The 54,282-nt window shown below is 69.4% G+C and carries 54 protein-coding genes; 25 read left to right on the top strand and 29 right to left on the bottom strand.

Annotated features, from left to right (window positions below):
- Nucleotides 1-911, top strand: a 911-nt coding sequence (locus tag AB0H42_RS18480) for a tetratricopeptide repeat-containing protein (protein ID WP_357057202.1), incomplete at its 5' end; no start/stop codon positions are given.
- Nucleotides 912-1,034: 123 nt separating this feature from the next.
- On the opposite strand, the gene map is transcribed toward AB0H42_RS18480, so the two are convergent.
- Nucleotides 1,035-1,802 (bottom strand): type I methionyl aminopeptidase, encoded by a 768-nt coding sequence (gene map / locus AB0H42_RS18485; protein ID WP_357057313.1) that lies wholly within the window; start codon nt 1,800-1,802, stop codon nt 1,035-1,037.
- Between the two features lie 73 nt (nt 1,803-1,875).
- Between map and AB0H42_RS18490 the strand changes: the two genes are divergently transcribed.
- Both AB0H42_RS18490 and AB0H42_RS18495 read left to right on the top strand, forming a co-directional pair.
- Nucleotides 1,876-2,139: a helix-turn-helix transcriptional regulator gene (locus tag AB0H42_RS18490; RefSeq protein WP_357057204.1), complete on the top strand. Its 264-nt coding sequence runs from the start codon at nt 1,876-1,878 to the stop codon at nt 2,137-2,139.
- 246 nt (nt 2,140-2,385) lie between these two features.
- Nucleotides 2,386-3,654, top strand: a complete 1,269-nt coding sequence (locus AB0H42_RS18495; RefSeq protein WP_357057206.1) for a serine hydrolase — start codon at nt 2,386-2,388, stop codon at nt 3,652-3,654.
- A 34-nt stretch (nt 3,655-3,688) separates the two neighbouring features.
- Here the strand turns inward: AB0H42_RS18495 and AB0H42_RS18500 are convergent, their stop codons facing one another.
- The 4 genes from AB0H42_RS18500 to AB0H42_RS18515 all read right to left on the bottom strand — a co-directional run bounded on the left by AB0H42_RS18500 (nt 3,689) and on the right by AB0H42_RS18515 (nt 6,356).
- Nucleotides 3,689-3,859 (bottom strand): hypothetical protein, encoded by a 171-nt coding sequence (locus tag AB0H42_RS18500; RefSeq protein ID WP_357057208.1) that lies wholly within the window; start codon nt 3,857-3,859, stop codon nt 3,689-3,691.
- A gap of 227 nt (nt 3,860-4,086) precedes the next feature.
- Nucleotides 4,087-4,329, bottom strand: coding sequence for a hypothetical protein (locus AB0H42_RS18505; RefSeq protein WP_357057210.1), 243 nt, complete (start codon nt 4,327-4,329; stop codon nt 4,087-4,089).
- 46 nt (nt 4,330-4,375) lie between these two features.
- Entirely contained in the window at nt 4,376-5,323 is a 948-nt protein-coding gene (locus tag AB0H42_RS18510; RefSeq protein WP_357057212.1) for an endonuclease/exonuclease/phosphatase family protein, read from the bottom strand.
- A 205-nt stretch (nt 5,324-5,528) separates the two neighbouring features.
- Entirely contained in the window at nt 5,529-6,356 is an 828-nt protein-coding gene (locus AB0H42_RS18515; RefSeq protein WP_357057213.1) for a mycofactocin-coupled SDR family oxidoreductase, read from the bottom strand.
- 236 nt (nt 6,357-6,592) lie between these two features.
- On the opposite strand from AB0H42_RS18515, the gene AB0H42_RS18520 reads away from it, so the two are divergent.
- The gene (locus AB0H42_RS18520) at nt 6,593-7,831 is read left to right on the top strand and encodes a cytochrome P450 (RefSeq protein ID WP_357057215.1); all 1,239 of its coding nucleotides are present in this window, start codon (nt 6,593-6,595) and stop codon (nt 7,829-7,831) included.
- 124 nt (nt 7,832-7,955) lie between these two features.
- Here AB0H42_RS18520 and AB0H42_RS18525 read toward each other — a convergent pair whose 3' ends face one another.
- Nucleotides 7,956-9,161, bottom strand: a complete 1,206-nt coding sequence (locus tag AB0H42_RS18525) for an MFS transporter (RefSeq protein WP_357057217.1) — start codon at nt 9,159-9,161, stop codon at nt 7,956-7,958.
- 59 nt (nt 9,162-9,220) lie between these two features.
- On the bottom strand, nt 9,221-10,240 hold the full coding sequence (locus AB0H42_RS18530; RefSeq protein ID WP_357057219.1) for an ABC transporter substrate-binding protein: 1,020 nt from the start codon (nt 10,238-10,240) through the stop codon (nt 9,221-9,223).
- 156 nt (nt 10,241-10,396) lie between these two features.
- On the opposite strand from AB0H42_RS18530, the gene AB0H42_RS18535 reads away from it, so the two are divergent.
- Both AB0H42_RS18535 and AB0H42_RS18540 read left to right on the top strand, forming a co-directional pair.
- Nucleotides 10,397-11,986 (top strand): FAD-binding protein, encoded by a 1,590-nt coding sequence (locus tag AB0H42_RS18535; RefSeq protein WP_357057221.1) that lies wholly within the window; start codon nt 10,397-10,399, stop codon nt 11,984-11,986.
- Nucleotides 11,983-12,336 carry a ferredoxin family protein gene (locus AB0H42_RS18540; protein WP_357057222.1) on the top strand — a complete coding sequence of 118 codons (354 nt, stop codon included), beginning with the start codon at nt 11,983-11,985 and terminating at the stop codon, nt 12,334-12,336. Before AB0H42_RS18535 ends, AB0H42_RS18540 begins: the two co-directional genes overlap by 4 nt.
- Before the next feature lie 102 nt (nt 12,337-12,438).
- Here the strand turns inward: AB0H42_RS18540 and AB0H42_RS18545 are convergent, their stop codons facing one another.
- Nucleotides 12,439-12,846, bottom strand: a complete 408-nt coding sequence (locus tag AB0H42_RS18545; RefSeq protein WP_357057224.1) for a nuclear transport factor 2 family protein — start codon at nt 12,844-12,846, stop codon at nt 12,439-12,441.
- A 124-nt stretch (nt 12,847-12,970) separates the two neighbouring features.
- Complete coding sequence (locus AB0H42_RS18550; protein WP_357057226.1) at nt 12,971-13,363, bottom strand: PPOX class F420-dependent oxidoreductase; 393 nt, start codon at nt 13,361-13,363, stop codon at nt 12,971-12,973.
- Nucleotides 13,364-13,579: 216 nt separating this feature from the next.
- Here AB0H42_RS18550 and AB0H42_RS18555 point away from each other — a divergent pair, with 216 nt between their 5' ends.
- The 3 genes from AB0H42_RS18555 to AB0H42_RS18565 all read left to right on the top strand — a co-directional run bounded on the left by AB0H42_RS18555 (nt 13,580) and on the right by AB0H42_RS18565 (nt 15,849).
- A complete protein-coding gene (locus AB0H42_RS18555) occupies nt 13,580-14,347 on the top strand; it encodes an SDR family oxidoreductase (protein ID WP_357057228.1) in 768 nt (255 codons plus the stop codon).
- Between the two features lie 12 nt (nt 14,348-14,359).
- Nucleotides 14,360-15,091 (top strand): nucleotidyltransferase domain-containing protein, encoded by a 732-nt coding sequence (locus AB0H42_RS18560; RefSeq protein WP_357057230.1) that lies wholly within the window; start codon nt 14,360-14,362, stop codon nt 15,089-15,091.
- A 266-nt stretch (nt 15,092-15,357) separates the two neighbouring features.
- Entirely contained in the window at nt 15,358-15,849 is a 492-nt protein-coding gene (locus AB0H42_RS18565; RefSeq protein ID WP_357057232.1) for a hypothetical protein, read from the top strand.
- 13 nt (nt 15,850-15,862) lie between these two features.
- Here AB0H42_RS18565 and cobN read toward each other — a convergent pair whose 3' ends face one another.
- Nucleotides 15,863-19,495, bottom strand: a complete 3,633-nt coding sequence (cobN, locus tag AB0H42_RS18570) for a cobaltochelatase subunit CobN (protein WP_357057234.1) — start codon at nt 19,493-19,495, stop codon at nt 15,863-15,865.
- 319 nt (nt 19,496-19,814) lie between these two features.
- Between cobN and AB0H42_RS18575 the strand changes: the two genes are divergently transcribed.
- Nucleotides 19,815-20,216: a PaaI family thioesterase gene (locus AB0H42_RS18575; protein ID WP_357057236.1), complete on the top strand. Its 402-nt coding sequence runs from the start codon at nt 19,815-19,817 to the stop codon at nt 20,214-20,216.
- Nucleotides 20,217-20,242: 26 nt separating this feature from the next.
- The gene (gene cobG / locus AB0H42_RS18580; RefSeq protein WP_357057238.1) at nt 20,243-21,427 is read left to right on the top strand and encodes a precorrin-3B synthase; all 1,185 of its coding nucleotides are present in this window, start codon (nt 20,243-20,245) and stop codon (nt 21,425-21,427) included.
- A gap of 44 nt (nt 21,428-21,471) precedes the next feature.
- Here the strand turns inward: cobG and AB0H42_RS18585 are convergent, their stop codons facing one another.
- Nucleotides 21,472-21,780: a hypothetical protein gene (locus AB0H42_RS18585; RefSeq protein ID WP_357057240.1), complete on the bottom strand. Its 309-nt coding sequence runs from the start codon at nt 21,778-21,780 to the stop codon at nt 21,472-21,474.
- Between the two features lie 211 nt (nt 21,781-21,991).
- Nucleotides 21,992-22,843 carry an oxygenase MpaB family protein gene (locus AB0H42_RS18590; protein ID WP_357057242.1) on the bottom strand — a complete coding sequence of 284 codons (852 nt, stop codon included), beginning with the start codon at nt 22,841-22,843 and terminating at the stop codon, nt 21,992-21,994.
- A gap of 224 nt (nt 22,844-23,067) precedes the next feature.
- On the opposite strand from AB0H42_RS18590, the gene AB0H42_RS18595 reads away from it, so the two are divergent.
- The gene (locus AB0H42_RS18595; protein ID WP_357057244.1) at nt 23,068-24,195 is read left to right on the top strand and encodes an NDMA-dependent alcohol dehydrogenase; all 1,128 of its coding nucleotides are present in this window, start codon (nt 23,068-23,070) and stop codon (nt 24,193-24,195) included.
- 52 nt (nt 24,196-24,247) lie between these two features.
- On the top strand, nt 24,248-25,315 hold the full coding sequence (locus AB0H42_RS18600; protein WP_357057246.1) for a dihydrodipicolinate reductase: 1,068 nt from the start codon (nt 24,248-24,250) through the stop codon (nt 25,313-25,315).
- Between the two features lie 12 nt (nt 25,316-25,327).
- On the opposite strand, the gene AB0H42_RS18605 is transcribed toward AB0H42_RS18600, so the two are convergent.
- The gene (locus AB0H42_RS18605) at nt 25,328-25,756 is read right to left on the bottom strand and encodes a nitroreductase family deazaflavin-dependent oxidoreductase (RefSeq protein ID WP_357057248.1); all 429 of its coding nucleotides are present in this window, start codon (nt 25,754-25,756) and stop codon (nt 25,328-25,330) included.
- Nucleotides 25,757-25,822: 66 nt separating this feature from the next.
- On the opposite strand from AB0H42_RS18605, the gene AB0H42_RS18610 reads away from it, so the two are divergent.
- Complete coding sequence (locus AB0H42_RS18610; RefSeq protein ID WP_357057250.1) at nt 25,823-25,957, top strand: hypothetical protein; 135 nt, start codon at nt 25,823-25,825, stop codon at nt 25,955-25,957.
- A gap of 61 nt (nt 25,958-26,018) precedes the next feature.
- On the opposite strand, the gene AB0H42_RS18615 is transcribed toward AB0H42_RS18610, so the two are convergent.
- The gene (locus AB0H42_RS18615; RefSeq protein WP_357057315.1) at nt 26,019-26,567 is read right to left on the bottom strand and encodes a lipocalin family protein; all 549 of its coding nucleotides are present in this window, start codon (nt 26,565-26,567) and stop codon (nt 26,019-26,021) included.
- 153 nt (nt 26,568-26,720) lie between these two features.
- Here AB0H42_RS18615 and AB0H42_RS18620 point away from each other — a divergent pair, with 153 nt between their 5' ends.
- Complete coding sequence (locus AB0H42_RS18620; protein WP_357057252.1) at nt 26,721-27,089, top strand: hypothetical protein; 369 nt, start codon at nt 26,721-26,723, stop codon at nt 27,087-27,089.
- Nucleotides 27,090-27,170: 81 nt separating this feature from the next.
- Complete coding sequence (locus AB0H42_RS18625) at nt 27,171-28,013, top strand: MerR family transcriptional regulator (RefSeq protein WP_357057254.1); 843 nt, start codon at nt 27,171-27,173, stop codon at nt 28,011-28,013.
- Between the two features lie 323 nt (nt 28,014-28,336).
- On the opposite strand, the gene AB0H42_RS18630 is transcribed toward AB0H42_RS18625, so the two are convergent.
- The 3 genes from AB0H42_RS18630 to AB0H42_RS18640 form a co-directional block, all read right to left on the bottom strand.
- Nucleotides 28,337-28,942 (bottom strand): recombinase family protein, encoded by a 606-nt coding sequence (locus AB0H42_RS18630; RefSeq protein ID WP_357057256.1) that lies wholly within the window; start codon nt 28,940-28,942, stop codon nt 28,337-28,339.
- Between the two features lie 131 nt (nt 28,943-29,073).
- Nucleotides 29,074-30,243 (bottom strand): hypothetical protein, encoded by a 1,170-nt coding sequence (locus AB0H42_RS18635; RefSeq protein ID WP_357057258.1) that lies wholly within the window; start codon nt 30,241-30,243, stop codon nt 29,074-29,076.
- Nucleotides 30,244-30,273: 30 nt separating this feature from the next.
- Nucleotides 30,274-33,204: a Tn3 family transposase gene (locus AB0H42_RS18640; protein WP_357057260.1), complete on the bottom strand. Its 2,931-nt coding sequence runs from the start codon at nt 33,202-33,204 to the stop codon at nt 30,274-30,276.
- Nucleotides 33,205-33,390: 186 nt separating this feature from the next.
- On the opposite strand from AB0H42_RS18640, the gene AB0H42_RS18645 reads away from it, so the two are divergent.
- From AB0H42_RS18645 to AB0H42_RS18670, 6 genes are all read left to right on the top strand, one after another.
- Nucleotides 33,391-34,434, top strand: a complete 1,044-nt coding sequence (locus AB0H42_RS18645; protein ID WP_357057262.1) for an SDR family NAD(P)-dependent oxidoreductase — start codon at nt 33,391-33,393, stop codon at nt 34,432-34,434.
- A 34-nt stretch (nt 34,435-34,468) separates the two neighbouring features.
- A complete protein-coding gene (locus AB0H42_RS18650; protein WP_357057264.1) occupies nt 34,469-35,578 on the top strand; it encodes a 4Fe-4S binding protein in 1,110 nt (369 codons plus the stop codon).
- Nucleotides 35,579-35,645: 67 nt separating this feature from the next.
- Nucleotides 35,646-35,822 carry a hypothetical protein gene (locus AB0H42_RS18655; RefSeq protein WP_357057266.1) on the top strand — a complete coding sequence of 59 codons (177 nt, stop codon included), beginning with the start codon at nt 35,646-35,648 and terminating at the stop codon, nt 35,820-35,822.
- 70 nt (nt 35,823-35,892) lie between these two features.
- Nucleotides 35,893-36,528, top strand: coding sequence for a precorrin-8X methylmutase (locus AB0H42_RS18660; RefSeq protein WP_357057268.1), 636 nt, complete (start codon nt 35,893-35,895; stop codon nt 36,526-36,528).
- Nucleotides 36,525-38,099, top strand: coding sequence for a precorrin-2 C(20)-methyltransferase (locus AB0H42_RS18665; RefSeq protein WP_357057270.1), 1,575 nt, complete (start codon nt 36,525-36,527; stop codon nt 38,097-38,099). Before AB0H42_RS18660 ends, AB0H42_RS18665 begins: the two co-directional genes overlap by 4 nt.
- A 56-nt stretch (nt 38,100-38,155) precedes the next feature.
- On the top strand, nt 38,156-38,683 hold the full coding sequence (locus tag AB0H42_RS18670; RefSeq protein ID WP_357057272.1) for a PadR family transcriptional regulator: 528 nt from the start codon (nt 38,156-38,158) through the stop codon (nt 38,681-38,683).
- Nucleotides 38,684-38,699: 16 nt separating this feature from the next.
- Here AB0H42_RS18670 and AB0H42_RS18675 read toward each other — a convergent pair whose 3' ends face one another.
- The 4 genes from AB0H42_RS18675 to AB0H42_RS18690 form a co-directional block, all read right to left on the bottom strand.
- Entirely contained in the window at nt 38,700-39,476 is a 777-nt protein-coding gene (locus AB0H42_RS18675; protein ID WP_357057317.1) for a cobalt-precorrin-6A reductase, read from the bottom strand.
- Nucleotides 39,473-40,096: a hypothetical protein gene (locus tag AB0H42_RS18680; protein ID WP_357057274.1), complete on the bottom strand. Its 624-nt coding sequence runs from the start codon at nt 40,094-40,096 to the stop codon at nt 39,473-39,475. The genes AB0H42_RS18675 and AB0H42_RS18680 overlap by 4 nt, the downstream gene beginning before the upstream one ends.
- Nucleotides 40,097-40,189: 93 nt before the next feature.
- Nucleotides 40,190-41,458, bottom strand: a complete 1,269-nt coding sequence (gene cbiE, locus AB0H42_RS18685; RefSeq protein WP_357057276.1) for a precorrin-6y C5,15-methyltransferase (decarboxylating) subunit CbiE — start codon at nt 41,456-41,458, stop codon at nt 40,190-40,192.
- Entirely contained in the window at nt 41,455-42,219 is a 765-nt protein-coding gene (locus AB0H42_RS18690; protein WP_357057278.1) for an SDR family NAD(P)-dependent oxidoreductase, read from the bottom strand. The genes cbiE and AB0H42_RS18690 overlap by 4 nt, the downstream gene beginning before the upstream one ends.
- Nucleotides 42,220-42,303: 84 nt before the next feature.
- Between AB0H42_RS18690 and AB0H42_RS18695 the strand changes: the two genes are divergently transcribed.
- Complete coding sequence (locus tag AB0H42_RS18695) at nt 42,304-42,708, top strand: PPOX class F420-dependent oxidoreductase (protein WP_357057280.1); 405 nt, start codon at nt 42,304-42,306, stop codon at nt 42,706-42,708.
- Between the two features lie 148 nt (nt 42,709-42,856).
- Here AB0H42_RS18695 and AB0H42_RS18700 read toward each other — a convergent pair whose 3' ends face one another.
- Nucleotides 42,857-43,609, bottom strand: coding sequence for an SDR family oxidoreductase (locus AB0H42_RS18700; protein ID WP_357057282.1), 753 nt, complete (start codon nt 43,607-43,609; stop codon nt 42,857-42,859).
- Nucleotides 43,610-43,747: 138 nt separating this feature from the next.
- Between AB0H42_RS18700 and AB0H42_RS18705 the strand changes: the two genes are divergently transcribed.
- Nucleotides 43,748-44,680, top strand: coding sequence for an AraC family transcriptional regulator (locus AB0H42_RS18705; protein ID WP_357057284.1), 933 nt, complete (start codon nt 43,748-43,750; stop codon nt 44,678-44,680).
- 55 nt (nt 44,681-44,735) lie between these two features.
- Here AB0H42_RS18705 and AB0H42_RS18710 read toward each other — a convergent pair whose 3' ends face one another.
- Nucleotides 44,736-45,875 (bottom strand): Xaa-Pro peptidase family protein, encoded by a 1,140-nt coding sequence (locus AB0H42_RS18710; protein ID WP_357057286.1) that lies wholly within the window; start codon nt 45,873-45,875, stop codon nt 44,736-44,738.
- Nucleotides 45,876-45,946: 71 nt separating this feature from the next.
- Here AB0H42_RS18710 and AB0H42_RS18715 point away from each other — a divergent pair, with 71 nt between their 5' ends.
- Nucleotides 45,947-46,915 carry a 5'-3' exonuclease gene (locus AB0H42_RS18715; protein WP_357057288.1) on the top strand — a complete coding sequence of 323 codons (969 nt, stop codon included), beginning with the start codon at nt 45,947-45,949 and terminating at the stop codon, nt 46,913-46,915.
- A 64-nt stretch (nt 46,916-46,979) separates the two neighbouring features.
- On the opposite strand, the gene AB0H42_RS18720 is transcribed toward AB0H42_RS18715, so the two are convergent.
- The 6 genes from AB0H42_RS18720 to AB0H42_RS18745 all read right to left on the bottom strand — a co-directional run bounded on the left by AB0H42_RS18720 (nt 46,980) and on the right by AB0H42_RS18745 (nt 54,109).
- Nucleotides 46,980-47,741 carry a DUF4333 domain-containing protein gene (locus AB0H42_RS18720; RefSeq protein WP_357057290.1) on the bottom strand — a complete coding sequence of 254 codons (762 nt, stop codon included), beginning with the start codon at nt 47,739-47,741 and terminating at the stop codon, nt 46,980-46,982.
- A gap of 77 nt (nt 47,742-47,818) precedes the next feature.
- Nucleotides 47,819-50,518 carry an RNA helicase gene (locus AB0H42_RS18725; protein WP_357057292.1) on the bottom strand — a complete coding sequence of 900 codons (2,700 nt, stop codon included), beginning with the start codon at nt 50,516-50,518 and terminating at the stop codon, nt 47,819-47,821.
- A 69-nt stretch (nt 50,519-50,587) separates the two neighbouring features.
- A complete protein-coding gene (gene tatC / locus AB0H42_RS18730) occupies nt 50,588-51,556 on the bottom strand; it encodes a twin-arginine translocase subunit TatC (RefSeq protein WP_357057294.1) in 969 nt (322 codons plus the stop codon).
- Between the two features lie 167 nt (nt 51,557-51,723).
- Entirely contained in the window at nt 51,724-51,978 is a 255-nt protein-coding gene (gene tatA / locus AB0H42_RS18735; protein WP_357057296.1) for a Sec-independent protein translocase subunit TatA, read from the bottom strand.
- Between the two features lie 155 nt (nt 51,979-52,133).
- Nucleotides 52,134-53,117: a YafY family protein gene (locus AB0H42_RS18740; RefSeq protein ID WP_357057298.1), complete on the bottom strand. Its 984-nt coding sequence runs from the start codon at nt 53,115-53,117 to the stop codon at nt 52,134-52,136.
- Nucleotides 53,114-54,109, bottom strand: coding sequence for a YafY family protein (locus tag AB0H42_RS18745; protein WP_265804858.1), 996 nt, complete (start codon nt 54,107-54,109; stop codon nt 53,114-53,116). Before AB0H42_RS18745 ends, AB0H42_RS18740 begins: the two co-directional genes overlap by 4 nt.
- Nucleotides 54,110-54,282: the final 173 nt, after the last annotated feature.

Raw genomic sequence — 54,282 nt, forward strand, 5'->3', positions numbered from 1 at the left:
CCCACGCCTACGAATCGGCGGGCCGAGTCGCCGAGGCGATCCCCCTCTACGAACAAACCCTCACCGACTCCGAGCGCGTCCTGGACCCGGACCACCCCCACACCCTCACCGCCCGCAACAACCTCGCCTACGCCTACGGGGCAGCGGGCCGCGTCGCCGAGGCGATCCCGCTACACGAACAGACCCTCACCAACTCCGAGCGCGTCCTCGGCCCCGACCACCCCCACACCCTGACCGCCCGTGCCAACCTCGCCCGCGTCTACCAATCGGCGAGCCGGGTCGCCGAAGCCATCCCGCTACACGAACAGGCCTTCACCGACTCCGAGCGCGTCCTCGGCCCCGACCACCCCCACACCCTGACCGCCCGCAACAACCTCGCCAGCGCATACGAATCGGCGGGCCGAATCGCCGAGGCGATCCCCCTCTACGAACAGACCCTCACCGACTCCGAGCGCGTCCTCGGCCCCGGCCATCCCGACACCCTGACCTACCGCGCCAACCTCGCCCACGCCCACTGGGTAGCGGGCCGAGGAGACGAAGCGATCCCGTTACACGAACAGACCCTCATCGACTCCGAACAATCCTTGGGCCCCGACCACCCCGACACCCTGACCTACCGCGCCGACCTCGCCCACGCCCACTGGGTAGCGGGCCGAGGAGACGAAGCGATCCCGCTGCTGAAGCAAACCGTTGCCGCCGCCGAGCGGTGCGTGGGCCCCGACCACCCCGACACCCTGGCCTACCGCAGCAACCTCGCCAGCGCCTACGTGTCGGCGGACCGGGTCGCCGAGGCGATCCTGCTCTATGAACAGATCCTCACCGACTGCGAGCGGATACTCGGCCCCGACCACCCGAGTACCGGTGTGGTCCGTGCCAATCTCACGGTTGCGCGAAAGCGACGATCCCCGTGAATCTCTACCAGGTACTTTCTCCCGCCCTCCGGGTGCCCGGCCGGGATGTACTCCGGATCGACATACCGGTCTCGGGGGCGGGCACTGGTAGGGCCACGTCGAATTCCGGAATGGTGGAACCGATCACACCACTGTGGTCAGCACCCGGGGGCCGTCGGCGGTGATCGCGACGGTGTGCTCGGAATGGGCGGTGCGGGAGCCGTCCGCCGAGCGGATGGTCCAGCCGTCGGGATCGGTGACGATCCGGTCGGTGGTCGCCGCGAACCACGGTTCGAGGGCGAGGGTGAGGCCGGGCCGCAGCCGGAAGCCGCGGCCCGCGCGTCCGGCGTTGGAAACGTGTGGGTCCTCGTGCATGGTCCGCCCGAGCCCGTGACCGCCGAACTCGGTGTTGACCGGATAGCCGTACGCAGTGGCGACGGCGGAGATCGCCGCGGAGATGTCACCGATCCGGTTACCCGGCTGCGCGGCCTCGATCGCCGCGGCCAGCGCCTCTTCGGTGGCCTGCACCAGCCGCAGATCCGCGGCGGCGGGTGTGCCGACGATGACTGTGGTGGCGGCGTCGGCGACCCAGCCGTCGATGCTCAACGCCAGATCCGCGGTCAGTACATCGCCGTCGCGCAGCGCGTAGTCGAAGGGCAGCCCGTGCAGGACGGCGTCGTTGACCGACAGGCAGACCGTATTGCGGAACGGACCGCGCCCGAACGAGGGCGCGTAGTCCCAGTAACACGACACCGCGCCCCGCTGCCGGATCCGTTCGCGCACGATCATCTCCAGGTCGAGCAGGTTCACCCCCACCGCCGCGACCGCCCGCAGTTCCGCCAGGATCTCGGCCACGAACGCGCCCGCGACGCGCATCCGCTCGATCTCCTCGAGCGATTTCAACTCCACCATCACAACCTCCACAGCCAATGGTATTTCTATACCGTCCTTGCGGTACATTAATACCACTCTTTAGAGTGGAGGCATGGTCCGCCTGCCCCTCACCGCCTCTCAGATCGACGCCGGCCGCCGCCTCGGAGTCCGGTTGCGTATCGCCCGCGACGGGCGCGACCTCGCCGAGGTGGCCCGCGCGGCCGGCATCTCCCCGGAGACCCTCCGCAAGATCGAAACCGGCCGCCTCCCCTCCCCCGGCTTCGGCACGGTCGTGTCCCTGAGCCGCGTGCTCGAACTGCCTCTTGAAGAGCTCGCCGAGATCTGGACCGCGGACAACCTCGCCGAATCCGCCTGAACGATTCGGAACGGCCCGGTCGCCCGCCCCTTCGCAGCCTTCCGGTACGGCCCGGCATGCCCTGTACCGAGCTGATCACCGGGTGCCGATGGGGCACGCTCCATACCCCCGTCCAGAAAGCTGCGCCGCTTCCGCTCGCCGGGAGTCGCGGCCCCGACCGGGCCGCCCGAACCGTGGGTGCCGGCCCGTGCTCAGAATCTCATCGAATTGCCGGCCACGGTGGTCGGACCGCTTACCGTGCCACCTATGGGGTTTCCAGATACCGATGCCGCCCGCGAACCAGGCGAGCGGAGGCCGGGGCACCGCGCCCGACGCGGTCGCCGCGGCCGTGCTACCGAGGCGCGAGCACACCGTGGTACGAAATGGATTCGGCCGGCGGTCGTTCTGCTCACCGGCCTACTCGTCTCCGCGTGCACCGGCGAAGCGCCCGCCCCGGCGGCCACCGACGATGTCCTGGGCACCGTCGTGCACGACACCTTCACGGCGTTGCGCGAGACACACGGTATTCCCGGCATCGCCGTGGGGGTGGTCCACGGGGACCGGACCCGGCTCTTCGAGTTCGGCACCACCGCGCCCGGCGGTGATCACCCGGTGACCGAACAGACGATCTTCGAGATCGGCTCGATCAGTAAACTGTTCACCACATTGCTGGCCGGGGCCGCCGCGGCCCAGGAGCGGCTCGACTTCGACGACACTCCGGGCCGGTACCTGCCGCAACTCCGCGAGCACCCGATCGACGGCGCGCGGATCAGGGATATCGCGACCTACACCGCGGGTGGTCTGCCGCAGCAGTTTCCCGCCGAGGTGACGACCGAGGCCGAGATGTGGCGCTACTTCCAGCAGTGGCGCCCGACGTACCCGGTGGGGACCACCCGCCTCTACGGCAATCCGGGCATGGCCCTGCTGGGGCAGGCGACCGCCGCCGCGCTCGGCCGCCCGTTCGAGGACGCGATGCGTGCCGAGATACTCGAGCCGCTCGGCCTCCGGCACACCTATTTCGATGTACCGGCACCGGCGCAGGACGACTATGCCTGGGGGACGGCGCGATCGGGTGCTCCGGTACGGGTTTCTCCCGGCCCGGGGGATACCGAGGCCTACGGGTTGAAGACGACCGCGGCCGACCTGCTGTCGTTCGTCGCGGCGAATATGGACAACCGGCGCGCTCCGCTCGCTCTGCGCGGACCACTGGACGTGACCCGGCACGGCCACTACCGAGTCGGCCCGATGACGCAGGCGCTGGGCTGGGAACGCTTCGACTACCCCACCTCCCTCGAGACGCTGCAGGCCGGTAACTCGGTCGAAATCGTGAACCGGCCCCAGCCGCTCGAACCGGCCGGGGACCCGTCCGGCCCGGCGTTGTTCGACAAGACCGGGTCCACCGGCGGATTCGGCGCCTACGTCGCTTACGTACCGAGCCGCTCCCTCGCCGTCGTCGTCCTGATGAACCGGAACATCCCGATACCCGCCCGGGTCGCCGCCACCCACCGGGTGATCGAAGTGCTCGACTCCCCGTAGCGACGACCTGTGGCGGGCGCGCACCGGGAGCGCCTCAGCACGACCGCGCGGGTCCACCGGCTTCGAGGGCGCCGTCCAGCCGCTGCCAGGCGACGAGCAGCGCCGGCACGAGATGGGTGGCGGTCTCGATCAGCAGCCCCCTCCGCAGCAGTGCGACGGCAGCGAAGCCGTCGCCGAGGTCGGGCACCGCGCCGGCGCCCCACATTTCCTGAAAGTCCGAGCCGAGGCCCCGCGGTGGCAGCGGCAGGCAAAGGAGAGCTCTTTGCGAAGGCGGAACAGGGTCCGTATGCCGCTTCGGAGCCGTGCTGTGGGAACAGACCTCCGCCGAAGCGAGGACCTCGGCCGTACGCATAGGGAACATCCGCTGCCGGTGTCTCATTGTCCGGTGACTATCCGCGCGAGGACAACCAACTGATCCGTGACCGCGCCCGCTCAGCGATTGCGCTTGGATGTGGTGGGTTTGCTGGGCTTCTTCTTGCTGTTGTTCTTGCCGTCGCTGTCGGGCTCCCATTCGTAGCCGGGAGTTCCTCTCTCACAGTAAGAATTGGCGACCTTGGTGTCGGTGGCGTCGAATTCGCACCAGCGGTCGCTGCTGCAGGCGACCGAACCGAAGCCGGCCGCGAGGGCGATCACCACGGTGCCGGTGACGGTGCGCAGACGGGTGCCGGAATACATGTGCTCTCCTGGTTTTTCGGGGGAAGGGCGACCGCGCGGTGGCGGATCAGGGGGTGAGCCGGAGGCGGGCCACGACAGCGCGGTGGTCCGTACCCGCAAGGGTGAATGTACTGATGTGCTCGGTGGTGCCGCCGGATACCAGAATATGATCGATACCGATCAGCGGGCCCCAGGTTCGGTCGGCCGGATAGGTGAGCAGCCTGCCCGCACCGGCCTGGTCGGCGGCGGCGGCGAAATCCCCGGTCACCAGGCGGCGGAAGGCCGCGTGGTCACTGGTCGCGTTGAAGTCGGCGCCGACCACCGCCGGTCCCGGCGAGGCGCGCAGGATGGTTTCCACAGCGCTCATCTCCTTCGCCCAGACGGCGGCGTCCGCGGTCGGCGGGAGCGGGTGGAAGGCGTGGATCGTGACAGGTCCGAGGGCGGGATGGGTGAGCGTCGCGGACAGGTTGCCGAGCACGAACTCCCGGTGCCGTACCGGATCCGACAGCGGGAACCGGCTGTAGATGCCGGTACCCCCGCCACCGGGACCCGGGTCCAGATAGTTGTACGGGAGCAGAGCGCCGAGACCGTCCGCGGTCAGGGCATCGACCGCCTCGGGGGTGAGCTCGTCCACGGTGAGCACGTCGACGCCACGTTCCCGGACCGCGGTCACGAGCGCGGTCGTCTCCGCGCCGCCGAACAGCAGATTCGATTGCAGCACGGTCAGTTCGGCGCCGGTCGCGGCGCGGCTGTCCGGAACGAACAGTGGCAGCTGGGTCCACAGCACACCGGCGAGCACGATCACCGCCGCCGCGGCGCTGCGCCATCCGCGCGCGGCGAGGAACAGCAGCAGGGCGGCGACCGCGCCCAGCATCAGATACGTCGCACCCGCGGCCAGCAGGATCAGTTCCCGCCGCTGCCAGCCCCCGAGATGGAGGGTCAGGCCGAAGGTTCCGGCCAGCAGCGCACACCACCCCGCGCCGAGCAGCACCCGGCGGACAACTCCGTGCCTCATACCCGCAAACCTATCGGGCACGCTCGAGAAAACCTTGCGAAGTCCTTGCGGCGACGCCCACCCGGCCCGCGCTACAACAGTTCGGTGCGCGCAAGCCGGATCGCACCCGCGACACTCCGGCGCGCGAGGACCGCACTCGCGCCGACCGCGGGGCCGGTGCGCGGGGGCACCGGAAACCAGCGGGACGGCTACCTATGGTCGGCGGTCAGAGCGCCCCACCGGCATCGATCTGCTGGGTGGTCCCGGTGATGTAGCGACCGTCGTCGGAGACCAGATGCAGCACCGTGGCGGTGATGTCCTCCGGTTCCAGCGCGACCACCGGTAGCCGGTTCAGGGTGCGGGCCGCCTCTTCGAAATCGGCGCGGTCCGGGTTCGGCAGATCCGGCCGGAACAGGCGGTAGGTGGCGTCGTTGAGGATCATGGGGGTGGCGACGGTTGTGGGGTGCACGGTATTCACCCGGATATCGTGGGGGGCCAGTTCTTTGGCGAGCACCTTCATCAGCATCACCAGGCCGGCCTTGGACGCCGCATAGTGCGCGGTGTTCTCGTTGGCGTGGTACGCGGCCAGCGAACTGGTGATCACCACGGCGCCACCGCGGCCGCCCGCGATGATGTGCGGGACGGCGGCCTTGAGCGATTTCCACACCCCGGTGAGGTTGATATCGATCATGTCCTGCCAGACGTCTTCGCCCATCTCCAGAGTAGGGGCCGGACTGGAGATCCCGGCATTGGCGACGACAATATCCAGCCGCCCGAACTCCGCCACCCCCGCCGAAACCGCCGCGGTAAGAGCGGCGAGATCACGGACATCGGCGTCGCGGGCGACGATGCGGCGACCGGTGGCCTCCACCAGGCGGACCGTCTCCGCGAGGTCGGCGGCATCGGCCAGCGGGTACGGAACACTGGCGACCTCGGCCGTGGTGTCGACGGCGATGATATCGGCGCCCTCCTGCGCAAAACGTACTGCGTGGGAGCGGCCCTGGCCCCGCCCGGCGCCGGTGACGAATGCGATCCTGCCGTCCAATTTGCCCATGAGTCACTCCGTATCGCGCGCCGTATCTGCAGCTTTGCCGTAGTTCGACAATATGACACCGACTGCCGAAAGTCGATGCCCGCTCTACCCACTCACGGCAACCCGGGCGCAACCTTCCCGGCGGAAAGTGACCTATGATCTTGGTGCCCGCAGCGCAGCGGACCGGCCGGAACAGATCCCGGGCCAACGTCTCTGCATCGCCATGCCGTTGGCTGCCGATATGCTTGGAGCACGCCATGATCACGCCGCCCGACCCCGTGCCATCGCCCCTGGGGCCCGGTCGAGGCGACGAAGAGCGATACCCGCTGTACTGCGCCGAATTCACCGCCGACCCGCACCGCGCCTACCGGGAGATGCGGGCACGCCACGGTTCGCTGGTGCCGGTGGAGCTGGCGCCCGGTGTCCCCGCCACCTTGGTCATCGGATACCGCGCCGCGCTGCGGATCCTCAACGATCCGGCGCGTTTTCCCGCCGACCCCCGGCACTGGGAGACAACCGTCCCCGCCGACTGCCCCGTACTGCCGGTACTGCAGTGGCGGCCGAACGCACCGCGCAGTGCCGGCGCCGAGCACACGCGCTACCGGGGCGCGGTCACCGCGGCACTGGCCGGGGTCGACCTGCACCGGCTGCGCGCCACCGTCGAACGCTTCGCGGCACCGCTGATCAATACGTTCTGCGAGTCCGGTTCGGCCGATCTGGTCGCCCAGTACGCGTTCCCGCTGACCTTCGAGGTCATCAACGCGATGCTCGGCTGCCCACCCGAGATCAGCGACCGCGCCGCCGCCGCGACCGCCGCCATCTTCGACGGTGTCGACTCGGAGAAGGGCAATCTGATGTTCGGCGAGGCGGTGCAGGAACTGGTGGACGCCAAACGCGCCGTGCCGGGCGACGATGTCACCACGCGGCTCCTGCACCACTCCGCGGCGCTCGACGCGACCGAGATGACCCACCAGGTGGTCGCCCTCTACGGCGTCGGGATGGGGCCGATGCAGAGCCTGATCATCAACACCCTGTGCCTGATCCTCACCGACGACAGGTTCGCCGACGAGATGCTCGGCGGCGCGCTGGCGACCCGCGACGCGCTCGACGACGTACTGTTCGACGACCCGCCGCTGCCCAACGCCAGCGTCACCTATCCGCGTCAGCCCACCATGGTCGACGAGGTCTGGTTGCCGGCCCACCAGCCGGTGGTGATCAGCCTCGCCGGATGCAACAGGGATCCGGAGATCGGGGCCGGTCACCACAGCGGCAACCGGTCGCATCTGGCCTGGGGCGCCGGTCCGCACGCCTGCCCGGCCCAGCCCACCGCGTATCTGATCGCGCAGGAGGCCATCGATCAGCTGCTCGACGCGCTGCCCGAGCTGCGGCTCGCGGTCCCGGTGGCGGAACTGGCCTGGCGGCCTGGGCCGCTGCACCGCACCCTCGCCGGGCTACCGGTCACCTTCCCGCCCACGCCACCGCTGCCCTTGGACTGAGGCGCGATCCCGCGCGGGTGGCCTGGATCGAGCGTCCAGCACAGCGGCGACCATCCCTGCCTCGCCGATACACCCGGCCTCCGCGGCCGCTGCCCCGAATCTGCGCCCCGGTCGAGAGCGCGAGCTATCGCGCGACCAGGTCGGGTGCAGAACGACCGGGAACCGGAACGAATCGCGGGATATACCGGAACATCACCCCCGCACCGGTCACCGAGACCACTCCCAGTGCCGCCACCGCCACGCCGAGCGCTACCACGGTGGCCGCGGCCCCGGCCGCCAGCGGTCCGAGGAACATGCCGAAATCGTGGGTGAGCCGCCAGGCCGCCAGGAATTCCGCGCGGGTGGCGGCCGGGGCCACATCGGCGCCCAGGGTCATGATCACGCCGTTACCGAAACCGTTGCCGATCCCCATGATCACGGCCACCGCGCCGATGGTCCACACATCATGGGCCAGCGGCAGCAGAAAATAGGACAGCGCGATGATCAGCAGCGACGGCACCGCGATGAACCGGCGGCCGTAGCGGTCCATCAGCTGCCCGGCCGGATACGAACACAGCAGGTCGAACGCGGCGCCGATACCGAACACCAGCGACGCCGACACGGCGTCCAGGCCGATATGGTCGGCCCACAGCGGAAGCGCCGCCTCCCGGGAGGCGCGGGCCGCGCCCATGAGCAGTGATCCGGCGCCCAGCGTCGCCAGCAGCCGCCGGTGCCGGCGCAGAATCGTCCCCAGCGTGACCCCACCGGCCGGTGCGTCGTGGGCGCGCGGCGGGTCGGGCACCCGCGACATCAGATAACCGGACACGATCACCCCGGCCAGCTGGACGGCGAAACCGCCGCGGGTCCCCATCCCGAGAATCACCAGCGCGCCCACGAAGGGACCGATGAGAAAACCCAGCCGCCACATCAGCGCGAAGGTCGCCATGGCCCGGGCCCGCATCTCGACCGGGACCACCTCGGCGAGATAGCTCTGCCGGGCCAGCCCCCACACCGCGTTGGAGACCCCGGTGAGCAGGGCGCCGACCGCCAGCACCGCGGGCGTCCAGGCCAGCAGCGACAGCAACACCCCGGCGGTGCCGATCAGCGATCCGGCGATGATCGAGCGCCGCTCGCCGAATCGGGCGACGACCCGCCCCGCCGGGAGATCGCCCAGGACCGCGCCGAGCCCGACGAGGGCCACGATCACTCCGGCCACGCCCACCGAGGCGCCCAGGTCCCGGGCGGTCAGCGCGATCACGGGGGAACCGGCGCCCTGACCGATCCCGAACACCGCGGACGGCAGGAAGACGGTGGGCAGCAGGGGGCGCAGCATTGTCCAGGTGGATGTCATCCTTGAGGCTCGGCCGCGCCCTATCCGACCACCTTGCCGTCCGGTCCGGCGTTCTCCGGCTAGGTGCCGTTGGCGTACGGGTTGAACTCGTTGGTGTAGAGGTCCTTCGCGGTCAGCTTCCCGCTCTCCACCTCACCGTTGCGGACCAGCCAGTCGATCCACAGCTGGATCTCCTGCTCGCGCGTGACACCGCCGGGCCCCGCGACGCCGGTGCTCTTCCAGTAGTTCGCCTTGTCGGGGCTCTCGCCTTCCCGTCCGCGGCGCGTGATGATGTCCTTGAACCTGGCGATCACCTGGTCGCGCGGTGTGGTCTGGGCCCAGCGGATCGCGCGGGCGGTGCCCTGGGTCAGATCGGCGACGGCGTCGCGGTTGCGGGCCAGGAAGTCGTCGCGAACGATATAGGTGCCGTAGCTGAACGCACCGAACAGGTCGCCGTCGGTGAACAGCGGCCGGACTCCGCCCCGGGCCACTGCCTCGTCCCGCCAGATATCGAACAGCGCGACCGCATCGATCTGCCCCTGCCGCAGCGCCTGTTCCGCATTGACCGGCGGCACCACGGTCAGCTCCACCTGGTCGATCTCTTCGTTGGACAGACCCTGCTGGGCCAGCCACTCACGGGCCACGAACTCGTGGTGCGCACCGAGAGTGTTCACCCCGAACTTCTTGCCGATCAGATCGCGGGCACTGCGGATCGGGCTGTGGTCCAGCACGTAGTAGCCGGTGAAGTTCTCCTTGTCCGAGCCGTAGTAGCTGATCACCGAGGTGATCGGCGAACCCGCGGCGGCGAGTTTCACAACAGCGCCGTTGAACGCGCCGCCGATATCGGTGGCGCCGGTGGCCGCGGACTGGATGTCCTGCGGGCCGCTGGTCGTATTGCCGGCCCAGTCCAGCGCGACCTTGTCGAAATAGCCCAGATCGGCGGCGAGCTCTGGGTAGGTGACCTGGCCGGCCCAGCCCTGGTACCGGATGAGCGTCCTCCCGTCCTCGGTCGTCCGGGCTTCCGACGAGGTGCCGCACGCCGACACCAGGGAGACGGCCGCGAGCAGTGCGAAGAGCAATGCCGGCACACGTTTACGCATGGCGTGATCATGACGACGCCGGCCGCCGGCGACGAGATTTGCACTACCCGCGATTCCAATCGTTGTCCGCCGGGCGACCCCGGGTGCAGCCTGGCATTCGTCACTGTGACCCGCGCTGCGCCGAGGTGGACGCGGTCGTCGGAACGAGGGATTCGAATGACGGATGTGCACGAATTGAGCACCGATGTTCTCGTGATCGGTGGTGGCCCCGCCGCCACCTGGGCGGCCCTGCGTGCCGCCCGCGCCGGCGCGCACGTGGTGCTCGCCGACAAGGGCTACTGCGGGACCAGCGGCGCCACCGCCTCGGCCGGCACCGGCGTGTGGTATGTCCCGCCGGACCCGGTCGAACATGCGGCCGCGATCGCGAGCCGCGCGGGCCTGGGCGGCTATCTGGCCGATCGGCGCTGGTCGGAGCGGGTCCTCGACGAAACCTACGAACGCCTGAACGAACTCGCCGAACAGGCCCGCTTCCCGTTCCCGGTCGGACCGGACGGGAAGCAATTGCGCAACGGACTGCAGGGCCCGGAGTACATGCGGCGGATGCGGATCCGCGTACGCCGTGCCGGTGTGCGGATCCTCGACCACAGCCCGGTCACCGAACTGCTGGTCGACGCGGCGGGTGCGGTCGCGGGGGCCGCGGGCTACCGGCGTCAGGCCCGGGAGAGCTACCGGGTCCGGGCCGGTGCGGTGGTCCTGGCGACCGGCGGTTGCGCTTTCCAGTCCAAGGCGTTGGGCTGCGATGTGAATACCGGCGACGGCGCGCTGTTCGCGGTCGAGGCGGGGGCCGAGTTGTCCGGGATGGAGTTCTCGAATGCCTACGGCATCGCGCCGGAGGGAACCTCGGTGACCAAGACGGCGTTCTATCATTTCGCCACCTTTTACCGCGCCGACGGCAGCGTGCTCGAGGGGGCCGGCGGCCGCAACCGCTCCCCCATCGCGGCGGAACTGTTGCGCGACAAAGTTTTCTGCCGAATCGATCAGGCCGGCGAACCGGCCCGGGCCGCCATGCGCCGTGCCCAGCCGAATTTCTTCCTGACCTTCGACCGGCTCGGCATCGATCCGTTCACCGAGAAATTCCCGATTACGCTGATCGCCGAGGGCACCGTCCGCGGCACCGGCGGTATCCGGCTCGTCACCGACGACTGCGGTACCAGTGTGCCGGGCCTCTACGCGGCCGGTGACGCCGCGACCCGCGAACTGATCTGCGGCGGTTTCACCGGCGGCGGCAGTCACAATGCCGCCTGGGCGATCTCCTCGGGCACCTGGGCGGGTGCCGGGGCCGCCCGGTACGCCCTGGCGCTCGGGGCCGGCGCGGCGGGCCGCCGGGTGACGGGGATCGGCGCCGTGGGCGCCCGCCCCGAGGGCCGCCGGACCGAGCAGGATCCGCGGCAGGTGGTGGCCGCCGTCCAGGGCGAGATCCTGCCCTACGACAAGAACTATCTGCGGCGCGGCAGCGTGCTCACCGAATCGCTGACCACCCTGGACGCGCTCTGGTCGGAGATCCGCGAGTCCCTGGGCGGCGACGGCGCGGAGCGGGTGCGCACCCGGCAGGCCGCGGCGATGACCGCGCACGCCCGCTGGATGTACCGAACGGCCTTGGCCCGCACCGAAACCCGGGGCATGGCAAAACGGCTCGATTTCCCCGACCAGGACCCCGATCAGCACCATCGGCTGATCACCGGTGGGCTGGACCGGATTTGGGTGCGGCCCGAGCAGGCGGCGATCCCCGCGGCGGTGGCGTCGTGATCGAACTCGTGTCCGCGCAGCGCTGCATCGCCTGCGATAAATGCATCGCCGTATGCCCCACCAATGTATTCGACCGCGGCGCCGACGGTATTCCGGTGATCAGCCGGCACAGCGACTGCCAGACCTGCTTCCAGTGTGAGGCGAACTGCCCCGCCGACGCGCTGTTCGTCTCCCCGCGCACCACCCCGGAACCGGAATCCTCGGCGGCCGGAGACCAGGAGGAGTTGGTCCGCAGCGGGCTGCTGGGCAGCTACCGCGCGCAGATCGGCTGGGGCAAGGGCCGCAAACCCGGCACCCTGCGGGCGGTCGGGCCCGCACTCCAACCCAACGGGTCGCCACTCACCAGCTGATCGAGCGGGCCCACCGCTTCGGCACAGCACCGGCCGGGTCGATCGCCACAGGCCCGGCCCGATCCGCGCGCCGGTCCGCTGGGCCTTTTCGCCGGAGCGGCGCTACTGCGCGCTGCTACTCGCGGCGATCGCCTCGTTCTGGATGCGCTCGAACTGATCGCTCATGGCCTCGGCCAGCGCGGTCGCCGCCGAGAGCGGCCGAACCATCACCATGAACTCGTCGATTTTGCCGTCGGCGTCGAAATGCAGGAAATCGCAACCGGTCAGCCGTTTACCCGCGACCGTCGCCTCGAAGACGAGCGCGTGATCGCGGCCGCCGGGGTCGGCGATCTCCCGGATGTAGCGGAAGTCCTCGAACACCCGTAGTACACCGCGCAGTATCGCCGCCGTGATCGGCTTGCCCGCGTACGGCGTGAACGCCACCGGGCTGGTGAACACCACCTTGTCGGCCAGCAGTGCCTCGATGGCGACGGTGTCGCGGTCCTCCACGGCCTTGCGGAACGGGTGCATCCGGAAACCTCGCGTACTCGATGTGCCGGCCGGGCCTTCGCCGGCCGATGCGTCACGAACGCTAACCAGATCGCCTACCGATGTCTACGGTCCGCCCGGCGCACGCCCCGGCTGTCCGAGCGGTTCAGGCCGCGGTACCGGGCCGCGGGGTGATCGCGATGCCCACCGACCCGTCCGCCCCGCGCAGCAGTTTGTGACCGCGGATCATGACCTTTCCGATCAACCCGTATTTCCGGCCCACGACCTCCCGGGCGCGCTCGGTGCCCGGCGCGTCCAGGACCTCGGCGGCGCCGGGGAGTACCTCGCCACCCTGCGTACGCCCACGGTTGTCCGAGATCTGCAGGGTGACCTCGGGGTTGCGGCGGATCCGCTTGACCTTCCAGGAGGTCGGGTTCGTCCACACCAGGAGACGGTCGCCGTCGGGCGCCACCCAGACGGGGGTCCCGACGGGCGAGCCGTCCTTCCTGTAGGTGGTCAGCGAAACATATTTGGCCTGCGCCAGCTGGTCCCAGCTCATTGCTACACGGTAGGCCGACAGCGGTCGCGCGTCACGGATTGCGGGCCGGGGTTTCCACAGAGCCGCAACCAGCGCGCCGGCCCGAGCGCACCTCACTCAGGGGCTGAGGTGCCCGATCCGCGCTCGGTGACCTACGACATACAGCCGCTCTGTTATGGAGGTCGGCCGGCCGGCGTCTTGTGTTCGTTCGATACACGACGAAGCAAGGAGCCGACCATGAGCGAGCAGACCACCGGCAGGAAAGTCGCGTTGATCACCGGGGCGAACAAGGGGATCGGGCGCGGGGCCGCCGAACAACTCGCCGCGCTGGGTATGACTGTGGTGCTCGGCGCCAGAGATCCGCAGCGGGGAGAGGAGGCCGCGGCGGCGCTGCGCGCGGCGGGTGGCGACGTACATGCTGTTGTGCTGGATGTCACGGACCCGGCCGGGGTCGCGGGGGCGGCAGAACAGATCGAGGAGCGTTTCGGCCGTCTCGACGTGCTGATCAACAATGCCGGAATCACCGGCTCGGGACAGGTCTCGCCGCAGGACGCCTACGATCAGGTGCCCAGTACCGTCGATCTGCAGAGGGTCCGGGCGGTGTTCGAGACCAATGTGTTCGGGGTGATCACGGTGACCAACGCCATGTTGCCGCTGTTGCGGCGGTCGCCGGCGCCACGCATCGTGAATGTGAGCAGCCATGCCGCCTCGCTGACGCTGATCGGCGACCCGGACGGGCCGTTCGCGGGACTGTTGCCGTCGGCCGCCTACAACCCTTCCAAGTCCGCGCTGGCGTCGCTGACCGTGAACTACGCCAACGAACTACGCAAGGAAGGCTTTCTCGTCAATGCCGCCTGCCCGGGCTACGTCGATACGGACAGCAACAACCACACCGGATTCCTGACGGTCGCACAGGGCGCCGCGGTGCTGGTGCGCTTGGCCACCCTCGGCGCCGACGGGCCGACGGCGGGCATGTTCGGCGAGGACGGCCCCGTGCCCTGGTGAGTCACCGGCCGGTTGGCCGCCCTGCCGACGGTGGATGCCGTCACCCTCGGTGGATCACGCGCACAGGGCACCCACACCCCGGACAGCGACTGGGACTTCGCGGTCTACTACCGGGGCGACTTCGACCCGGCAGATCTGCGCGCCGTCGGCTGGGCGGGCGAGATCTCCGAGGTCGGCGGCTGGGGCGGGGGCCTCTTCAACGGCGGAGCCTGGCTCACGATCGACGACCGGCACGTAGACATCCACTACCGTGACCTCGACGTCGTCGAACACGAACTCGCCGAGGCCCGGCAGGGCCGCTTCCATTGGGAGCCGCTGATGTTCCACCTCGCGGGTATCCCCAGTTACCTCGTGGTCGCCGAACTCGCCGTCAACCGGGTACTGCACGGCACTCTGCCCCGCCCCGCCTACCTGTGTGCGCTACGCCGCGCGGCTCCGCCGATATGGCGCGACCGCGCGACCATGACACTGCGCTACGCGCGCGACGCGTACGTCCGACGCGGACAGGTGACCGAAGTCGCGGGCGCGCTGGCCACCGCCGCTGTGCAGACGGCACACGCGGTGCCGGCGGCTCGCGGTGAGTGGGCCACCAACGAGAAGCGGCTACTGGACCGGGCCGGGTTGCGGGCCGTCGACGAGATCGTGGGCGGACTGACGACCGACCCGGCGGTACTCGCCCGAGCAGTGGACGCGGCTCGGCAGCTGTTCACCGCCCCCGAGCCCGCCGACGGCGACACCGTGTGACCGGTTGTCGCCGGGGTCACCGTTCGTCTCGGGTCACGATGCGGTCTCGGCAAGATCGAACATCACATGTTCGGCAAGATCGGTTTCCCGGGATGCGTCGGCGGCCGCGGGGCTTCTAGGCTCGCGGAGGGCCGCCGCCGCTCCCCCACGATCACGGTGCGCCTGCCCCGGACCCGGCGTCCGGCGACACCGACCGTATCGACCGGCCAACGGCGTGCCGGCACCGACAGCGCGCCCCGCGCGCCGACGACCCTGAAGGGCCCACCGTGAAAAAGATTGTCCTGGCCGCCGCTGCCGTCGTTCTCCCGTTCCTCTCCGCCACCGCCGCCGGCGCCGAACCGGTCCCGGTGATCCCCGAACCGCCGGTGGCGGCCGAGCAGGATCCGGTGCCTTCCGGGCCGCTCGGCAGCACGTTCCCGGTCCGCACCGGCGGCGATATGGCCGTCACGATCGAGCCCGCCGACGCGGTGGTCGAGCCGCGCGCCGACGGCCGGCGGGTTCTGGTCTACGACGTGACCGCGGAACAGACCGCGGGCAGCCCCTACTTCCTGCCGACACTCGACCTGCGCATGGTGACCGCCGACGGGACGACGGTGTATCCGCTCACCGATGTCCCCGGCGAATTCCCGGCCGGGTTCTTGGAGCCGGGACAGCCCCGCCACGGGTTGGTGGCCTTCGGCATCGACCAGCAGCAGACACCGGATCGGATCATCTTCGCCACCAGCGACTATTTCGTGCAGAGCAGCTGGACCCTCTGACCCGTCCCGGCGGTTACTCGAGTTCGCCCTCGGTCTCCAGATACACCTGGCGCAGCCGGTCCAGCGTCTCCCGCTCGGGGCTCGCCCACATCCCGCGTTCGGCCGCCTCGAGCAGACGTTCGGCGATACCGTGCAACGCCCACGGATTGGACTGCTCCATGAACTTGCGGTTCGTCTCGTCGAACACATAGCTCTCGGAGAGCTTCTCGTACATCCAGTCGGCGATCACATCGGTGGTGGCGTCGTAGCCGAACAGGTAGTCCACGGTGGCCGCCATCTCGAAAGCGCCCTTGTACCCGTGCCGGCGCATGGCCTCGAGCCAGCGCGGATTGACCACCCGGGCCCGGAAGACGCGCGTGGTCTCCTCCGACAGCGTGCGGGTGCGGACCGCGTCCGGGCGGGTGCTGTCGCCGATATAGGCCTCCGGGTTCTTGCCCGTCAGGGCGCGCACCGTGGCGACCATCCCACCGTGGTACTGGAAGTAGTCGTCGGAGTCGGCGATATCGTGCTCGCGGGTATCGGTGTTCTTCGCGGCCACCGCGATTCGGCGGTACGCGGTACGCATATCGTCGGCCGCCGGGGCGCCGTCGAGGTCGCGCCCGTAGGCGTAGCCGCCCCAGGTGGTGTAGACCTGCGCGAGATCGTCGTCGGTGCGCCAGCTCTTGGAATCGATCAGCTGGAGCAGTCCCGCACCGTAGGTGCCCGGCTTCGATCCGAAGATACGGGTGGTGGCCCGGCGCTCGTCACCGTGCTCGGCGAGATCGGCGCGGGTGTGGGCGCGGACGTAGTTGGTCTCCGCCGGCTCGTCGAGTTCGGCCACGAGCCGGACCGCGTCGTCGAGCAGCGCCAGCACGTGCGGGAAGGCGTCGCGGAAGAATCCGCTGATCCGTACCGTCACGTCCACGCGCGGCCGGCCCAGTTCCGCGGGATCGATCACCTCGAGGGTGGTGACCCGGCGGCTGGCCTCGTCCCAGACCGGGCGCACCCCGAGCAGGGCGAGTACCTCGGCGATATCGTCACCGGAGGTGCGCATGGCCGAGGTGCCCCAGACCGACAGACCCACCGAGCGCGGATACTCGCCGTGGTCGGCCCGATAGCGTTCGAGCAGAGATTCGGCCATGGCCTGCCCGGTTTCCCAGGCCAGCCGCGACGGTACGGCCTTCGGGTCGACGGAGTAGAAGTTACGGCCGGTCGGCAGCACATTGATCAGGCCGCGCAGCGGCGAACCACTCGGGCCGGCCGGGATGAAACCGCCGTTCAGCGCGTGCAGTACGCGGTCGATCTCGACCCCGGTCCCGCGCAGCCGCGGCACCACCTCGGTCGCGGCGAACCGCAGCACCGCGGCGACCGCCGCGCGATCTCCACCGGCCGTTTCGAACAGTTCGTCCGCGTGCTCCTCGACGAGCTCGTCCACGGCCTCGGGCGCCCACCCGGAGGCCTGTAGCGCGACGATCAGTTCGCGGGCGCGGGCCTCCACCGTATCGACCCGCTCCCGCGCCTCGCCGCCGGATTCGCTGAGCCCCAGCGCTTCCCGCAGCCCCGGTACCGACATCTCCCCGCCCCACAGCTGCCGGGCCCGTAGCATGGCCAGGACCAGGTCGACCTCGCCGTCACCGGCCGGGGCGCGGCCGAGAATATGCAGGCCGTCGCGGATCTGGACATCCTTGATCTCGCACAGCCAGCCGTCGACGTGCAGCAGCATATCGTCGAAGGATTCCTCGTCCGGGCGTTCGGCCAACCCGAGATCGTGGTCCATCTTCGCGGCGCGCATGAGCGTCCAGATCTGCTGCCGGATGGCGGGCAGTTTGGCCGGGTCCAGCGCGGAGATGTTCGCGTGCTCGTCGAGCAGCTGTTCGAGACGGGAGATATCGCCATAGCTCTCGGCGCGCGCCATCGGCGGGATCAGATGATCCACCAGGGTGGCATGGGCGCGGCGTTTGGCCTGGGTGCCCTCCCCCGGATCGTTCACCAGGAACGGGTAGATCAGCGGCAGGTCCCCCAGGGCGGCATCGGTACCGCATGCCGCGGACATGCCCAGGGTCTTGCCGGGCAGCCACTCCAGATTGCCGTGCTTGCCCAGATGCACCATCGCGTCCGCGCCGAAACCCCCGGACGCGGGGTCGGTGGACAGCCACCGGTAGGCGGCGAGGTAGTGGTGGCTCGGCGGGAGATCGGGGTCGTGGTAGATGGCGACCGGGTTCTCGCCGAAACCGCGCGGCGGCTGCACCATGAGCACCACATTGCCGAATCGCAGGGCGGCGATCACGATTTCGCCACGCGGGTCGGCGGAACGGTCCACATAGAGCGCACCCGGGGGCGGCCCCCACGCCTCGACGACAGCGGTGCGCAGCTCCTCGGGCAGCGTGTCGAACCAGGCGGTGTAGATCTCGGCGCCGATTCGTATCGGGTTGCCCTCGAGCTGTTCGGCGGTGAGCCAGTCCGGATCCTGGCCACCGGCGGCGATCAGCGCGTGCATCAGCGCGTCGCCGTCGCGTTCTTCCAGGCCCGGGACCTCACCCGGGGCACCGAGATCGTATCCGGCGGCACGCAATTCGGTGAGCAGCGCAATAGCGCTGGCGGGCGTATCCAGCCCGACGGCGTTGCCGATACGGGCGTGTTTGGTCGGGTAGGCCGACAGCATGAGCGCCAGGCGTTTGCGGTCGGCGGGGATATACCGTAGCCGTGCGTGCCGCACGGCGATCCCGGCGACCCGGGCGGCGCGTTCGGCGTCGGGCACATAGGCGGACAGCCCGTCCTCGTCGAACTCCTTGAAGGAGAACGGCACCGTGATGATCCGGCCGTCGAACTCCGGGACCGCGACCTGGGTCGCCACGTCCAGCGGGGACAGCCCGTCGTCGTTGGCCTCCCACTGCGCGCGGCCACTGGTCAGGCACAAGCCCTGCAGGATCGGGACATCCAGTTCGGCCAGCGCGCCGATATCCCATGCCTCGTCGTCACCGCCCGCCGCGGCCAGCGCCGGTTTACTGCCGCCGGCCGCCAGCACGGTGACCACCAGCGCGTCGGCCTGCCGGAGGGTGGCGAGCAGATCGGGTTCGGCAGTACGCAGGGAGGCGCAGTAGACGGGCAGCGGTACTGCGCCGGCGTCCTCGATCGCACCGCACAGCGCGTCGATATAGCCGGTGTTCCCGGCCAGATGCTGGGCCCGGTAGTAGACGACGCCGACCGTCGGTTTACCGGCCACCGGTTCGGGATACCGCGCGGCGCGTTCGAGCCGGCCCCAGGCGGGCAGTTGCACCGGCGGTTCGAACCCGTGCCCGGTGAGCAGGACTGTATCGGAGAGGAAGTTGTGCAGCTGGCGCAGATTCTGCGGTCCGCCGGCCGCCAGGTAGTTGTGCGCGTCGGAGGCCACGCCGACCGGGACGGTCGAGCACTCCATCAGTTCGGCGTCGGGAGCCATCTCGCCGCCGACCGCCACCACCGGCACCCCGCTCGCCCGCACCGCGGCCAGGCCGTCCTCCCAGGCCCGCTTGCCGCCGAGGATCCGCACGATCACCAGATCGGCGTCCGCGAGCAGGCCGGGCAGATCCTCCACCAGCAATCGGGCCGGATTGGCCCACCGATACTCGGCGCCACTGGCGCGCGCGCTCAGCAGATCGGTATCGGAGGTGGACAGCAGCAGAATCACAGCGATGACCTTCCTGGGGTGACGCGCCCGTGGGGGGTTTGTGTGCTCGCCGGAGAGGGTCTGGCTGTGTCAGTGGCGCGACCGCACCGGAGTTCCACCGGTTTCCTCGTCACCCGTCGAGCCCCCGGATGCTACCGCGAGCACCGGGGCTGTCCGTCACCACACCGGCGAGCGGCACGACAGCGGAGCCCGGGACCGTAGCCGCCCGACCGCGCGGTGATCCCGAGCCGGGTCCCGGCTTCCGGATCGTTCCGGCCGGTGCACAGCACCCGCGCGCACGTACTTGCCGACGCTGCTCGTTTCGGGTTGGCTTCCTGCCATGACCGACGACGCGGGTACGCAACTGTTCCACCAGTCCATGCCCTTCACCGAACGCCTCGGCGTGGAGGTGCTCGAACACGGTACCGGGTTGGTACGCAGCCGCATTGCCTGGGACGAGACACTGTGCACCCTGGGCGGTGCGCTGCACGGCGGCGTGTTGATGGCGTTGGCGGATTCGACCGCGGCGGTCTGCGCGTTCCTCAATCTGCCCGACGGCGCCCAGGCGACCACCACAGTCGAATCGAAGACGAACTTCCTGCGCGCTGTGCGGTCGGGTCATGCCGAGGCGTCGTCCCGGCCGCTGCACGCCGGGCGGTCGTTCATCGTCGTCGAGACCGAGATCCGCGACGACGCGGGGAAGCTGGTGGCGAAGGTGACGCAGACCCAGGCGGTGCGGTAGCCCGGCGTCCGTAGACTGGTCGGACCATGGCACGTACCGATCCTGATTCCTGCCCCGGTGTCCTGCGCCTGCACGAGGCCGCCGACGGCCCGCTGGCCCGGGTCCGGGTGCCGGGCGGGGTGCTCGCGCCGGAGCAGTTGCAGACCCTCGCCGCGGCCGCCGCCGAGCTCGGGGACGGGAATATCGAGCTGACCTCGCGCGGCAATGTGCAGTTGCGCCGGATCCGGGACGCCGACGCCCTCACCGAACGGCTGGCCGGTGCCGGGCTGCTGCCGAGCCGGACCCACGAGCGGGTCCGCAACATCATCGCCTCGCCCCTGTCCGGCCGGGTCGGTGACCGCCCCGATATCCGGCCGCTGGTGGGCGCCCTCGACGCGGGGCTGCTCGGCTCGCCCCGGCTGGCCGGACTCCCGGGCCGCGTCCTGTTCACCCTCGACGACGGCCGGGGCGATGTGACCCCGCTCGGCCCGGATATCGGCCTGCACGTGCTCGACGGCGACCGGTCCGCCCTCGTGCTCGCCGGGCGGGACAGCGGTATCCGCGTGACCACCGCCGAAGCGCCCGAGGTGCTGCTGGCGGCCGCGCACGGATTCCTGGCACTCGCCGACGGGCAGTGGCGCCTGCACGAGGTCGCCGACGGCGCCGCGCGGCTGGCCGCGCTGCTGGGGCTCGAACCCCGGCCCGACCGGCTGGAGTTCACCGGGCCCGGGGACCCGCCGATCGGCTGGCTACCCCAATGCGACGGTCTCGTCGCGCTGGGCGCGGGTGTCCGGCTGGGCTCCCTGCCCGCCCGCGCCGCCGAATTCCTCGCCGCGGTCGAACGCCCGATCCTGCTCACTCCGTGGCGCAGCCTGATCGTCACCGATCTGGAGGAGTGGCCCGCCGAACAGGTCGTCCGGGTGCTGGCGCCGATGGGCCTCGTCTTCGACGCCGAATCACCGTGGCTGCGGATCACCGCCTGCGCCGGAGCGCCCGGGTGCGCGAAATCGCATACCGGCGTCCGGGCCGACGCCGCGGCCGCTGTCGAATCCGGCCGGACGGATACCTCCGACGCCGGCGGCTCGGATACGCCGATCCCGGCCGCCGAGGTCACCACGGCGGGGCGGCAACATTGGTCGGGGTGTGAGCGCCGCTGCGGCCGGCCCGCTGCGGCGGTCACCGAGGTGACCGCCGGTCCCGAAGGCTACCGGGTGATACCGCCGCGCATCTGAGCCGCCGCACCGCGGGGTGCCGCGGCCGCCCTCGGCGGACCGCCCTACTGATGCTGCGATGTCGAGGATTTCTCGATCGGCCGCGAGCGACGGTCCCCGTCGTCCTGGGTGCCGTGGCTGGCCACCAGCAGCACCACGATCAACAGCCCCATCACCGCCGCGACGGCCAGCGCGGCCGACGGTTTGCGCAACTGCTCGGTTTCCTCGCGCACCGACATCTCCTCCGGCAACAGCACGACGGGTTCGGCGGCACGGCGCTCGGGACGCACCGCGACTGCTGGACACCCATTCGACCGAATCGTATTCCCGGTGACGAACGACGACCTGCCTTGCGGCTCCTGAACTGTGAGCATGCGGAAATCGTATCGACGTGCGACCGGCAGATTTTCGGAAACTTCCCGGCAATGGGAAATTTACTTTGTAATAACGCGGAGGTGTCCCAGGTCACGTATGCGCCGGTCAGCGGCGCGGAGCCGGGAACAGCAGGCCCACAACGTAAATCAGGCCGCTGTGACGTACGGTACGCTGTTCGGCCGCCGCCGACTTTGTGTCGCAAACCATAGATCAACCGGCCCGGACGCGCCGGACACCCGCGTAGGCACGCGGGGCGTATCGCAGGCGATCAGGCAGCAACGGCCAGACCGTACGTACCGCCGCCGCGAATATTTCGAACAGCTTCTGGTCCACCGCCGTCCAGCGCAGATCGAGGATCTCGCGGGCACGTTCGGGCATGAGCGCATTGGCGAGCCAGACATTGAACGCCATCACCGGCCGCCAGATCACCGACCACACCGGTTCCGGGACACCGGGCAGCGCCGGGATGCGGGCGCTGCCGAGCCGGAGCGCGAAATCGGTGGTGGCGTTGGCCTCGAGCACCTCGTCGATGGTGCGGTGCCAGTACTCCTCGAACTCGGCGTAGTTCGCCACCAGTACCCGGTCGGACAGTCCGTACATCCGCCACCAGGTAATGCCCTCGGCGATCAACCGATCCTTCTCGGCGGCGGTGAGCGGGGTCCCGAAATGCTCGTTGAGGGCGATGGTGAGTTCGACGAAGGTCGCGTGGGTCCACCAGTACACCTCGGGGTTGAGCGCGTGGTAGCGCTCCCCACGGGAATCGGTGCCCTTCAACGGGCGATGGTAGTCACGCACCCGGGCCGCCTGCGCGTCGCTGTCGGCGTCGTAGATCATGCCCTGAATCTGCGGCAGGGAGCGGATGAGCCGGTCCCACGGGTCGCGGAAGAAGTTCGAATGGTCCTGCAGGGCCGCACCCACCGCCGGATGCATGTTCTGCAGGATGCCGGTGCGGCCGAGGAACAGCATGTTTCGCAGGTCTCCGGCGTACTCCCAGGTCAGTGACCCGGGTCCGATCGGTGCCCCCACGAGACGGGATATGGCGGCGGTATCCGGAGCACTCACGATCTGACCTCCTTGTCGAACGGCGCGAAACTCTGAGACGAATAGTAGGTCATCATCTCAGTTTCTCGCCGACCGAGGGCGGCGGGCATCTCGCCGGATGGATTCCGCGACGCCCACCGCCGTCGTGTCGTATGGTCGTCTGGACTGATGTCCATACAGTTGTGCATACAGCCGGGCCCGGTTACTTCACGCGCCCGGAGCGGTAGGAGAAAGCAGGTGCACCGATGAAGACCAAAGGCGCTCTCATCTGGGAATTCGACCAGCCGTGGCAGATCGAGGAGATCGAGATCGGCGATCCCCGCAAACACGAGGTCAAGGTCCAGCTGGAAGCGGCCGGAATGTGCCATTCCGACCACCATCTGGTCACCGGCGGTATTCCGATGATGGGATTCCCGGTACTCGGCGGCCACGAGGGCGCCGGCATCGTGACCGAGGTGGGCGCAGGCGTGGAGGATCTCGCGGTCGGTGACCACGTCGTCATGTCGTTCATCCCGTCGTGCGGGAAATGCAAATCCTGTCAGGCGGGTCTGCGCAACCTGTGCGATCTCGGCGCACTCCTGCTCGCGGGCACCTCGGTGACCGACGGATCGTTCCGGATCCAGGCCCGCGGCCGCGACGTCTACCCGATGGCCCTGCTGGGCACCTTCTCCCCGTACCTGGTGGTGCACCAGAGCTCGGTGGTGAAGATCGACCCGTCCATCCCGTTCGAGGTCGCCTGCCTGGTCGGTTGCGGTGTCACCACCGGATACGGATCCGCCGTCCGCACCGCGGATATCCGGCCGGGCGAGGATGTCGCGATCATCGGCCTCGGCGGCGTGGGTATGTCCGCGTTGCAGGGCGCGGCCCACGCGGGCGCCCGCTACATCTTCGCGGTCGACCCGGTGCCGTGGAAACGCGAACAGGCCCTGAAGTTCGGGGCCACCCACACCTACGCCACCATCGAGGAGGCGACCGCCGGCTGCGCCGAGGTCACCTGGGGCGGTATGGCGAAGAAAGTGATCGTGACCGTCGGCGAGGTGCACGGCGAGGACGTCGACAGCTGGATGGGTATCACCGCCAAGGCCGGCACGTGCGTCCTCACCGCCATGGGCAGCCTGACCGAGAACAAGACGACCCTGAACCTGGCCATGCTCTCGCTACTGCAGAAGAATCTGCAGGGCACCATCTTCGGTGGCGGCAATCCGCACTACGACATCCCGCACCTGCTGTCGATGTACCAGGTCGGCAAGTTGAATCTCGACGATATGGTTACCCGGCAGTACCGGCTCGAGGACATCAACGACGGCTATCAGGACATGCTGGCCGGCCGCAATATCCGCGGCATCATCCGCTACACCGACGCGGACCGCTGAGCCGCCCGGACCGCCGGCGCCGGCCGCGATCGGACAGTGACGAGGAGGACGGGTGAGCTACCGGGTCGTGCAGTGGGCCACCGGATCGGTCGGCCGGGCCGCGCTGCGAGCCATCATCGACCACCCCGAACTCGAGCTGGTGGGGTGCTGGGTGCATTCGCCGGACAAACGCGGCCGTGATGTGGGTGAGATCCTCGGCCGGGCGCCGGTCGGGGTGCGGGCGACCGACAGTCTCGACGAGATCCTCGCACTGCCCGCCGACGCCGTGGTCTACGCACCGCTGCTCCCGCGCGCGAAGGAGGTGGCGGCGCTGCTGCGGTCGGGGAAGAACGTGGTGACGCCGGTCGGCTGGTTCTATCCCGACGACGAGCAGGCCGAACCGGTTCGGCAGGCCTGTCTGGCGGGCGGGACCACGTTGCACGGCACCGGAATCGACCCCGGCGGGGTCACCGAGGTGTTCCCGCTGATGCTGTCGGCCATGTCCGCGGCGGTCACCTTCGTGCGCGGGGAGGAGTTCTCCGATATCCGGACCTACGGCGCGCCCGATGTGGTGCGCCACATCATGCGGTTCGGTGCCACCCCCGCCGAGGCCGCCGCGGGCCCGATGCGGCAACTGCTCGACGGCGGGTTCCGCCAATCGGTCCGAATGATCCTGGAGACGCTGGGATTCGGCGGGAACCCGGAGATCCGCACGGTGCACGAGACGGCGGTCGCGACCGCACCGATCGAATCACCCATCGGCACCATCGAACCCGGGCAGGTGGCCGGCCAGCGTTTCCACTGGGAGGCCGTGACCGGCGGCGAAACCGTCGTGCGCATCGGCGTCAACTGGCTGATGGGCCAACAGCATCTCGACCCGCCGTGGACGCTCGGTGCCGAGGGCGAACGGTTCGAGATCGAGATCGACGGCGACCCGGGCGCGTTCGTCACCATCCGCGGGTGGCAATCCGAACCCGGTGACCCGCCGGAGGCCGAGAATCCCGGGATCGCCGCGACGGCCGCGCACTGCGTCAACTCCGTCCCGTACGTCTGCGCGGCCGAACCCGGTATCCGCACCTCGGTCGAACTACCGATGGTGGCGGGCCGAGCCCATCCGCGGTTCGCGACCGGGTCGCGGTAGGCGAGTAGCGGACTACCGGGTGCGCCGCAACGCCAGGACCGGGATGGTGCGGAAGCCGGCCGTCTTCTGCTCGTATTCGGCGAAGCCGGGATAGCGGCGCGCCTGTTCGCCGTAGATGCGGTCGCGCTCCGCGCCGGTCACCTCCGTGACCGTGACGGGGTAGGTCTCGGTGCCCCGCTCCACTGTGGCCTCGCCGGCCACGGTCAGGTTGTGGTACCAGTCGGGGTTCGTCGGCGCACCCGCCTTGCTGGCGAATACGTAGACCAGGCCGTCGGGATCCTGTTCATCGGCCAGGTACATCATCGGGGTCACCGATTCGCGGCCGGTGCGCCGGCCGCGATGGTGCACCAATGCCAACGGGGCACCCTTGAAGAACCCGCCGACCCGGCCCTCGTTGGCCCGGAATTCCGTGATGATCCGGTCGTTCCAGTCGTCTGCCATACCCGGCATTATGCAGCGGACCGGCAGCCGGTTCCGTACTCCCGGCCACGCGTCGCAACACGAGCCATGACCGCCGAATACGGTGTGGCGTCCCGGATCTTCGTGCTCGTCACGCTGCTCGGCTGTTTCCGCCGCCACGGCGGACGCCCCGTCGGCCCGGAAATCGAACTGGCGGGCGATCTGCCCCTGCTCCGGCGGTGAACAGCAGCGCACCGGACCGTGGGAGGAATTGGTATCCGCGGCGATCACCGCGGTGCGGCGGTCAGCGCAGGCACAGCGGCGTGATATCGGAGCGGCCACCGGTGGTGGGCGAAGTCAGGTACATGCAGGGTGTCTGTCCCGCGCCGCTGATGGCGGACTTCACCTGCTCCCAGGTCGGCGCGTCGAGAGCGGCCGAGCGGGCCAGCACGAAACCCGACAGGCGGCTCGGGTCGGTCACCAGCGCCCAGGAGTAATCGGGGGCCAGCGCGGTGACGATGTAGTTCGTCGGGCCGTCGAGCATGTCCTGGTTCGGCACTCCGGGGAAGCTGACGTGCAACTGCGCGCCGGTCACCGGGTCGTTCACCTTCGCGGTGCCGCGTATCTCGTTCCGGCCGCCCGCCCAGGTGGTACACGAATTGTGCACGGCGACGTTGCCCTGCGGATCGAGTGTGTACTGCGCGCGGGTGTCGCGCGCACAGTCGAGATTGAACGGCTGGGGTACCGCGGCGAGCTGGTTCCAGTCGCCGAGGTACCGGTTCAGGTCCAGCGCGGGGACCGGGGCGGGGCCGGGCGGCAGCGGCGGCTGGGCGACCGCGCCACCGGCGGCCACGACACCGAAGGCCAGCAGGGCGGCCACGAGGCCGGTGGTGCGGCGAACTGCGCGATGTGCTGTCACGAAAACTCCTCGCGTTCGGCGGTGTGTGACCACACTAACCCATATAGATGCATAATCGATGCGTATCTATCCGGTGCAGGAGAATCGATGGTAGCTATGGGATTCGCCCGATTCCCGGGCGCGGCCACGGCGTGTCACGGACCGGCCGTGGCGACCCGCCCGGCAGTGCTGCTGTGGTCGTGCGGCCGGGACGTCTACGGCTCCGCCCGACGCGCACCGACGCGGACGACCGCTTGCCGGGATATCGCCTCGGGTCTCGATATGGACCTCACACCGGCCCCGGCCGCCCTACCGGTGGCCACGGGCTGCCGGGCGCTCTCCGATCTGTCCGACGCCGGGGTCCTCACCGCCGTGGTGCGCGACCGGCCGCAGCGCACCGAGACCGTCGCGGTGGCCGCCGGCCGGGGCCTGCTGTTGTGCGGCGCGGCGGGCCCGACCGCGTCGAGGACACGGTGAACACGGCCGTATGCCGCCGGCGCCCACGCCGAAGTCCCGGGTCCGCCCCGGCCGGCGAATCGGAACAGGCAGAATAAGACGATGCCCGACGGTTCCACCCCCGCCTCCGACGCGGCCGGCTACACCGTCCGCGCGGTCGCCGAGCGGCTCGGTATCCCGACCGCCACCCTGCGCAGCTGGAACCGCCGCTACGAGATCGGCCCCACCGGCCACCGGCCGGGCACCCACCGGCTGTACACCGAAGCCGATATCGCGCAGCTCGATCGGATGCTCGGACTCATTCGTGGCGGCGCCACCCCGGCCGGTGCCGCGGCCGCGGTGCGGGCCCCGGCCGTCGCCCCCGGCGACCTGTCCTCGCTGCTGACCGCCGCCTTCGCCCTCGACTACGGGTCTTTGACAGCGCAATTGGCCGGCGCGCTGCGGACCTACGGCGTGATCGACACGTGGGAACGACTGTGCCGCCCCGCTTTCGCCGAGATCGTCGCCCGCCAGCTGGGCGGCGAGGGCTGTATCGATGTCGAGCACCTGCTCTCGTGGTGCATCAACTCGGCACTGCATCGCAACAACCCGCCGGACCGGCTGCGCCCGCGACCCATCGTGCTCGCCTGCACCGGCGGTGAATCCCACGCGCTCCCCCTCGAGGTGCTGCGGGCCGCACTGGCCGAGCGCGAGATCGGGGCACAGATGCTCGGAGCGGATGTGCCCACTACCGCCCTCGCCGACACTCTGGCGCGACTGGACCGCCCGGCCGACCTGGTGCTGTGGTCGCAGCACGAGTCGACGGCGCTGACCTCCAGCGTGCGGGCGGGAACCGACGCCGGCGCGCAGGTCTTCGTGGGCGGCCCGGGCTGGGACGCGGTCATCCTCCCGGGGGCGGTCGAGCGCCTGGCGAGCCTTCCCGAGGCGGTCCGGCGACTCGGCTGAGTCCCGTCCCGCCCACTCACCCACCCCATCCGTCCGGCATCCCGGAAACGGTGAACCTCTCCGCGACCGCACGTCCGGTCGACCGCGGAGCGGCACCCGGTTGCCCATCTACCATGAAACGATGCATACTCGATGCAGATGTGACCGGTGGTCGCCGAGCAGAGGAGCATTATGGCCGAGCAGCGCGAACCGAACCGGTCCCGGCCCCGGGCCACGCCTGTGGCAAGCACGATCCGAGGGGTATATCGACAAGACGAGCACGCTCGGTTTCGACCCCGTGTTCAGGCCCAGAACTCCTGAAGCTGTCCCGAGCCGCAAGGTATTCAGGTCGTTGAGGCGGAGGGTTTGGCGGCGCGGGGACGTCCGCCGACAGACTTCTTGTCCAGGTGGCCGTAGAGGGTGCCGCGTTTGACGCCGAGAATGTCGGCGATCTGCTGCGCGGTGTGCTGGCCTTCGTCGTAGAGCCTTTGCGCTTGCTCGATTTGCTGGGCGGTGAGCTTAGCGCGACGGCCGCCCTTACGCCCGCGGGCTCGTGCGGCGGCCAGGCCGTCTTTAGTGTTCGCGACGATGAGTTCTCGTTGGAGTTCGGCAAGCACGGACAGCATCCCGAACATAGCGCGACCTTCGGTGGTCGCGGTGTCGATGCCCTGCTCGGTGACCTTCAACCCGATCCCACGCTCCTGGAGCTGCGCGCCGAGCTGGATCAGGTTCAGCACGGAGCGGCCGAGCCGGTCGAGTCTGGTGATGACGATGGTGTCGCCTTTGCGGGCAATCTTGAGCACCAGGTCCAGCTTCGGCCGCGAGGCTTTCGCTCCGCTGGCTTTGTCGATGTGGATGTCGTCGGCGGCGACGCCGGCTCGGACGAGGGCATCGATTTGGTGCACGGGGTTCTGGTCGGTGGTTGAGACCCGCCCGTAGCCGATGAGCATGTGACGAAAATATCCGATTTGAGCGTTTGCCGACGTTGAAATCCGGCACGGGCTTCCGACAGTCGTCACCTGGGCGTTTGAGTGGGGGCTGTCAAGTGTCGGCAGACGGTCGATTGCCGACACTGCGGCGGTCAGGACCAGCCTCCGAGAGGAAAGTCAAATCCCCCGTTGCCTCCGAATCCGCCTCCCCAGCCGGATGAACCGCCTGGGGAGGCGGATTGGGGCAGGTGGATAACAGCGTCGTCTTGGCGGAGGACATTACCTCCCGCGTCGTGGTAGTCGCGGAGGTCGGCGAAGAAGGTTTCACCTGCGGCGTTGTTGTTGCGTGCCGCAGTGGCGAGCATGTTGGTGGTCTCGGTGCCGCCGATGAAGCCGACGGTGGTGGTCGGATACGAGCTGGCGTGCAGTATCGCGCCGGCTGCGGGCTGGCCATCCACTGCCATGTCGGCGGTATGGAAGCTGCCGAGCAGGGCGGTGACTTTGGCGTCAGGGTTCTGGGACACGATGCCGGTGATGGTGTCGGCCATATGGCTGTCGCGGGCTCCTGCGGCCAAGGGCACGGATTGATCCAGGTCGAGCGGGACGATTTTGATGCCCTCGGCGCTCATGGCCCGGATGGTCTGCTCGTATCCTGCGTTCCTGAACGGGCCAACGTTGACGCCCGTGAGGTCGACTGGTCGCCCGGCGTTGAGTTCGTCGAACGCCGGGTGCGCGGGTGCCTCGATGCCGTAGTGGGTGATTCCCGCTTCCTTCATGGCCCGGGCCTGTCCGGTCAGGAAGTCCCGGATCGGCGTGTTGGCGTGGTTTTCGCCCAGCAGGACCACGCGATTGTTGCCGACCACCGTATTCCAGTCGACCGATTGGCGGTCGGCCACGACACTGTCGATAGGGTCTGATGAGAATACCGGCGGGGCTTGGTCGGTGTGGGTGGGCTGTTCGGCCCTGCCGATGTCGTTGGCCGGGGACTGTCGGGGGGCAACCGGTGCCGTTGGAGCCCCTTCTTTCTCCAGGACATGCTGGCGCCATCGGTCGTCGGACATCCACCCGTACGGTTCCGACGGCCCCGGTTTGGGGGGAATACCGGCTTCGCCGCTACTCGCCGATGGGACCGACCTTCGGATCGGGGTGGCGGACTGGACATCTGTTTCCTCGAAGCCGTCGGCCGCCCGATTGGATATGGTGCCGAATCCGTCGTATCGCCCGGCCACGGCCTCGCCGGCCTGCGGAATGCCCGGCCGGTCGGCCATGCCCGCGAGCCTGTCGGCCATATGTTTGAGTAGTCGTTCCAGTTCCTTGTCCATGATCTCCCGTCCATGATCTCCCGTCCGGGGTCACGCGGCCCGGGCGAGGCCCAGGCGACGGTTCATGTCGAGCATGAAGCGGCCGTAGGGATTGATGTTCGTCCAGAACAAGGCCGACAATCCACGGCGTTCGTTCTCGCCCATCAACTCCCGGAACGCCGGTTCTTCGAGCACGGTCTGTAGCAGCAGGGTCTGGACGTAGACCAGTGAGGATTGCAGCAGGTGTAGCGCCAGCATCGACACTTCCGCGTGTTCGCGGTCGGGGCCGGTGAGAGCGGCGTCCTTGCCGTAGAAGATGAGTCCGTTGCCGGAGTTCCAGTTCTCCACCACCTGCAACCCGCTGTCGATCTCGCGACGCAACTCATCCGACGCGAGGTATTGGCAGGCGAAGATCGTGCGCACCGCTCGACCGAGCTCTTCCAACGCCTGATACGTCGGGTGCTTGGGGCCGCCACGGGTGAAACGCCGCAGGATGGACTCTGACTCGGCGGTGCCCAACCGTAACGCGGTGGCGTACTTGACCATCTGATCGTATTGCTGAGCGATCAACTCCCACTTGATCGGCCTGGTCAGCACCGACCCGAGATGCCCGTAGGTCGTCCGATCGTCGGGCCGATACAAACGGATTGAGCCGATGTTCTTCAACCGCGGCAACAGCCGGAACCCCAGCAACTCGGTGAACGCGAACCCGACGACGCTCGCACCGTGAGTATCGACGTAGTTGGAGTCGATCTCCGCGTCGGTGCAGTGTCGCAACAGACCCTCGATCATGGCCGCCACCTCCGACGACGAACACGACTTGAGCTGCGAGTAGATGCAGGCTCGATGCCGTTCGACATGCCAGTAGATCATCACCCCAGGCCCGCCGTAGCGCTGGTGATACTCGGTCATGAAGTTCGACTCCCAGGAACCGAACTTCTTCGAGTCGCTGGCACACGCGGTGCCCGTGCCCCACCAATCCGGATCGCGGTCGGCGAACGTGGCGTTGACCAGCTTCGCTATCGCCCGACGCAGGTTGTCGCGGGTGACGAAGTGTCGGCGCACGTGCCGCAGCATCGGCTCGGTCTCGTCGTGCTCGCCGGTGTTCACGATGGCCTTGATACCCATGTTCGTTCCCAGGGCGAACAACACCAGCAGCAGCCTGCGGCGCAGGGTATCGCGGTCCATCGCTTCCCGCGAGGCGACCGAGGTGAACTCTGGGGTGAAGTCGGTGAGCAGGTCGGCCTCTTTGAGCACATCGAGTAGGTCGATGGTGCCCCACCGGCGGCCCACCTCCTCCTTGATCCTCACCAGGTTCTCCGGCTCGGGCAGTTTCGCCAGCTTCGGGACCGTGATCCACGTTTCGCCCTTGCGTTTCCCGATCCGGACCCCGCCCGTCGTGCCCCCGGCAATGCCCCGGTCCAAGCTTTCCAGAGCGGCGGTCAGTCGACTTTGCATGTCGAGGATGAACGCGCTCGAATCCAGCGGCTGACGGATCGCGGCGTAGTGGACCTCGCGGGCCTGGTCGAAGTCTCCGGGCAGGTCATCTTCCGGGTTGCGCCACTGGTTCGCGCCATCGACATAGATTTCGCGGCGCCGCAACGCGTCCCGCAACGCCACCAGCACGCACAGTTCGTACGGGATGCGTTCGACCCGTTCCTTATCGTCGACCACGGCCTCACGCCATGCTTTGGGGACCACACCGTCCAAGGGCGCGAGAACGTGCTTGTCGTAAAATCTGACCTTGCCGTCGATGGTCGCGTACCGCTGCAACAGCTCCAACGCGACCATCACCGGCCGGTAGGCGGTGTTGTTGCACCGGAAGTCCAACGCCGCCAACAGCGGCGGCAGCATCTTCCGATAATGGTTGGAATACGAGCTGCGCAGCACCGTCCGCACCCGCTCCTGGAAAACCTGCTCGTTGGCCTTGGCCTCCTTGACCAGCTCCCGCAACGTCTTCTCCCCGACCACCGGGAACAACGCCTCGCGCACGATGTCGTCGGGGTGATCGACAGAGGCCTCGGCCAGCTTGAACAGGATGCCTTCCTTGCCGCGGACCCGACGCAGATCAGCGGTCAACTCCCGCTCCACCCGCCGATCAGCGCGAGCGTTGATCCGGTGAACCAGGCTGATCAGCAACTCCACCAGGGCGTCGGTGATCTCCGAGGACCGCATCCAACACAACGCCGCCAACAGCGTCAACCGCACCGACTCCGGGGCGTCACGCAAGTCGGACGGGAACATCCTGGCAGCGCGTGCCCGCCAGGCGTCGACCAACTTCTCACTCACGTCGGCGAACAGCTCGGCAGGCAGCGTCAGCGACCGCACGGCCGTCAGCTTCTCGATCTCTCGCAGTAGCGTCTCCAAGCTCACCTTGCCGGGATCGACTTTCAACTCCGCCAACAGATTCCGACCACTCGCCGACGGCCTCGCGTTCTCCGCGACCAGCGCGCTCAACGCCTCAACCGACGCAGCGCTCAACCGGGACACCGTGCGGTCGCAGAACCGCTTCTCGAATGTGGCCCGCGCCGAACCAACGATCCGATCAGGGCGGCCCGGAGGCTCAACACGCTCCGCGCGGCACCGCACCGTCAACGCCTCATGCAGCTGCTCGTCGCGCAACTCGACAGGACAGACCTCCGCTGCAAGCCAGTCGGCCAACTTGTCCTCATCGGCGCGGGCGAACTCCCGAAACCCGAAGGCGTCGCGCACCTGCGCTCGGTGATACTCGATCGTTCGCCCCGACCACCGATACGCGGCGAACTCGCCGGGATCGACCTTCACCTGCCCCGCGATGTAAGTGACGACCGCCGGAGGCACCTCGTCGGCACTACGCGGGAATCGCGCCTCAAGCTCAAAGAACTTCAGCAACACGCCGAATCCGAGCCGAGTAGCGCCCGACTTGTTGCCCACCAACCGCCAGTCGTTGCCGACCAGCGTCCACGACCCGATCAGATCCTCGGGCGACCACTCCTGACGCACAAAACGGAACCATATGGCAGCCAGCGCCTACCGGCGCGTTACTTTGCGGCTCGGGACAGCTTCAGGAGTTCCGGGCCGTTCAGCGCATGTGGCGGTTACCTCCGGCGTATGCCGGCACGGGCCGCCGCAGCGGCTATCCGGAGGTCGGGCAGTTCGTGCCGGCGAGACGAGGCGAGGTGTGATCCGATGATCCGTACAGTCGACGCTCTGCTCGACCGGGCCATAGTGCCCGGCTACACCCGCCTCGGATACCACCTGCGCAAGGTCTGCTGGACCCGTGACGATCCGCCCACCGGCGCCCTGCACGGCAAAACCGCCCTGGTCACCGGCGCGACCTCAGGAATCGGCACATCGATCGCCACCGGCTTCGCGGGCTTGGGCGCCCGCACTGTGCTCGCGGTCCGGGACCCGGCCCGCGGCGAGCGCGCCCGCCGGCGGATCCTCGACGCGGTCCCCGGGGCGCAGGTGGAACTCGCGATATGCGATCCCGCCGAACCCGGCAGTGTCGACGCCTGCGCCCGGGCCCTGCACGACCGCCACGACGTGCTGGACGTACTCGTCCACAATGCGGGGAGACTGCCCGGAGACCGCACCGAGAACTCCGCCGGGCACGAACTGACCCTGGCCACCCATGTCCTCGGCCCGCTACGCCTCACCGACCGGCTCGCTCCGCTGCTGGCCGCCTCCGGCGACGCCCGCATCATCTTCGTGGCCTCCGGCGGGATGTACACGCAGCCGCTGCCGTTCCGGGATCCGCAATATCGCCGCGGCGAATACCGGGGCGCGACCGCCTACGCCCGCACCAAGCGGATACAGGTGGCGTTCGGGCCGCTGCTGGACGGACGTCTCGCCGATCACGGGATCAGCGTGCACAGTATGCATCCGGGCTGGGTCGCCACACCGGGGATCACCGCCGCCGTTCCCCGCTTCGGTTCCGCGCTGCGCCCGGCGATGCGCACCGCCGTCGAGGGCGCCGATACCGCGGTCTGGCTGGCCACCACCACCCCGGCACCGCTGTCCGGTCATTTCTGGCACGACCGGCGTATCCGTGACGAACACTATCTGCGCCACACCCGCTACCCGGAGAGCCATCTGCTGTCGCTGTGGGAGTACTGCCTCGACGCGGCGGACGTGCCGTTGCACCCGCACCGACCATCGATCCGCCCGCGCCGGGCCCGGCGGATACCGGCAACCGATGAATTCCGCACGCCCACGCCGTCGTCACAGTGAGCCCGCGTGGATCTCGTTGCGAGAAGGAGTCCCGATGCCGGATACCGATCACGACCCCGCCGCCCCGCGGCGGCTGGCGCAGCATCCGACCGTCCAGCGGATGGCCGGCCGTGAGCGCGAAAAACCCGACCCGGTCCTCGCCGCCGACCGGCTCCGCGAGATCTGTCTGGCGGCCGGCGCCGATGACGTGGGGTTCGTCGCCGTCGAGGAACCGCGGGTGGCCGACGAACTAGCGCACGCCCGGGCGATCCTGCCCGCCGCACGCACATTCGTCTCGTTCTGTGTGCGGATGAACCGGGACAATCTGCGCAGTCCGCAGCGCAGTCTCGCCAATACCGAGTTCAATCACGCCGACGACGAGACCAATGCGGTATCCCGCCGGATCACCCGCGCACTCCAGGACGCCGGTTACCGCGCGGTCTATCCCGCGCCGGGATATCCGATGGAAGTGCAGCAGTTTCCCGGGCGTATCTGGGTCATCGCGCACAAGGTGGTGGCCGAAGCCGCCGGGCTGGGCGTCATGGGCATCCATCGCAATGTGATCCACCCCCGGTTCGGCAATTTCGTCCTGCTCGGCACCGTGGTCACCGACGCGGTGATCGACACCCCGAGCGCGCCGCTGGATTTCAATCCCTGCCTCGAATGCAAAATGTGTGTCTCCGCCTGCCCGGTGGGAGCGATCACCCCGGACGGGGGTTTCGATTTCCAGGCGTGCTACACGCACAACTACCGGGAATTCATGGGCGGCTTCACCGATTGGGCGGAAACCGTCGCCGACAGCGCCGACCGCGACGATTACCGGCAGCGGGTCACCACCGGGGAATCGTTCTCGATGTGGCAGAGCCTGTCGTTCAAACCGAACTACAAGGCCGGCTACTGCATGGCCGTGTGCCCGGCCGGCGAGGACGTGATCGGCGCCTACCTCGACGATCGCCGAGCCCACCTCGACGAGGTGGTCCGGCCACTGCAGAGCAAGACCGAGCCTGTGTACGTGCTACCCGGTTCGGCGGCCGAAGAGCATGTCGCGCGCCGCTTCCCGAACAAGACACCGCAGCAGGTCACCAATGGTTTCCCGGACGAGGTCAACGATCTGCTCGACCAGATCGGCCCGCGCCCGCGGGGCGGCGCCGGCGGGACCGCGTAAGCCCGGTCCGCTCCACCGGTGAGACGGGTGCCGCTTCGTCACCGATATCGACACCACCCGGGAACAATTGTGGACACGTTCCTCGGGGTCCGGGCGGCTGCGCTGGAGCAACCACCTCGGTACCGGTCTGCTCACAGTGTCCTTCGACGACCCGGCCCGGGCCTGGGTCGTCCTCGATATCTCCCGACCGCACCACACCGGGCAGGAGATCGTCGACCAGTGGTGGGTGGCGGCCCCGCTGTGACCCGGGTACCCCGGTGACCGAGGCCCACCCGCACCGGCCCGATGCGCTCGGCCCGGCATAGGGTGTCCGCATGCCCGACACGCGCACCAGCTACGTCACCGACGCGGCCGAGATCTACCGCCGGTCGTTCGCGATCATCCGAGCCGAGGCCGAGCTGGACCGGTTCCCGGCCGATATCGCGCAGGTCGTCGTGCGGATGATCCACGGCTGCGGCCAGGTCGACCTGGCCGGGGACGTGCTGTTCACTCCGGGGGTGGTGGCCGCGGCGCGGGCCGCGCTGCGCGCCGGCGCGCCGATCCTGTGCGATGCGAACATGGTCGCCTCCGGAGTCACCAGGACCCGGCTGCCCGCGGGCAACGAGGTGCTGTGCCTGTTGCGGGACCCCCGGGTGCCGGAGCTGGCGGCCGAACTCGGGACCACCCGATCGGCGGCGGCACTGGAGTTGTGGCGGGAGCGGCTCGACGGCGCGGTGGTGGCCATCGGCAATGCGCCGACCGCGCTGTTCCACCTGCTGGACATGATCACCGCGGGCGCACCGAAACCGGCCGCCGTGCTCGGTATCCCGGTGGGCTTCGTCGGCGCGGCCGAATCGAAGGACGCGCTCGTGGCGAGCACGGGCGTGGAGTATCTGACGGTGCGCGGGCGGCGCGGCGGCAGCGCCATCACCGCGTCCGCCCTGAACGCGATTGCGAGCGAAGTGGAATGACGGTGGCTACGGGAAAGCTGTGGGGGGTCGGACTGGGCCCGGGCGATCCGGAACTGGTGACGGTGAAGGCGGCCCGGGTGATCGCCGAGGCCGATGTGATCGCGTTCCACAGTGCCCGGCACGGCCGCAGTATCTCGCGCGGTATCGCCGAACCGTACATGCGGCCGGGCCAGCTCGAGGAACACCTGATCTACCCGGTCACCACCGAGACCACCGATCATCCCGGCGGTTATCAGGGCGCGATCGACGAGTTCTACGCCGCGGCGTCCGAACGGCTGGCCGCCCATCTGGCGGCGGGCCGGTCGGTGGCGCTGTTGGCCGCCGGGGATCCACTGTTCTACAGCTCCTATATGCATATGCACCGGCGGCTGGCCGACCGATTCGAGGCGGAGATCGTCCCCGGGATCACCTCGGTGAGCGCCGCGTCGGCGGCCCTGGCCACTCCCCTGGTGGAGGGTGAGCAGGTACTGACGGTGCTGCCCGCGACCCTGCCCGCCGATGAACTCACCCGCCGCCTCGCCGACAGCGAGGCCGCCGCGATCATGAAACTCGGCCGCACCTACCCGGCCGTCCGCAAGGCGCTCGCCGACTCCGGCCGCCTCGACCGCGCCTACTACGTCGAACGGGCCAGCACCGGACGCGAGCGGGTGCTCCCCGCCGGCGAAGTGAACGACGCCCAGGTCCCGTATTTCGCGATCACCATCGTCCCGGGCCCCGAACCGACCACCCCGGTCCCCGCCCGCCGGGGCCCGGCGACCGCCGAACCGGTGACCCGCGCGACGAGCACCCCGGCGGCCGAAAGCGCCGCGCCGAGCGGCGCCACGGGCGTCGGAGAGGTGGTGGTCGTCGGCCTGGGGCCGGGCGATACTCGGTGGACCACCCCGGAGGTCTCCGCCGCGCTCGCCGCCGCCACCGACCTCGTCGGCTACACCACCTATATCGACCGCGTCCCGGCCCGCCCCGGTCAGCGGCGGCACAGCAGCGACAACCGGGTCGAATCCGAACGCGCCGCCATGGCACTGGACCTCGCCCGCCGCGGCGGGCGGGTCGCCGTGGTCTCCTCGGGCGATCCGGGGGTGTTCGCGATGGCCGCGGCCGTCCTGGAGGAATCCGCGGACCCGCGGTGGGCGGGGGTGCCGGTGCGCGTCCTGCCCGGGATGACGGCGGCGAACGCGGTGGCCAGCCGCGTCGGCGCCCCGCTCGGGCACGACTACGCCACCATCTCCCTGTCCGACCGCCTCAAACCGTGGGACGTGGTGGCCCGGCGCCTGGCGGCGGTGGCCGCGGCCGATATGGCCATCGCCGTCTACAACCCGGCCTCGAGTACACGCACCTGGCAGGTAGGCGCGATGAAGGACATCCTGCTGGAGCACCGCGCACCGGACACCCCGGTGGTGCTCGGCCGCGATGTGGGTGGCCCGGGTGAATCGGTGCGGGTGCTGACACTGGGCGAACTGGAACCCGCCGAGGTGGATATGCGGACCCTGCTGATCATCGGCGCCTCCACCACCGCGGTCGTCGAGGGCGCCGACGCACCGCGGGTCTACACCGCGCGGCGCTACCACGCCTGAGTCGACCGCATCCGATAGCATTCCACTATGGGATAGCGACGGTGGAAGGACATGTGGTGAACGGCAAACAGAAGCGGCCGCTGAACTCCACGGCCGCCTCACTTCTGGGCTTTCTGCACGAGGGGCCGATGTCGGGCTGGGACCTGGTGACGCTTGCCCAGGACCGCATCGGCGATTTCTGGACCATCACGCAAAGCCAGGTCTACCGGGAACTCGCCGCCATGGACTCGGCGGGCCTGGTCGTCAAAGGCGAAACCGGTGCCCGCGAACGCACCCCGTACCGCATCACCGAGGCCGGTCGCGCCGCATTCGCCGAGTGGATCGCGCGCGACCCGAGCCCGGAGACCATCCGGTTCCCGCTGCTGCTCACCCTGCATTTCGGCGGTCACCTCGAACCGGCGCATCTGGCCTCGATCATCGACAACGCCCGCAAGATCCACCAGGAACGGCTGGACCGCTACCGCGCCGAGGAATCGGGCCCGGAGCTGCCCCCGCACGCCCGGGCGACGCTGGAATTCGGTATCGGATACGAGCGCGCGGTCCTGGACTGGTTCGACCGGCTACCCGAACTGCTCGGCTCCTGAAGGCGCGCTACCGGTCTCACCGACGCGTTCCGCCCGGCCGTCCACCACGGCCCTCGGCGGCCCACGCGGACAGTACTTGTCGCGCTTCCCCGACCGTGGTCACCACCGTGACACCGGACGGCACGGGCGGCCGGTCCACGACCACCACCGGAATACCTGCGGTGCGCGCGGCGGTGAGCTTCGCGGCGGTCGCCGTACCCCCGCTGTCCTTGGTGACCACCACATCGATCCGGTACCGGTTCAGCAGTCCGGATTCCTCGGCGACCGTGAAAGGCCCTCGGGCCAGGAGGATTTCGTGCCGTGGGGGAAGTTCACCCGTTGGCGGGTCGATGGCGCGGATCAGATACCAGGGCCGGGCATGGCCGGCGAAGGCCGCCACCCCCTGACGGCCGATGGTGAGCAGGATCCGATCCCCCAGTCCGGCGGCGGTATCCGCGGCGGCGGCCAGATCGGCGACCCGGTACCAGCGGTCGCCGGGGCCGGCAGTCCAGCCCGGACGGCTCAACCGGATCATGGGCAGTCCGAGTCCCGCGGTGGCCTGCGCGGCATTGGCGGTGATCATCTCGGCGAAAGGATGGGTGGCGTCGACGACGAGATCCATCCGGTTGTCCGCCAGCCATTCGCGCAGCCCCTCGGCACCGCCGAATCCGCCGATCCGCACCTCGCCCGCGGGCCGAATCGGCTCGGAAACCCGACCGGCGAGCGAGGACACGATCTCGTGTTCTCGCTCGCCGGTGAGCAGCCGGGCGAGTTCCCGGGCTTCCCCGGTGCCGCCCAGCAGCAGAATTCTCAGGGCTGGCCGCTGAAGTACGCGATGGCCGAATCCAGCAGCGGCGGGCCGCCGGCGACCGCGAGGCCGATACCCGCGCCGATGATGGCGCCCGGGATGAAACCGACACCCAGGAAAAGGAAGCCGACAGCCGCGCCGATGGCGGCGCCCACGGCCGCACCCAGCGACGCCGCCTGCAGTTCGCTCATGAACCACTGCTGGGCCCCGATGAACTGCGCCTGCGACGGCGCGCCCGCGACCGGGGTGGCCCGCGGGGTCAGCGTCAGCCGGCTGTTGCCCTCGTCGATGGTGGCGGCGACCGCGACCACCTGGCCATTGGTGGCCTGGGTGAGCGGGATACTGGTCAGGCGCTCACCGGCGGCGTTGCTCAGCACCACCGCGTCGTGGGCGGTGTCGAGGCTGAACGCACCGCCGGAAACCGTGGTGACCAGCGACTTCCCCGCTTCGGCCAGCGTCAGGGTGTAGTCCACACCGCGATCGTGACCGGTGACCTCCGGGACCGCGTTCTGCTGCTGCTCGACAGCGGGCGCCGTCGGAGCGGGCGCCGCGTAGCCCGTGCCCGCGGCGATACCGGTGGCCGCCGCCGCCATGATCGCGGTCGCGGCGAACTTCTTGTATCTCACTATCGAATCTCCCCGTCGCGCGCGAATCCGCGTGACCCGCGCTAGGCACCCCCGTGACCTTACTCCCGATGCCCGATTCGTCCATTCGTGTTGTCACATACGGGAATTCTCGCCGGGCCGGCCCTTCACCACCGACCATTGGGTCACCGGCAGCTGGGGCCGCCACGTGGTGAAGCGCCCCAGCGGTTCCCCGCGGTAGATCTGGAAGCGGCGGAGACCACCGCCGTGCGCCGCGGACCAGTCCAGCAGCAGCGCCTCCGATTCGGCGGTGACCGCGTTCGCCACCAGCCGGCCGCCGGCGGGCAATCGGGACCAGCAGTGCTCGAACAGCGCGGGCGTGGTGAGTCCGCCACCGAGGAAGATCGCGTCGGGATCGCCGGCCACCCCGTCCCCGGCGAGTTCGGCCACCGCCTCACCGCGCACCTCGATACCGGGTACGCCGAGCGCAACAGCATTGGCGGCGATCTGCGCCCGGCGCCGCGCCAGGATCTCGAATGTGACCGCCCGGCAGGCGGGATCGGTGCGGCACCATTCGATGGAGATACTGCCGGAACCGCCACCGATATCCCACAGTGTCTCCCCGGGCCCGGGAGCGAGCGCCGCCAGAGTGAGCGCCCGGATCTCGGTCTTGGTGAGCTGCCCGTCCCCGCCGTAGGCGTCGTCGGGCAGGCCGGGCAGCCGGGTGAAGCGGGTACGCCCGGGTTCACCCGCCGCGGTGACGGCGACGATATTGAGCGGGTCGCCCGCGGGCTCCCGCCAGGTGGCGGCGGTCCCGGGCACCAGGCGTTCGGCGGGCCCGCCCAGCTGCTCCAGCACGGTCAGCGCCGAGGGGCCGAACCCATTGCACCGCAACAGCTCAGCGATCCGAGCAGGGGTGCCGGCGTCGGCGCTGAGCACGAGGAGCCGCCGCCCGTCGGCCAGTTCGGGCAGCATCCGCTCCAGCGGCCGGCCGACCGCGCTGACGATCCCGACCTCGGCCACCGGCCAGCCCAGCCGGGCACAGGCCAGCGCGGCCGCCGACGGTTGCGGGAACACCCGCAGCGCGCCGGGCCCGAGCAGCCGGGCGAGGGTGACACCGATCCCGTAGAACATGGGATCGCCGCTGGCGACTACCCCGAGGCGGGTTTCCCGATACTCGTCCAGCAGCCCGGGCAGCGCGGGAACCAGCGGTGACGGCCACGGTTCCCGTCGTGCGGTCACCTCGTCGGGAAGCAACGCCAGCTGGCGCGCCGAACCGAACAGCACCGCGCAATCGCGCAGAACATGCCGGGACCGGTCGGGTAGCCCCGCCCAGCCGTCGGCGCCGATACCCACCACCGGAATCGGGTGCCCCGCCCAGGAGAGCGCGGGGTCGGCCGTCACCGGGGCAGCCGCCGCCAGACGGCCTGCGGCAGCAAGCGCATCCCGAAGGACACCGGGCGCAGGATTCCCGGGATCCACACCCGCGCCGAGCGGCGGCTCAGCGCGGTCACCACCGCGGCGGCGACCTGATCCGGCGTGCTGGAGAACGGTGCCGGGCTCATCCCCTCGGTCATCTTGCCCACCACGAAGCCCGGCCGCGCCAGCAGCAACTGCACCCCGCTCCCGTGCAGCGCGTCGGCAAGACCAGAGGCGAATCCGTCCAATCCCGCTTTGGCCGATCCGTAGACATAGTTGGCCCGCCGCACTCGGACCCCGGCCACCGAACTGAACACCACCAGCTGACCGCTGCCCCGGGACCGCATCTCGTTGGCCAGGACGGTCAGCACGCTGATCTGGGCGGTGTAGTCGGTGTGTACCACCGCCAGCGCGTGGGCGGGGTCGGCCTCGGCCCGGGACTGTTCGCCCAGCACCCCGAAGGCCAGTACCGCGACCCCGATCGGCCCGTAGTCGGCGGCGATCTTGCCGAGCAGGGCGGGATGGCTCGCGGTGTCGTCGGCATCGAATTCCACCGGATGCACCGCCGTCGCGCCGGCGGCGGTGAGCGCCGCGGTCTCGGCGTCCAGATACTCGCAGCGCCGTGCGGCCAGCACCACCGTTCGCCCGGGCGCGAGCCGCAGTGCCACCTGCAGACCGATCTCACTGCGTCCACCCAGCACCAGCACCGTGCCCGGGTCGATTCCTCGCGTTCGACGCACAACCATGCGCTCAGTCTGTCATCCGCACGTGGCGGGGTGCGGAACCGGGAGACGTGCCGGGCGCGCGCGGCGACCCGCTACGGTCGATCCATGACGCTGCGTACTGCCGAATTGTCCCCGGCGGCCGTCCAGTTCCTCACCGAACGGCACCTGGCGACCCTCACGACTCTGCGGGCCGACGGCACCCCGCACATGGTGCCGGTGGGATTCACCTGGGATCCCGTCGCCGGGCTGGCCCGGGTGATCACCGACGGCGCCTCGGTGAAGGCCCGTAATGTGCGGCGTTCGGGTTACGCCGCCGTCGGCCAGGTGGACGGTGCGCGCTGGCTGACCCTGGAGGGTCCGGCGGTCGTCCTCGACGATCCGGCCGCGGTCCGCGAAGCCGAACGGCGCTACGCCGAGCGCTACCGGGTGCCCCGGGAGAACCCGACCCGGGTGGTGCTGGCCATCGAGGTCCAGCGGGTGCTGTGCGGGGTCCGGTTGCGCGAGGCGTGAACGCCGTTCAGGCGGCCGTGCGGACCGCCCGGCGCCGACGTGACCTCGGCCTACCTGCCGAGCCTTCTAGCAACCCGTGCCGTACTGCGCCTGATCGGTTCACGACGTAACCGATCGGCGATCCGTCGCACTGCGGCGGACGGCCCTACTAGATCTGGTTCGCGCCTCCGTCGACGTAGAAGTTCGCGCCGACGACGTAGCTGCTCTGTTCCGAGGCCAGGAAGGCCACAACTGCGGCGGTCTCCTCGGGCTGACCCATGCGGCCGCTGGCCACAGTCGCGGCGACATTCTCCTTGACGGCCCGAGCGGTCTCCTCGTCGCCGAAAGTGGCGGTGAGCCCGGGAGTCTCGATCCAGGCCGGCGAGACCACGTTGACCCGGATGCCACGGTCCTTGAGCTCGTTGGACCACGTCCGCGCGAAGGACCGGACGGCCGCCTTCGACGCCGCGTACGCGCCGAACGCCTCTGCCCCACGGTCGCCGGCGGTCGAACCGATCAGGACGATCGAGGCTCCGTCATTGAGCAGCGGCAACGCCTTCTGCACGGTGAACAGCGTGCCTCGGACGTTGACCGCGAAGGTCTGGTCGAAGTGCTCCTCGGTGGTCTGCTCCAGCGTCACGAACGCAGCGACCGCCGCGTTCGCCACCAGCACGTCCAAACCCTTGCCTCGCGCCCGGACCGCCGCGTAGAGCCGGTCCAGGTCCTCCGGCTTCGAGATGTCGCCGACGACCGCCGTGGCCCGGTCTGCTCCGACAGTTTTGACGGCGGCCTCCAGTTCGGCCTCGCGCCGGCCGGTGACGAACACGTACGCGCCCTCGTCCGCCAGCCGTACGGCGGTGGCCAGACCGATCCCGCTACTGCCCCCGGTGACCACCGACGTCTTGCCATCCAGCTGTCCCATGTGGGTGTCTCCATCACTCTGTGTCGATCTGTTCAACAGCCATACTGCCGGAGCAGCGGCGTATGATCCATCATGCAGAGTCCAGATTTCTTTACATATCGTCCAGAAGGGTGCTCGATGCTCGGATTTCGGGATCCCGTGGCTGACGCGATCGGCCTGCTCCGGCCCCGCACGGTGGTCGGGCCCGGTCTCCGGGCCGCGGGAGAATGGGCGTTGCGTTTCGACACGTTCCTGCACGTAAAGGTGGGGGGCGTCGTACGCGGCACGTGCTGGCTCACGCTCGACGGGCACGAGCCGGTGCTCCTGGAACAGGGCGACACCTTTCTGCTGGGCAACCCGCCGCCCTACGTCCTGGCCAGCACGCTCGACGCGAGCCCGCGCCCGGCGGAGCCGCTGTGGGAGGGCGCCGAAGCCGGCGTCGTACGCATCGGCCCGGAGCCCGAGGAGAACACCTATCTCTGTGGTGGGCACCTGGCGTTCGACGACGGGAACGCCTGCGTCCTGACCGATCTTCTGCCCCCGCTCGTCATCGTCCGTGCGGCCGACCCCCGGGGCAGGCAGCTGGCGCAGCTGATCGAGCTCCTGGCCACCGAGGTCGAGGCCACCGCCGCCGGCGGATCGCTGGTGCTGAACCATCTCGCCCAGGTCCTGCTCGTGCACATGCTGCGCGCCCATGCCTGTCGGACCGACCAGCCGATCGGCTGGCTGGGCGCTCTGAACCAGGACGGTATCGGTGCCGCCCTGCGTGCCATGCACGCGGACGTGGCGCACTCCTGGACGGTCGGCGAGCTTGCCGACGTAGGTCACATGTCACGGTCCGCGTTCGCCCAGGCCTTCAAGGATCAGGTCGGGACCTCGCCGCTGGAGTACCTGATCCAGTGGCGCATGAGTCTTGCGCGTGACGCCCTGACCCGCGGAACGCTCTCGATCTCCGAGCTGGCCTGCGCGACCGGTTACAGCTCCGAGAGCGCGTTCAGCACCGCGTTCCGCCGCGTGGTCGGTTCTTCGCCCAGGACGTTCCGGGCCGGGGCGCGGGCGTCGGCATCGAGCCGACCAGGCCTGCCGGGCTGAGTACACCGCACGTCGCCTCCCGGGCCCGGTCCGCGCTGTCATTCGCGAGACCGGCCTAGCTGTCGGCCGGCAGAACGGTCAGTCCGTGCGGACGCTCGTTCACCGCCACACAGCCGTCCTCGGTGACGACCACGATGTCCTCGATCCGGGCACCCCATTCGCCCGGGAAGTAGATGCCGGGTTCGATACTGAACGCCATACCCGGCCGCAGTTCCAGGTCGTTGCCCGCGACGATATAGGGCTCCTCGTGCACCGACAGGCCGATACCGTGCCCGGTCCGGTGGACGAACGCGGGTCCGAACCCGGCGGCTTCCAGCGGTTCGCGGGCGGCCGCGTCCACGGCTTCCGCGCGTACACCGGGCCGCACGGCGGCCACGGCGGCGGCCTGGGCGCGTTCCAGTTCGGCGCAGCGCGCGGCGATCTCCGGATCGGGTTCGCCCAGTACATAGGTCCGGGTGGAATCGGAGTAGTAACCGGGATCCACCGGGCCGCCGATATCGATCACCACCACGTCACCGGCCTCGATCCGGCGCTCCGACACCTCGTGGTGCGGGTTGGCGCCGTTGGGCCCGCTGCCCACGATCACGAACGCGGCCTCGGTGTGGCCCTCGGCCACGATGGCGTCGGTGATATCCCTACCGACCTCGGCTTCGGTCCGCCCGACCCGCAGGAACTCTCCCATCCGGGCGTGCACACGGTCGATGGCCGTGCCCGCCCGGCGCAGCGCCGCGATCTCGGCGTCGTCCTTGATCATGCGCAGTTCGCGCAGTACCGGGGTCGCCGAGACCGGGAGTCCGCTGAAACTGTGTGCCAGTGGCAGCAGATGCAGCGCGGGCATGGAATCGGCCACCGCGACCCGGGAGCCGATGTGCATCGCCGACCGGACCAGCTGATATGGATCGACCCCGTCCACCCAGTCCAGGACCCGCAGGCCGAGCTCGTCGACCGCGGACTCCTGCAGTGCCGACACCTCCAGTTTCGGGATCACCACCGAGGGAGTGGCCTTGTCGGAGGTGATCACCAGACAGGTCAGCCGTTCGAATGACTCGGCCGCCGATCCGATGAGGTACCGCAGGTCCGGGCCGGGGGTGATGAGCAGGGCGTCGAGATGGGCGTCGCGGATCAACTGGACCGCCCGCTCCAATCGCTGCCCATAGACCTCCGCCGCGAACCGTGACTCCGTGTGCGCGCTCATGACCTCGAACCTACCTCGCACCCGGGGGGCGGCACATCGGATACGTCGGTGGGTCCTTGTAGATTCACCGGGTGACTACGACCGAATCCACGCCGCGTCCCCTGCTGCTGCTGGACGGCGCGAGTCTGTGGTTCCGGGCCTTCTACGCGATCCCGGACAAGATCACCGCGTCCGACGGCCGGTCGGTGAACGCCCTGCGCGGGTTCACCGATATGGTCGCCTCCCTCGTCACCAGGCATCGCCCCGCCCGGCTCGTGGTGTGCCTGGACCTCGACTGGCGGCCCAAGTTCAGAGTGGACCTGGTGCCTACCTACAAGGCCCATCGTCTCGACACCTCCGCCGCGGCCGCACCGGGCGCCGAGGAAGTACCGGACCGGCTGACTCCGCAGGTCGACATGATCCTCGAGGTGCTGGCCGCCGCCGGTATCGCCACGGGCGGCGCGGAGGGCCTGGAAGCCGACGATGTACTGGGCACCCTGGCCTCCACCGAGCTCAGCGACCCGGTGATCGTGGTCAGTGGCGACCGGGATCTGCTGCAGCTGGTCCGCGATACCCCCGAACCGCCGGTGCGGGTGCTGTACGCGGGCCGCGGGCTGGCCAAGGCCGAATTGTTCGGGCCGGTGGAGGTCGCGGCGAAATACGGCGTCCCGGAGCGGAACGCGGGCCCGGCCTACGCGGATATGGCGACGCTGCGCGGGGATTCGTCGGACGGGCTCCCAGGCGCCGCGGGGATCGGCGAGAAGACCGCCGCCACCCTGATCAGCAGGTTCGGTTCGCTCGAGGCGCTGCGGGCGGCGGTCGACGATCCCGCGGCCGATCTGGCCCAGAGCGTCCGGACCAAATTGCGCATGGCCGCCGGCTATCTCGACGCGGCGGCGCCGGTGGTGCGGGTGGTGCGCGACGCCGATGTGATCCTGTCCCGGCCCGACACGCTGCACCCCATCCCGGCCGATACCGACGCACTGCGGGAGCTGGCCCGCGCCTACAACGCGGAGAGCCCGGTCGAGCGGTTGATCACCGCGCTGGCGACCTGCGCCTGACCGGGCCGCGACAGCGAAAACCCGCCGGAGGGCAGCGTCCGGCGGGTTCGTTCCGGCGAGCAGATCAGCTCGGGCGGCCGACTTCGTAGGTGCCGTCGTCCTTGGTGATCTTGATGTTGACCTTCTTGGCCTCGCCACCGACCTTCAGATCACAGGTGAACGTGGCATCCACCGCAACCTCCTGGCCCGCGGGGCACTGGACATCCTTGACGTCGTCGATACCGTAGGAATCCGCGAGGACCTGCGCCACGCCCGTCTGCACGGCGGCCTGATCCAGCTGGTCCTTGGCGGTGAGGGTCAGAATGCCGACGACCGCGCCGACCACGAGCACCACCACCAGCACGGCCACGCCGATGATGAGGCCGGTTTTCTTACCACCGCCCGACGGCTGCTGCTGACCGGCCCACTGCTGCTGATTCGGCTGACCCCACTGCTGCTGCGGCTGCTGTCCCCACTGCTGGTTCGGGTCACTCCATTGCGGCTGCTGCTGATTCGGTTCGCCCCACTGCTGCTGGGGCTGCTGCCCCCACTGCTGCTGATTGGGATCGTTCCACTGCTGCGGCTGGGGCTGTTGCGGTTGCGGTTGCGGTTGACTCCACTGCTGCTGCGACGGCGGGGCGGGCTGCCATTGCTGACCACCCTGATCGCTGCCCCACTGCTGGGTGGGCTGCGCCTGCTGCGGGTCGGGCACCGGGGGCTGCGCGGGCGGCTGGTTCCCCCACTGCGGCGCCGCGCCGGGTGGCTGCTGCCCACCCCAGACCTGGGTGGGATCGTTACGTCCCTCCCCGGTGCCCGGGGCGTCGTTCGGTCCGTACGGCCCGCTCATCTGGTTGCCTCCACTCGCATTGTCCAACACACGGTAGCCCCCCGCGTGCGGTTGAAATCAAATCACAATCGATGGTCTCACGCTGCGTCCACCGCGACGACACCACGCCGGATCGCCCGGACGGCCTTGGCCGCGGTGGCCGCGACCTCGGTATCGTCTGCGGTGGTGTGGATCTGATCGAGCAGATCGATCACCTGCCGGCACCAGCGCACGAAATCCCCCGCCGACAGCGGGGTGCCCTGATCGCCGCCGGCCAGCATCGAATCCGCCAGTGCGTCTCCGTGAGCCCATTTGTAGATACCGCTCACGAATCCGAGATCCGGTTCGCGGCTGGGGGCCAGCCGGTGCTCGGACTCGTCGTTGCGCAACCGTGACCACTCGGCGATGGTGTCGGCGACCGCGCGGCGGATCGGCGCGGTCGGTCCGGTGGCGCCGAGATATCCCCCTTCCGAACGCGATTCGTACACCAGAATCGACACCACGGCCGCCAGTTCGGCCGGGCCCAGTCCACGCCACAGCCCCTGCCGGAGACATTCGGCCACGAGCAGATCGCTTTCCGCGTAGATACGGGCCAGCCGCCGCCCGTCCGCGGTGACCTCCCCCTGGTGCACGAAACCGCGTTCCTCCAGGAGCCCGACGATCCGGTCGAAGGTGCGGGCCAGCGAATTGGTGGTCGTCGCGACCTTCTGCCGCATCGACTCGGTCTCCCGCGCCACCCGGTTGTAGCGCTCCCCGACCCGGGCCAGCTGCTCCCGGTCCGGCCGGGTGTGGGCGGGATGGGCCCGCAGCGCCCGGCGCAGGGCGCCCAGTTCGGGATCGTCGGCGCCCGCCGCCCGTTTGTCCCGGCGGGGGCGGTGCGGTGCGGCGATCCCGGTGCTGCGCAGCGCCGAGGCGAGATCGCGGCGGGTTCGCGCGGTGCGATGATCCACCCGGCGCGGCAGCCGCATCCGGCCCAGCGGCTGGGCGGGCACCGGGAAATCGGCGACCGAGACCCGGCCCGCCCATTTGTCCTCGGTGAGCACCAGTGGGCGCGGATCACCGGGGGTGGCATCCGGTTCCAGGATCACGGCCAGGCCCACCCGGCGCCCGGCGCCGATGGCGACCACATCGCCGCGGCGCAGTTCGGTCAGGGCGGCGACACCGGCGGTGCGCCGGTCGGTGCGGGTCTGCTGGTTGAGCTGTCGTTCGCGCTGTTTGATCCGTTCCCGCAGGCCGAAGTACTCCAGGAAGTCCCCGTCCTCGCCGCCGAGCTGGGCGGCGAGTTTACGCAGCTGGCTCTCGTTGCGTTCGATACCGCGGACCAGACCGACTACCGACCGGTCGGCCTGGAACTGGGCGAAGGAACGCTCGAGCAGCAGCCGTGCCTCCTCGGCGCCGAGCCGGTCGATCAGGTTGATCGACATGTTGTAGCCGGGTTTGAAGGAACTGCGCAGCGGATAGGTGCGGGTGGAGGCCAGACCGGCCACCGCGCTGGTATCGACCTCGGGCTGCCACTGCACGACCGCGTGGCCCTCCACGTCGATACCGCGCCGACCGGCCCGGCCGGTGAGTTGGGTGTACTCCCCCGGGGTCAGTTCGGCATGGGTTTCCCCGTTGAACTTGACCAGCCGTTCGAGCACCACCGTGCGCGCGGGCATGTTGATTCCCAGCGCCAGCGTCTCGGTGGCGAACACCGCCCGGACCAGGCCTTTCACAAACAATTCCTCGACGGTGTGCCGGAACGCGGGCAGCATTCCGGCGTGATGGGCGGCCAGGCCGCGGTGCAGCGCCTCCCGCCACTCCCAGTACCCGAGCACCTCGAGATCGGCGCGCGGCAGCTCGCCGGTGTGTTTGTCGATGATCGCGTCGACGACCTCGGGATCCGCCGCGCCGCTCAGATCCAGCCCGGAGCGCAGGCACTGGGCCAGCGCCCCGTCACAGCCGGCCCGGCTGAAGATGAAGGTGATCGCGGGGAGCAGGCCCTCTTCGTCGAGCCGGGCCAATACCTCGGGACGAGGCAGCGGCCGGAAGAACCGCCGCGGGCCGCCCCGCCCGCGCGGGCCACCCCAGCCTTCCATCCGGTCGGCGCTCTCTCGCTGTTTGATGTAGCGGACCAGATCCGAGTCGACCAGTACCCGCTGGTCGGAGGATTCGCTGTCGAACAGGTCGAACATGCGGCGCCCGACCATGACGTGCTGCCACAGCGGCACCGGCCGGGTCTCGTCCACCACCACCGCGGTGTTACCGCGCACGGTTTCCATCCAGGCGCCGAACTCCTCGGCATTGGACACCGTGGCCGACAGGCTCACCAGCCGCACTTCCGGCGGCAGGTGCAGGATCACCTCTTCCCAGACCGCGCCGCGGAACCGGTCGGCCAGGTAGTGCACCTCGTCCATCACCACATGGGACAGGGAGCGCAGCGCGTCGGACGAGGCGTAGATCATGTTCCGCAGCACCTCGGTGGTCATCACCACCACCGGGGCATCGGCATTGATCGACTGATCGCCGGTGAGCAGACCCACCTGATCCCGGCCGTACCGCTCGGTGAGATCGGCGAACTTCTGGTTCGACAGCGCCTTGATGGGCGTGGTGTAGAAACATTTCCCGCCCGACGCCAGCGCCAGATGCACCGCGAATTCGCCGACGACGGTCTTGCCGGCGCCGGTGGGCGCGCAGACGAGTACCCCGTGCCCCTCCTCGAGGGCGGTACAGGCCTGGCGCTGGAAGGGGTCCAGCTCGAATGTCAGCTGGGCGGCGAACCGGGACAGTTCGGCGGTCAGCGACGCGTTCGGTGTCACGGCTCCGAGACTAATCGAGGAATCCGACACCGGTCGCGCCGATAAATTTTCGGGGCGGGCCCGCAGCGGTCAGAGTGTGTCCGAATAGTCCGTGGTCGTGCGACCGGTCCGCTCAGGGGCGGGCACCGTATCGGCCGACGGAATGGGCGCGGCCGGATCGACCGAGCTCGGCGCCTCGATACGCGAGGCCTCCTCGTCGTCGAGGGCGCCCAGCTGCTGCGCCTCGATCCGGGCCCGGCGCCGATCGTTGAACCGGGCGAACTGCACCGCGAACTCGAACAGCACGGTCAGCGCGAGTGCCAGCGCCAGCATGGAGAACGGGTCCTGCGGGGTGACGATCGCAGCGAACACGAACAGGCCGAAGATGATGCCGCGCCGCCAGGCCTTCAACTTCTCGTACGGCAGCACCCCGATCAGGTTGAGACCGACGATCAGCAGCGGGGTTTCGAAACTGACGCCGAAGATGATCAGCAACTGGATGATGAAACTGAAGTACTGAGAACCGCTGAGCGCGGTGATCTGCACATTGTCGCCGATACTGAGCAGGAAACTCAGCGCGTGCGAGATGACCCAGTAGGCCAGCACCGCGCCACCGACGAACAGGAACGAGCCGGTCACCACGAAACCGACCGCGTACCTGCGTTCCTTCGGATACAGACCCGGCGTGATGAACGCCCACGCCTGATACAGCCAGACCGGGCAGGCCAGCACCACGCCGGCGGTCAGGCCGACCTTCAGCCGGAGCATGAACTGCTCGAACGGTGCCGTGGCCAGCAGGCGGCACTCGCCGCCGGGAGTCAGCGAGGCACGCGCCGAATCGGGCAGCGAACAGTAGGGACCGCGCAGGATCTCACCGAGGCTCTCCAGCCCGAACAACGAATGCGCGTACCACAGAAAACCCACGATCGTGGTGACCAGCACGGCCGCCAGCGAGATCAACAGCCGGGTGCGCAACTCCCGTAGATGGTCGACCAGGGACATGGTGCCATCGGGATTGGTCCGGCGCTTGCTGTGCCGGGGGTCGAACGGAATTCGCATGGTATGTGGATGCCCTCGTATCAGCGTGCCTCGCTCCGCTCGGCCTGCGGCGCTGCCCGGTGCCCCGGCGATACTCCGCCCGGTATTCGGTCAGGGCCCGGCCGGCAGCGCCGGGTCGACAGCGTCGTATCGGGGTCCGGGGTATGCCCGGACCCGCGGATACGGGCTCAAAGCGTTTTCGACTCGCTCCGCGTCTCCGTCGCCGGCGGCGCCGCCTCCCGGCCGGCCGGCAGTTCCGGAGCGGGCTGCGCGGTCGCGGTGTTCGCGGGCTTGCCGTCGTTGTGCATCTCACTCACTTCGCTCTTGAAGATACGCAGCGACCGGCCGAGACTGCGGGCCGCGTCGGGCATCCGCTTCGCGCCGAAGAACACCACGAACAGCGCCGCGATGATCAGCCAGTGCCAGATGCTCAGACTGCCCATTGTGGTTACCTCCCAAGACTGTGGTCTTTCCGATGCTACCTGGCCCAACGGCGGCATCGAACCCAACCTGGGGCAGATGCCCGCACGTCACACGCCGGTGTCCCGCTGTTCACCGGCGCCGCGGGGGTCGCGGGCGCGCGGCGCTCCGGTTGATGTCAGGCGGGCTCGTCGAGCCCCGCGGCCGCATACGCCGCCAGGGCGGCATCGGAGCGCTCCCGGACCGCCGCCACCAGATCGGGCGGGCCCAGCACGGTCACCCCGGAGCCGAACCCGAGCGCCAAACGCGCCATCCAGTCCAGTGTGGCGAAACGCATGGTCGCCTCGATACTCCCGTCGGCGTGCACCGCCACCCGGTGCATCGGATACTGGTCCAGCACCCAGCCGTGGTCGGCGGCGATCAGCAGCCGCGCCAACGGGACCGCGGGATCGTCCTGGAACAGATCCAGCCCCGCCTCCGTATCGCGCGCCTCCCGCGGCGGGCGGGCCGGTTCGTCGAGTTCGGCCGCCGATTCGATGCGGTCGAACCGGAACAGTCGTACGCCCTCGGCCTCCCGGCACCACGCCTGCAGATAGCTGTTGTCGTCGACGGCGACGATACGGATGGGATCGACCACCCGGTCCGACACCACATCGCGGCTCGCCGAGTAGTACTCCAGCCGCAGCGCCCGGCGCGCCGCCACCGCGGACCGCACCGTGGTCACCGCCGGCGCCTCGGCGGGCAGTTCACCGACCGGAACGGCCCCCGCGTCCGCGGCCGGCGCCGCGCCGGAGATCGCCGCCTCGAGCTTGGCGATGGCCGAATGCGCGGCGGTTGGATCCACCATGCCCGGCAGATCGACGATCGACCGCAGCGCCACCAGCACCGCCGTCGCCTCGATCGAGGTCAGCCGCAACGGCCGCTCGATCCCCGCGGTAAACGTGACCTGCACACTCTCCTCCGAAAAGGACAGATCGATCAGATCACCGGGACCGTAGCCGGGCAGCCCACACATCCACAGCTGATTCAGATCGGCCATCAACTGCTTGGTCGTGACCCCCAGATCGGCCGCGGCCTCGGCCGCACTGATCCCCGGATTGGCCACGAAATACGGGACCATGTTCAACAACCGCGACAGTCGCGCCGACAACCGCGTGCTCACAACGCCACCTCCGTCCGGTCGATCACCGAACGCAACCGCGCCACCACATCCGCCCGCAACTCCGCCGGTTCGAGCACCAGCGCATCAGCGCCCAACCCGGTGATCAACCGGGCCAGCCAATGCTGCGATCGGATCGGCACCTCGAGGACACTGCCCGGCCGGTCACCGACGGTCCGGCTACCCACCACATCGCCGATCCGGCGCAGATCCCGGCCCCGGCCCTGGGCCACCCAGATGGTCGCCGATCCGGTGACCGGCGCACTACCGGTCACCCGGGTCACGATCTCCCGCAGATCCGTCCCCGCGGGCGGATGCACGGCATTACGCGGCCCGTACGCGGTGATCTCCTCCCCGATCCGGGACAAGCGGAAAGTCCGCACCGCATCCCGATCGCGATCGTGTCCCACCAGATACCAGCGTCCCCGCCACGTCACCACCCCCCACGGCTCGACATCCCGCATCAGAAACGGCGCGTTACTGGCACCGCGATGCTCGAACCGCACCGCTTGCCCGGCATCGATCGCCGCGAGCAACTTCCCCAGCACCGGCTCGGACCCGCGCGTCCGCGCCGGCACCGCCGGAATGGCCGCGAACGCGGTATCGGTCTCCACGTGCACACCCCCCGCCCGCAATTTCAGCAGCGCCCCCGCCGCGGCCGCCGCCAGCTCCGGCGACTCCCACATCTGCAGAGCCACCGCCACCGCCGCCGACTCCTCGCTGGTCAGATCGATATCCGGCAGCTCATAGGCGTCCCGGTTGATCCGGTAACCCTCCACCGTCGAAAAACGACCGGACGGGCCCACCTCGAGAGGTATGCCCAGATCCCGGAGCTCGTTCTTGTCCCGCTCGAACATCCGGCTGAACGCCTCGTCGCTGGCACAGTCCTCATAGCCCGCGACGCTCTCCCGGATACGCTCCGCAGTCAGGAACTGCCGAGTCGACAGCAGCGCGATGACCAGATTCATCAGGCGCTCGACCTTGGATATCGCCACGCGAGCAGGATAGTGCAGTGTCTATTGGCGCCGCCTCCGGCGTCGCGGGGTTGCGGCCCCCTTGGTCTCGCCGTTTCGGCCTCGAGACTCGAGCCTTCGGCTCATGCGCTTTCGAGGCCGAAACGGCGAGACGGGCCTCAACCCTTCGAGGTGTCTCGTAAAACTCGACGCAT

The organism is Nocardia sp. NPDC050799 (assembly GCF_040654015.1).
Lineage (GTDB): Bacteria > Actinomycetota > Actinomycetes > Mycobacteriales > Mycobacteriaceae > Nocardia.

What these genes read in the sequence shown, in the direction of transcription:
- map (WP_357057313.1), bottom strand. Translation starts at nt 1,802, where the DNA reads ATGGTGGAGTTGAAATCGCTCGAGGAGATCGAGCGGATGCGCGTCGCG.
- AB0H42_RS18490 (WP_357057204.1), top strand. Translation starts at nt 1,876, where the DNA reads ATGGTCCGCCTGCCCCTCACCGCCTCTCAGATCGACGCCGGCCGCCGC.
- AB0H42_RS18495 (WP_357057206.1), top strand. Translation starts at nt 2,386, where the DNA reads ATGGGGTTTCCAGATACCGATGCCGCCCGCGAACCAGGCGAGCGGAGG.
- AB0H42_RS18500 (WP_357057208.1), bottom strand. Translation starts at nt 3,859, where the DNA reads ATGTGGGGCGCCGGCGCGGTGCCCGACCTCGGCGACGGCTTCGCTGCC.
- AB0H42_RS18505 (WP_357057210.1), bottom strand. Translation starts at nt 4,329, where the DNA reads ATGTATTCCGGCACCCGTCTGCGCACCGTCACCGGCACCGTGGTGATC.
- AB0H42_RS18510 (WP_357057212.1), bottom strand. Translation starts at nt 5,323, where the DNA reads ATGAGGCACGGAGTTGTCCGCCGGGTGCTGCTCGGCGCGGGGTGGTGT.
- AB0H42_RS18515 (WP_357057213.1), bottom strand. Translation starts at nt 6,356, where the DNA reads ATGGGCAAATTGGACGGCAGGATCGCATTCGTCACCGGCGCCGGGCGG.
- AB0H42_RS18520 (WP_357057215.1), top strand. Translation starts at nt 6,593, where the DNA reads ATGATCACGCCGCCCGACCCCGTGCCATCGCCCCTGGGGCCCGGTCGA.
- AB0H42_RS18525 (WP_357057217.1), bottom strand. Translation starts at nt 9,161, where the DNA reads ATGACATCCACCTGGACAATGCTGCGCCCCCTGCTGCCCACCGTCTTC.
- AB0H42_RS18530 (WP_357057219.1), bottom strand. Translation starts at nt 10,240, where the DNA reads ATGCGTAAACGTGTGCCGGCATTGCTCTTCGCACTGCTCGCGGCCGTC.
- AB0H42_RS18535 (WP_357057221.1), top strand. Translation starts at nt 10,397, where the DNA reads ATGACGGATGTGCACGAATTGAGCACCGATGTTCTCGTGATCGGTGGT.
- AB0H42_RS18545 (WP_357057224.1), bottom strand. Translation starts at nt 12,846, where the DNA reads ATGCACCCGTTCCGCAAGGCCGTGGAGGACCGCGACACCGTCGCCATC.
- AB0H42_RS18550 (WP_357057226.1), bottom strand. Translation starts at nt 13,363, where the DNA reads ATGAGCTGGGACCAGCTGGCGCAGGCCAAATATGTTTCGCTGACCACC.
- AB0H42_RS18555 (WP_357057228.1), top strand. Translation starts at nt 13,580, where the DNA reads ATGAGCGAGCAGACCACCGGCAGGAAAGTCGCGTTGATCACCGGGGCG.
- AB0H42_RS18575 (WP_357057236.1), top strand. Translation starts at nt 19,815, where the DNA reads ATGACCGACGACGCGGGTACGCAACTGTTCCACCAGTCCATGCCCTTC.
- cobG (WP_357057238.1), top strand. Translation starts at nt 20,243, where the DNA reads ATGGCACGTACCGATCCTGATTCCTGCCCCGGTGTCCTGCGCCTGCAC.
- AB0H42_RS18585 (WP_357057240.1), bottom strand. Translation starts at nt 21,780, where the DNA reads ATGCTCACAGTTCAGGAGCCGCAAGGCAGGTCGTCGTTCGTCACCGGG.
- AB0H42_RS18595 (WP_357057244.1), top strand. Translation starts at nt 23,068, where the DNA reads ATGAAGACCAAAGGCGCTCTCATCTGGGAATTCGACCAGCCGTGGCAG.
- AB0H42_RS18605 (WP_357057248.1), bottom strand. Translation starts at nt 25,756, where the DNA reads ATGGCAGACGACTGGAACGACCGGATCATCACGGAATTCCGGGCCAAC.
- AB0H42_RS18610 (WP_357057250.1), top strand. Translation starts at nt 25,823, where the DNA reads ATGACCGCCGAATACGGTGTGGCGTCCCGGATCTTCGTGCTCGTCACG.
- AB0H42_RS18620 (WP_357057252.1), top strand. Translation starts at nt 26,721, where the DNA reads ATGGTAGCTATGGGATTCGCCCGATTCCCGGGCGCGGCCACGGCGTGT.
- AB0H42_RS18625 (WP_357057254.1), top strand. Translation starts at nt 27,171, where the DNA reads ATGCCCGACGGTTCCACCCCCGCCTCCGACGCGGCCGGCTACACCGTC.
- AB0H42_RS18630 (WP_357057256.1), bottom strand. Translation starts at nt 28,942, where the DNA reads ATGCTCATCGGCTACGGGCGGGTCTCAACCACCGACCAGAACCCCGTG.
- AB0H42_RS18635 (WP_357057258.1), bottom strand. Translation starts at nt 30,243, where the DNA reads ATGGACAAGGAACTGGAACGACTACTCAAACATATGGCCGACAGGCTC.
- AB0H42_RS18645 (WP_357057262.1), top strand. Translation starts at nt 33,391, where the DNA reads ATGATCCGTACAGTCGACGCTCTGCTCGACCGGGCCATAGTGCCCGGC.
- AB0H42_RS18650 (WP_357057264.1), top strand. Translation starts at nt 34,469, where the DNA reads ATGCCGGATACCGATCACGACCCCGCCGCCCCGCGGCGGCTGGCGCAG.
- AB0H42_RS18660 (WP_357057268.1), top strand. Translation starts at nt 35,893, where the DNA reads ATGCCCGACACGCGCACCAGCTACGTCACCGACGCGGCCGAGATCTAC.
- AB0H42_RS18665 (WP_357057270.1), top strand. Translation starts at nt 36,525, where the DNA reads ATGACGGTGGCTACGGGAAAGCTGTGGGGGGTCGGACTGGGCCCGGGC.
- AB0H42_RS18690 (WP_357057278.1), bottom strand. Translation starts at nt 42,219, where the DNA reads ATGGTTGTGCGTCGAACGCGAGGAATCGACCCGGGCACGGTGCTGGTG.
- AB0H42_RS18695 (WP_357057280.1), top strand. Translation starts at nt 42,304, where the DNA reads ATGACGCTGCGTACTGCCGAATTGTCCCCGGCGGCCGTCCAGTTCCTC.
- AB0H42_RS18700 (WP_357057282.1), bottom strand. Translation starts at nt 43,609, where the DNA reads ATGGGACAGCTGGATGGCAAGACGTCGGTGGTCACCGGGGGCAGTAGC.
- AB0H42_RS18710 (WP_357057286.1), bottom strand. Translation starts at nt 45,875, where the DNA reads ATGAGCGCGCACACGGAGTCACGGTTCGCGGCGGAGGTCTATGGGCAG.
- AB0H42_RS18720 (WP_357057290.1), bottom strand. Translation starts at nt 47,741, where the DNA reads ATGAGCGGGCCGTACGGACCGAACGACGCCCCGGGCACCGGGGAGGGA.
- tatC (WP_357057294.1), bottom strand. Translation starts at nt 51,556, where the DNA reads ATGCGAATTCCGTTCGACCCCCGGCACAGCAAGCGCCGGACCAATCCC.
- tatA (WP_357057296.1), bottom strand. Translation starts at nt 51,978, where the DNA reads ATGGGCAGTCTGAGCATCTGGCACTGGCTGATCATCGCGGCGCTGTTC.